At 63.5% G+C, this 55,205-nt stretch carries 57 protein-coding genes and 1 tRNA gene (2 of these 58 only partly in view); 33 read left to right on the top strand and 25 right to left on the bottom strand.

Annotated features, from left to right (window positions below; translation table 11 throughout):
- Window positions 1-339, bottom strand: partial view of a GlcG/HbpS family heme-binding protein gene (locus C8N35_RS06770; protein WP_107988769.1) — the 5' portion only. Its footprint begins 96 nt before the window's first position; 339 of the gene's 435 nt are visible here — the first part of the coding sequence; its start codon is at window positions 337-339; the stop codon falls past the left edge of the window.
- A 131-nt stretch (window positions 340-470) separates the two neighbouring features.
- Here C8N35_RS06770 and ggt (C8N35_RS06775) point away from each other — a divergent pair, with 131 nt between their 5' ends.
- Window positions 471-2,063: a gamma-glutamyltransferase gene (ggt, locus tag C8N35_RS06775; protein WP_107988770.1), complete on the top strand. Its 1,593-nt coding sequence runs from the start codon at window positions 471-473 to the stop codon at window positions 2,061-2,063.
- Here the strand turns inward: ggt (C8N35_RS06775) and C8N35_RS06780 are convergent, their stop codons facing one another.
- The 4 genes from C8N35_RS06780 to mtgA form a co-directional block, all read right to left on the bottom strand.
- On the bottom strand, window positions 2,064-2,417 hold the full coding sequence (locus tag C8N35_RS06780; RefSeq protein ID WP_146177355.1) for a hypothetical protein: 354 nt from the start codon (window positions 2,415-2,417) through the stop codon (window positions 2,064-2,066).
- Window positions 2,418-2,723: 306 nt separating this feature from the next.
- Window positions 2,724-3,149, bottom strand: a complete 426-nt coding sequence (locus C8N35_RS06785) for a hypothetical protein (protein ID WP_107988772.1) — start codon at window positions 3,147-3,149, stop codon at window positions 2,724-2,726.
- A 249-nt stretch (window positions 3,150-3,398) separates the two neighbouring features.
- Window positions 3,399-3,584, bottom strand: a complete 186-nt coding sequence (rpmF, locus tag C8N35_RS06790) for a 50S ribosomal protein L32 (protein WP_107988773.1) — start codon at window positions 3,582-3,584, stop codon at window positions 3,399-3,401.
- Between the two features lie 154 nt (window positions 3,585-3,738).
- Entirely contained in the window at window positions 3,739-4,443 is a 705-nt protein-coding gene (gene mtgA / locus C8N35_RS06795) for a monofunctional biosynthetic peptidoglycan transglycosylase (protein WP_107988774.1), read from the bottom strand.
- A 363-nt stretch (window positions 4,444-4,806) separates the two neighbouring features.
- Here mtgA and C8N35_RS06800 point away from each other — a divergent pair, with 363 nt between their 5' ends.
- Window positions 4,807-5,658: a polyprenyl synthetase family protein gene (locus tag C8N35_RS06800; RefSeq protein WP_107989135.1), complete on the top strand. Its 852-nt coding sequence runs from the start codon at window positions 4,807-4,809 to the stop codon at window positions 5,656-5,658.
- A gap of 195 nt (window positions 5,659-5,853) precedes the next feature.
- Window positions 5,854-6,204, top strand: a complete 351-nt coding sequence (locus C8N35_RS06805; RefSeq protein ID WP_107988775.1) for a hypothetical protein — start codon at window positions 5,854-5,856, stop codon at window positions 6,202-6,204.
- Window positions 6,205-6,230: 26 nt separating this feature from the next.
- On the opposite strand, the gene C8N35_RS06810 is transcribed toward C8N35_RS06805, so the two are convergent.
- The 5 genes from C8N35_RS06810 to C8N35_RS06830 all read right to left on the bottom strand — a co-directional run bounded on the left by C8N35_RS06810 (window position 6,231) and on the right by C8N35_RS06830 (window position 11,440).
- Complete coding sequence (locus tag C8N35_RS06810) at window positions 6,231-6,833, bottom strand: septation protein A (RefSeq protein ID WP_107989136.1); 603 nt, start codon at window positions 6,831-6,833, stop codon at window positions 6,231-6,233.
- A 135-nt stretch (window positions 6,834-6,968) separates the two neighbouring features.
- Entirely contained in the window at window positions 6,969-8,459 is a 1,491-nt protein-coding gene (gene ftsY / locus C8N35_RS06815; RefSeq protein ID WP_107988776.1) for a signal recognition particle-docking protein FtsY, read from the bottom strand.
- Between the two features lie 178 nt (window positions 8,460-8,637).
- Window positions 8,638-9,894, bottom strand: a complete 1,257-nt coding sequence (gene mtaB / locus C8N35_RS06820; protein ID WP_107988777.1) for a tRNA (N(6)-L-threonylcarbamoyladenosine(37)-C(2))-methylthiotransferase MtaB — start codon at window positions 9,892-9,894, stop codon at window positions 8,638-8,640.
- A 4-nt stretch (window positions 9,895-9,898) separates the two neighbouring features.
- Window positions 9,899-10,801 (bottom strand): diaminopimelate epimerase, encoded by a 903-nt coding sequence (gene dapF / locus C8N35_RS06825; RefSeq protein ID WP_107988778.1) that lies wholly within the window; start codon window positions 10,799-10,801, stop codon window positions 9,899-9,901.
- A 96-nt stretch (window positions 10,802-10,897) separates the two neighbouring features.
- A complete protein-coding gene (locus C8N35_RS06830; RefSeq protein WP_245926684.1) occupies window positions 10,898-11,440 on the bottom strand; it encodes a L,D-transpeptidase family protein in 543 nt (180 codons plus the stop codon).
- Window positions 11,441-11,612: 172 nt separating this feature from the next.
- On the opposite strand from C8N35_RS06830, the gene C8N35_RS06835 reads away from it, so the two are divergent.
- Window positions 11,613-12,296, top strand: a complete 684-nt coding sequence (locus C8N35_RS06835; RefSeq protein ID WP_107988779.1) for a response regulator transcription factor — start codon at window positions 11,613-11,615, stop codon at window positions 12,294-12,296.
- Between the two features lie 21 nt (window positions 12,297-12,317).
- On the opposite strand, the gene ggt (C8N35_RS06840) is transcribed toward C8N35_RS06835, so the two are convergent.
- The gene (gene ggt, locus C8N35_RS06840) at window positions 12,318-14,060 is read right to left on the bottom strand and encodes a gamma-glutamyltransferase (protein WP_107988780.1); all 1,743 of its coding nucleotides are present in this window, start codon (window positions 14,058-14,060) and stop codon (window positions 12,318-12,320) included.
- A 121-nt stretch (window positions 14,061-14,181) separates the two neighbouring features.
- Between ggt (C8N35_RS06840) and C8N35_RS06845 the strand changes: the two genes are divergently transcribed.
- Window positions 14,182-14,511 carry a c-type cytochrome gene (locus C8N35_RS06845; protein WP_107988781.1) on the top strand — a complete coding sequence of 110 codons (330 nt, stop codon included), beginning with the start codon at window positions 14,182-14,184 and terminating at the stop codon, window positions 14,509-14,511.
- 8 nt (window positions 14,512-14,519) lie between these two features.
- On the opposite strand, the gene C8N35_RS06850 is transcribed toward C8N35_RS06845, so the two are convergent.
- On the bottom strand, window positions 14,520-15,497 hold the full coding sequence (locus C8N35_RS06850; protein ID WP_107988782.1) for an endonuclease/exonuclease/phosphatase family protein: 978 nt from the start codon (window positions 15,495-15,497) through the stop codon (window positions 14,520-14,522).
- Window positions 15,498-15,610: 113 nt separating this feature from the next.
- Here C8N35_RS06850 and C8N35_RS06855 point away from each other — a divergent pair, with 113 nt between their 5' ends.
- Both C8N35_RS06855 and C8N35_RS06860 read left to right on the top strand, forming a co-directional pair.
- On the top strand, window positions 15,611-16,030 hold the full coding sequence (locus C8N35_RS06855) for a YchJ family protein (protein WP_107989138.1): 420 nt from the start codon (window positions 15,611-15,613) through the stop codon (window positions 16,028-16,030).
- Window positions 16,031-16,145: 115 nt separating this feature from the next.
- The gene (locus C8N35_RS06860; protein ID WP_210203401.1) at window positions 16,146-16,913 is read left to right on the top strand and encodes a sulfite exporter TauE/SafE family protein; all 768 of its coding nucleotides are present in this window, start codon (window positions 16,146-16,148) and stop codon (window positions 16,911-16,913) included.
- Between the two features lie 16 nt (window positions 16,914-16,929).
- Here the strand turns inward: C8N35_RS06860 and C8N35_RS06865 are convergent, their stop codons facing one another.
- Window positions 16,930-17,547, bottom strand: coding sequence for a GNAT family N-acetyltransferase (locus tag C8N35_RS06865; RefSeq protein ID WP_107988783.1), 618 nt, complete (start codon window positions 17,545-17,547; stop codon window positions 16,930-16,932).
- Between the two features lie 370 nt (window positions 17,548-17,917).
- Between C8N35_RS06865 and C8N35_RS06870 the strand changes: the two genes are divergently transcribed.
- From C8N35_RS06870 to C8N35_RS06880, 3 genes are all read left to right on the top strand, one after another.
- A complete protein-coding gene (locus C8N35_RS06870; protein ID WP_107988784.1) occupies window positions 17,918-19,756 on the top strand; it encodes a mitofilin family membrane protein in 1,839 nt (612 codons plus the stop codon).
- A 15-nt stretch (window positions 19,757-19,771) separates the two neighbouring features.
- Window positions 19,772-21,760, top strand: a complete 1,989-nt coding sequence (locus C8N35_RS06875; protein WP_107988785.1) for a heme biosynthesis HemY N-terminal domain-containing protein — start codon at window positions 19,772-19,774, stop codon at window positions 21,758-21,760.
- A 193-nt stretch (window positions 21,761-21,953) separates the two neighbouring features.
- Window positions 21,954-22,029 (top strand) — tRNA-Thr (locus C8N35_RS06880).
- Window positions 22,030-22,077: 48 nt separating this feature from the next.
- Here C8N35_RS06880 and C8N35_RS06885 read toward each other — a convergent pair.
- Entirely contained in the window at window positions 22,078-23,160 is a 1,083-nt protein-coding gene (locus C8N35_RS06885; protein ID WP_107988786.1) for a YeeE/YedE family protein, read from the bottom strand.
- A 129-nt stretch (window positions 23,161-23,289) separates the two neighbouring features.
- Between C8N35_RS06885 and C8N35_RS06890 the strand changes: the two genes are divergently transcribed.
- Complete coding sequence (locus C8N35_RS06890; protein WP_107988787.1) at window positions 23,290-24,225, top strand: MBL fold metallo-hydrolase; 936 nt, start codon at window positions 23,290-23,292, stop codon at window positions 24,223-24,225.
- Between the two features lie 46 nt (window positions 24,226-24,271).
- On the opposite strand, the gene C8N35_RS06895 is transcribed toward C8N35_RS06890, so the two are convergent.
- The 3 genes from C8N35_RS06895 to C8N35_RS06905 all read right to left on the bottom strand — a co-directional run bounded on the left by C8N35_RS06895 (window position 24,272) and on the right by C8N35_RS06905 (window position 26,326).
- Window positions 24,272-25,369 carry a YeeE/YedE family protein gene (locus tag C8N35_RS06895; RefSeq protein ID WP_107988788.1) on the bottom strand — a complete coding sequence of 366 codons (1,098 nt, stop codon included), beginning with the start codon at window positions 25,367-25,369 and terminating at the stop codon, window positions 24,272-24,274.
- 124 nt (window positions 25,370-25,493) lie between these two features.
- Window positions 25,494-25,844 carry an ArsR/SmtB family transcription factor gene (locus tag C8N35_RS06900; RefSeq protein WP_428977102.1) on the bottom strand — a complete coding sequence of 117 codons (351 nt, stop codon included), beginning with the start codon at window positions 25,842-25,844 and terminating at the stop codon, window positions 25,494-25,496.
- 101 nt (window positions 25,845-25,945) lie between these two features.
- Window positions 25,946-26,326: a thioredoxin domain-containing protein gene (locus C8N35_RS06905; RefSeq protein ID WP_107988790.1), complete on the bottom strand. Its 381-nt coding sequence runs from the start codon at window positions 26,324-26,326 to the stop codon at window positions 25,946-25,948.
- Window positions 26,327-26,456: 130 nt separating this feature from the next.
- On the opposite strand from C8N35_RS06905, the gene C8N35_RS06910 reads away from it, so the two are divergent.
- From C8N35_RS06910 to C8N35_RS06960, 11 genes are all read left to right on the top strand, one after another.
- Complete coding sequence (locus C8N35_RS06910) at window positions 26,457-27,191, top strand: cytochrome c biogenesis CcdA family protein (RefSeq protein WP_107988791.1); 735 nt, start codon at window positions 26,457-26,459, stop codon at window positions 27,189-27,191.
- Window positions 27,192-27,223: 32 nt separating this feature from the next.
- Entirely contained in the window at window positions 27,224-27,832 is a 609-nt protein-coding gene (locus C8N35_RS06915) for a SoxW family protein (RefSeq protein ID WP_107988792.1), read from the top strand.
- A gap of 178 nt (window positions 27,833-28,010) precedes the next feature.
- A complete protein-coding gene (gene soxX / locus C8N35_RS06920) occupies window positions 28,011-28,487 on the top strand; it encodes a sulfur oxidation c-type cytochrome SoxX (RefSeq protein WP_245926686.1) in 477 nt (158 codons plus the stop codon).
- 18 nt (window positions 28,488-28,505) lie between these two features.
- Window positions 28,506-28,955, top strand: coding sequence for a thiosulfate oxidation carrier protein SoxY (soxY, locus tag C8N35_RS06925; RefSeq protein WP_107988793.1), 450 nt, complete (start codon window positions 28,506-28,508; stop codon window positions 28,953-28,955).
- A 72-nt stretch (window positions 28,956-29,027) separates the two neighbouring features.
- The gene (gene soxZ, locus C8N35_RS06930; RefSeq protein WP_107988794.1) at window positions 29,028-29,354 is read left to right on the top strand and encodes a thiosulfate oxidation carrier complex protein SoxZ; all 327 of its coding nucleotides are present in this window, start codon (window positions 29,028-29,030) and stop codon (window positions 29,352-29,354) included.
- Window positions 29,355-29,406: 52 nt separating this feature from the next.
- Window positions 29,407-30,261, top strand: coding sequence for a sulfur oxidation c-type cytochrome SoxA (soxA, locus tag C8N35_RS06935; RefSeq protein WP_428977089.1), 855 nt, complete (start codon window positions 29,407-29,409; stop codon window positions 30,259-30,261).
- Between the two features lie 190 nt (window positions 30,262-30,451).
- Window positions 30,452-32,146 (top strand): thiosulfohydrolase SoxB, encoded by a 1,695-nt coding sequence (soxB, locus tag C8N35_RS06940; RefSeq protein WP_107988796.1) that lies wholly within the window; start codon window positions 30,452-30,454, stop codon window positions 32,144-32,146.
- A 35-nt stretch (window positions 32,147-32,181) separates the two neighbouring features.
- On the top strand, window positions 32,182-33,471 hold the full coding sequence (gene soxC, locus C8N35_RS06945) for a sulfite dehydrogenase (RefSeq protein WP_107989141.1): 1,290 nt from the start codon (window positions 32,182-32,184) through the stop codon (window positions 33,469-33,471).
- Window positions 33,455-34,138, top strand: a complete 684-nt coding sequence (locus tag C8N35_RS06950; RefSeq protein ID WP_107988797.1) for a c-type cytochrome — start codon at window positions 33,455-33,457, stop codon at window positions 34,136-34,138. Before soxC ends, C8N35_RS06950 begins: the two co-directional genes overlap by 17 nt.
- Before the next feature lie 24 nt (window positions 34,139-34,162).
- Complete coding sequence (locus C8N35_RS06955; protein WP_107988798.1) at window positions 34,163-34,879, top strand: c-type cytochrome; 717 nt, start codon at window positions 34,163-34,165, stop codon at window positions 34,877-34,879.
- 28 nt (window positions 34,880-34,907) lie between these two features.
- Window positions 34,908-36,185: an NAD(P)/FAD-dependent oxidoreductase gene (locus C8N35_RS06960; RefSeq protein ID WP_107988799.1), complete on the top strand. Its 1,278-nt coding sequence runs from the start codon at window positions 34,908-34,910 to the stop codon at window positions 36,183-36,185.
- 19 nt (window positions 36,186-36,204) lie between these two features.
- On the opposite strand, the gene C8N35_RS06965 is transcribed toward C8N35_RS06960, so the two are convergent.
- The 5 genes from C8N35_RS06965 to hemC form a co-directional block, all read right to left on the bottom strand.
- On the bottom strand, window positions 36,205-36,627 hold the full coding sequence (locus tag C8N35_RS06965; protein ID WP_107988800.1) for a Fur family transcriptional regulator: 423 nt from the start codon (window positions 36,625-36,627) through the stop codon (window positions 36,205-36,207).
- A gap of 59 nt (window positions 36,628-36,686) precedes the next feature.
- Window positions 36,687-37,307 (bottom strand): pyridoxamine 5'-phosphate oxidase family protein, encoded by a 621-nt coding sequence (locus C8N35_RS06970; RefSeq protein WP_107988801.1) that lies wholly within the window; start codon window positions 37,305-37,307, stop codon window positions 36,687-36,689.
- Between the two features lie 103 nt (window positions 37,308-37,410).
- Window positions 37,411-38,520 carry a 3-isopropylmalate dehydrogenase gene (gene leuB, locus C8N35_RS06975; RefSeq protein ID WP_107988802.1) on the bottom strand — a complete coding sequence of 370 codons (1,110 nt, stop codon included), beginning with the start codon at window positions 38,518-38,520 and terminating at the stop codon, window positions 37,411-37,413.
- Between the two features lie 105 nt (window positions 38,521-38,625).
- Window positions 38,626-39,327, bottom strand: coding sequence for a uroporphyrinogen-III synthase (locus tag C8N35_RS06980; RefSeq protein WP_107988803.1), 702 nt, complete (start codon window positions 39,325-39,327; stop codon window positions 38,626-38,628).
- Window positions 39,328-39,358: 31 nt separating this feature from the next.
- Window positions 39,359-40,285, bottom strand: a complete 927-nt coding sequence (hemC, locus tag C8N35_RS06985; protein ID WP_107988804.1) for a hydroxymethylbilane synthase — start codon at window positions 40,283-40,285, stop codon at window positions 39,359-39,361.
- Window positions 40,286-40,404: 119 nt separating this feature from the next.
- Here hemC and tsaD point away from each other — a divergent pair, with 119 nt between their 5' ends.
- Window positions 40,405-41,535 carry a tRNA (adenosine(37)-N6)-threonylcarbamoyltransferase complex transferase subunit TsaD gene (gene tsaD, locus C8N35_RS06990; protein WP_107988805.1) on the top strand — a complete coding sequence of 377 codons (1,131 nt, stop codon included), beginning with the start codon at window positions 40,405-40,407 and terminating at the stop codon, window positions 41,533-41,535.
- Complete coding sequence (locus C8N35_RS06995) at window positions 41,532-42,524, top strand: NAD(P)H-dependent glycerol-3-phosphate dehydrogenase (protein ID WP_107988806.1); 993 nt, start codon at window positions 41,532-41,534, stop codon at window positions 42,522-42,524. The genes tsaD and C8N35_RS06995 overlap by 4 nt, the downstream gene beginning before the upstream one ends.
- 43 nt (window positions 42,525-42,567) lie before the next feature.
- Here C8N35_RS06995 and C8N35_RS07000 read toward each other — a convergent pair whose 3' ends face one another.
- Window positions 42,568-43,092, bottom strand: coding sequence for a gamma-glutamylcyclotransferase (locus C8N35_RS07000; RefSeq protein ID WP_107988807.1), 525 nt, complete (start codon window positions 43,090-43,092; stop codon window positions 42,568-42,570).
- Window positions 43,093-43,325: 233 nt separating this feature from the next.
- Here C8N35_RS07000 and C8N35_RS07005 point away from each other — a divergent pair, with 233 nt between their 5' ends.
- The 3 genes from C8N35_RS07005 (at window position 43,326) to C8N35_RS07015 (ending at window position 47,166) form a co-directional block, all read left to right on the top strand.
- Window positions 43,326-44,315 (top strand): DUF2125 domain-containing protein, encoded by a 990-nt coding sequence (locus C8N35_RS07005; RefSeq protein WP_170122034.1) that lies wholly within the window; start codon window positions 43,326-43,328, stop codon window positions 44,313-44,315.
- Window positions 44,316-44,624: 309 nt separating this feature from the next.
- Entirely contained in the window at window positions 44,625-45,986 is a 1,362-nt protein-coding gene (locus C8N35_RS07010) for a lipopolysaccharide biosynthesis protein (protein WP_210203402.1), read from the top strand.
- On the top strand, window positions 45,976-47,166 hold the full coding sequence (locus tag C8N35_RS07015; protein WP_107988809.1) for a GNAT family N-acetyltransferase: 1,191 nt from the start codon (window positions 45,976-45,978) through the stop codon (window positions 47,164-47,166). Before C8N35_RS07010 ends, C8N35_RS07015 begins: the two co-directional genes overlap by 11 nt.
- A gap of 130 nt (window positions 47,167-47,296) precedes the next feature.
- Here C8N35_RS07015 and C8N35_RS07020 read toward each other — a convergent pair whose 3' ends face one another.
- Window positions 47,297-48,367 carry a CobW family GTP-binding protein gene (locus C8N35_RS07020; protein WP_107989143.1) on the bottom strand — a complete coding sequence of 357 codons (1,071 nt, stop codon included), beginning with the start codon at window positions 48,365-48,367 and terminating at the stop codon, window positions 47,297-47,299.
- 282 nt (window positions 48,368-48,649) lie between these two features.
- Window positions 48,650-49,642, bottom strand: coding sequence for a zinc ABC transporter substrate-binding protein (locus C8N35_RS07025; protein ID WP_107988810.1), 993 nt, complete (start codon window positions 49,640-49,642; stop codon window positions 48,650-48,652).
- Window positions 49,643-49,902: 260 nt separating this feature from the next.
- Between C8N35_RS07025 and znuC the strand changes: the two genes are divergently transcribed.
- From znuC to C8N35_RS07055, 6 genes are all read left to right on the top strand, one after another.
- Complete coding sequence (gene znuC, locus C8N35_RS07030; RefSeq protein ID WP_107988811.1) at window positions 49,903-50,769, top strand: zinc ABC transporter ATP-binding protein ZnuC; 867 nt, start codon at window positions 49,903-49,905, stop codon at window positions 50,767-50,769.
- Window positions 50,762-51,562: a zinc ABC transporter permease subunit ZnuB gene (gene znuB, locus C8N35_RS07035; RefSeq protein WP_107989144.1), complete on the top strand. Its 801-nt coding sequence runs from the start codon at window positions 50,762-50,764 to the stop codon at window positions 51,560-51,562. The genes znuC and znuB overlap by 8 nt, the downstream gene beginning before the upstream one ends.
- A 66-nt stretch (window positions 51,563-51,628) precedes the next feature.
- Window positions 51,629-52,300, top strand: coding sequence for a rhomboid family intramembrane serine protease (locus C8N35_RS07040; RefSeq protein ID WP_107988812.1), 672 nt, complete (start codon window positions 51,629-51,631; stop codon window positions 52,298-52,300).
- A 293-nt stretch (window positions 52,301-52,593) separates the two neighbouring features.
- On the top strand, window positions 52,594-53,343 hold the full coding sequence (locus C8N35_RS07045; protein ID WP_107988813.1) for an electron transfer flavoprotein subunit beta/FixA family protein: 750 nt from the start codon (window positions 52,594-52,596) through the stop codon (window positions 53,341-53,343).
- A 23-nt stretch (window positions 53,344-53,366) separates the two neighbouring features.
- Window positions 53,367-54,305, top strand: coding sequence for an electron transfer flavoprotein subunit alpha/FixB family protein (locus C8N35_RS07050; protein WP_107988814.1), 939 nt, complete (start codon window positions 53,367-53,369; stop codon window positions 54,303-54,305).
- A gap of 199 nt (window positions 54,306-54,504) precedes the next feature.
- Window positions 54,505-55,205: the 5' portion of a 3-hydroxybutyryl-CoA dehydrogenase gene (locus C8N35_RS07055; RefSeq protein ID WP_107988815.1), read on the top strand. The gene runs 181 nt beyond the window's last position; only the first 701 of its 882 coding nucleotides appear in the window; its start codon is at window positions 54,505-54,507; the stop codon falls past the right edge of the window.

Genomic DNA, 55,205 nt, shown 5'->3' on the forward strand with positions numbered 1-55,205 from the left:
GCCAAGAGCCTTTCCCTGGCCATCGCGGATCATCACGCCACCGGGAACCGGGATGATCGAGCCGCCGGAAGCGCCATTCAAGGCCTGGATGAAATGCGGGCGGCTCTCTGCATTCGCATTGAGCCAGCGCGTGCCTGTGCCAACAGCAAGCGCGCCGTAGGCTTTGCCGTAGGCGATCTGGGGACGCATGATCGATGACCCGTCCTGACGGACAAGCGCGGTCAGGTGCCCGCCGGCATCGAGCACCGCAACGGTGATTGGTTTGATCTTGAGGTCGGCCGCCTTTTCCATGGCGGCGTTGATGATCGTCTGGGCGGTTGCTAGCGACAGGTCCGTCATGGTCTTCAGCCTTCGAAAGAGTGTGAGTTTCGCAACAGGTATCCTGATCTAGCAGGACGAGACCCGTGGGAAAACGAGTACTGCGGAAAAACAGCCGTTCACCAACGGCGCAAAACAAGCCTGGAGGGTTCATGCATCGCAACTTTCAATTGCCCGGACGTTCGCCCGTCCACGCCCGCACGGCGGTCGCCGCCACGTCCCATCCGTTGGCCACCTCGGCGGCTCTTGATGTGTTGCGGAGCGGCGGCAATGCGGCAGATGCGGCAGTTGCCGCCCTCGCCGTGCAATGTGTGGTCGAGCCGCACATGACGGGTATCGGCGGCGACTGCTTCGCGATTGTCGCCGAGCCCGACGGGACGGTGCGGGGTCTCAACGGATCCGGTCGCGCGCCCGCGCAGGCGACGCCGGAACGTTTGAGCGAGGCGGGGCTGCGGGAGATCGCCGACGATTCCATCCACGCCGTCACAGTGCCCGGTGCGATCAAGGCGTGGGAGACGCTGCTCGCCTCGCACGGGTCCTGGTCAATGGCCCGGGTTCTCGCCCAGTCGATCGACTATGCGGAAAACGGCTTTCCGGTTGCCCCGCGGGTTGGCAGCGACTGGGCGCGGCTCGTCGGGCTTCTTCAGCGTGACGAAGGCGCAATCCGCCATTATCTCGTCGATGGCGAGGCGCCCGCGGTTGGCAGTCTGCATCGGCTTCCGGCGCTGGCGGAAACGTTGCGGGCGATCGCCGATCAGGGCGCTTCCGCGTTCTACGAGGGGCCGATCGCCGCGGAAATCGCGGCGACCGTGCGGGCAAAGGGTGGATTTCTCAGCGAGGAGGATCTCGCCGGCATCGACGTTGTTGCCGTCGATCCGGTCGCCTCAGACTATCGCGGTGTGACGATGCTCGAACTGCCGCCCAACGGTCACGGGGTTACAGCGCTGATCCTGCTTAATATTCTTGAGAACTTTGATCTCAACGGCCTCGATCCGGATGGTCCGGAGAGGTTCCATCTGGAGATGGAGGCCGCAAGGCTCGCCTATTCGATACGCGATCTGCATGTGGCGGATCCCGACGCGATGACTGTTTCGCTCAAGGACCTCGTCTCCAAGGAGTTCGCGGCCCGCCTCGCCGCTCGTATCGATCCTGCGGCTCGTATCGAGGGCTTGCCGACCGACATACTGACGCCGGATTCCGACACGGTCTATCTGAGCGTCGTGGATGGAGAGGGGATGGCCGTCTCCCTGATAAATTCGCTCTATTGCGGTTTCGGGGTCGGGGTCGCGACGCCGAAATCCGGAATCCTGTTACAGAATCGAGGCGCCTGCTTCCGGCTTCAGCCCGGCCATCCCAATTGCATCGGACCCCGCAAGAGGCCGCTTCATACGATCATTCCCGCGATGGCCCTCAAGGCGGACAAGCCGTGGTTGTCTTTCGGTGTCATGGGCGGCGCCTACCAACCCTGTGGTCACGCGCATGTCCTCGGCAATATCGTTGACTACGGAATGGACGTTCAGCAAGCGATCGATGCGCCACGAATCTTCTTCGACGGTATCGATGGTCCGCTTCTTGTGGAGGCCGCGATCGGGGAGGCGACGCGCGTCGGGCTGCGGGAGCGTGGTCACCGTCTCAACGACGTGGCGGCTCCGCTTGGAGGCAGCCAGGCGATTATGATCGGCGATGACGGCGTGCGTGTCGCGGGTTCGGACCCACGCAAGGACGGATGCGCACTTGGCTGGTGATCAGGCTGAACGGTTGAGGATCGAACCCGGCTTCAAATAGAACGTCGATCCGGCCGCCGTGGTGTAGGCCTGCGCCGAAGCGGCCGGTTCCGCCCGGCGGCGGGCGCGGGTCTGCGGCACGCCGGCATCCGTCGCGATCAGATGGGTGAGGAAGGCGGCATTGGCGCCGTAGTAGTGATAGCGGGCCGGCTCGCTGCCGGCATGGCTGGCAATGGGAACAAGAGCACGCCCCTGACTTTCAGGCGAGCCCTGGCGGTGCTGGCGACCATGATCGGCGTTCGACACGGGTTCGACCCGCCGGTGTCCACCAGCGTTCCATCCCGTATTTCCGCCCGGTCCGACCGGTGCCACCATGGGGTCCGCCTCCAGCTGTCCCGTTGCGGGACATGTGCCTTACGTCTCCATTTCCTTCCGCAAGTCGGATGCCAGTTGGTAACCATCTGTTAACCTTTTGTCCGAGCGCAATAGTTAATCCCTGCGAATCAGCGCTTTTCTTCGCCGATTTCGCCGTTTCATAGGACTTTGATGGAGGTCAGGGGGAGGGTTTCCGGCACGAAGACGCCGGCCGGTGGCACGTAAGTGCTCGGTTTCGAGACAAGTTTAATTAAAATGACACGGCCGGAGGGGGTTCCCCTCAGGCAGTTCGGCGCTTAAACGGAATCAGGACCGTTCTCCCGGTCCGAAGGCGATATCGCGTCGCGCGGCGTGGATTGCCACGGTGAAGCCGGCGATCATGTCGAGCAGCGATATCAGCAGAAGGATGAAAAACACTGATGTCGCGCCTTCGCGCACGACAAGGAATTCGACCAGATAGATGATGAAAACCAGGGCGGACAGGATGTGATCGATAACCGATCCGCGGCCGACGCGGGTTGCCTTGAGGATCTCGAAAAACAGTAGAAACAAGGCCGCCGCGATCATCAGATCGCCCAGCAGCAGGGACCAGCGCGCATCGGAGGGCAGGGGAATGGTGGCGACTGGCAAAACCCAGGAATTGCCAGGGTCTGTGCCGAAAAGGCCGAAGGCGATGATATTGTAGACGATCAATGGGGCAATGGTCAGCGGAACGTTGACGAAGAACGGCATGGGCAACCTCGTGCCTGGCTGAATGCAGTAGTCCCTTAACGTCTAAAGCAGTGTGCGGGTTCGACGGCAATCCGCCAATGGGTCAATCTCCGGCCCGCGGCGGGAATGCCCGGCTCCGCACTTTGTCACACCAGATGGGTCACACCAGATGGGTCACACCGGCTGGCGGACATGAAAAAGGCCGGCGAATGCGCCGGCCTCGATCATTGTTTCAGCGCTCGCAAGCGATCGCCTGAACTGACAGGATGCTCAGATGCTTTCCTTCGGTTCAAGGATCTGACGCCCGCGATACATGCCGCTCTTCAGGTCGATGTGATGCGGACGGCGAAGTTCGCCCGAATCCTTGTCCTCGACATAGGCCGGCTGCTTCAGGGCGTCCGCGGAACGGCGGAAACCGCGCTTCATGCGCGACGTCTTTCGCTTCGGAACGGCCATGTTCAACACTCCAATGGTCAAAGGCGGGCTAGGTCCAATCCGCTCTAAACGGGTTGGACATGCCTCGCCTGGAAGAATGGCGCGCTTTATACAGGCATCTCCGCGCCGACGCCACCCCGTTGCGCGATGTTTTTTCTGCTTGTCCTTGCGGCGGTCAGAGACAGTCCAGAAGATCGCGCCCGATGTTGGCTCTTCTGCGCACCGCGCGGGCATGGCCGGCATGTCGGCGCGATAGGTCTGTCGGGTCGCGGGCGATCGGATTGGGCAGGACGGTGGCAAGCCGCGCGGCCTGCGCCGCACTCAGTTTGTCGGCCGAGATGCCATAGTAGTGACGGGCGGCGGCCTCGATACCGAAAATGCCGTCGCCCCATTCCGCGACATTGAGATAGAGCTCCAGAATGCGCCGCTTGGAGAGGACCAGGTCGATCCACATCGCAAGTGGGATCTCCAGCGTCTTGCGCACATAGCTGCGCGAGGGCCACAGAAAGAGGTTCTTGGCAAGCTGCATTGTAATGGTCGAAGCGCCGCGCGCATCCTCGCCTTCCTCAAGCCGGGAAACCTGCTCCATGAGCGCACTCCAGTCGACACCGTCATGGACGCAGAAGCGCGCATCCTCCGATGCGATCACGGACCGTTGGAGCGTCGGCGATATCGCGTCGAGTGGTGTCCATATGCGCTCCACCTTATGTCCCGTCAAAAGACGGGCGAGCATCGGTGTGGAGACCGCCGGCAGGACCGCATAGACAAGCGTGACCAGCAACGGCAGAAGGGCGAGGAAAACGGCGACCTTGAAGAGAAGCCAGACAAGGCGCCGCCGAGCGGTCCTGCGACCGGACGCGCGTTTTGCAACGCCTGTCACCCTTTTTCGAAGCTGCGCGAGCCAGTCTCTTGCCGCCACCCCAGCTGTCCTTCCCGTTCGCGCCGTTTCGAGTTCCCGTCGACGCAATAGGGTCTTGTGCGGGCGCACGCGTCAAGGCCGAGGTGGATGGGAGTCGCCGTGATGCCGGGGAAAACTCCGCGCATTCCGTCGCGCTTGTTGTCATGAGCGAGTGTCGACCACCTTTTTCACGAGAAGCGGGACAGATTGACAGCGCCGCTGCTATCGGGCACTCCGAACTGCAGTCCCTGCACTCTTTTCGATCCGGTTCCGACACCCGTGACACGCGAACTCCCTGCCTCTTTCGCCGAAAGCCTCGCCGCCGCGGCGGCGCGTGTGGAGGTGATGCTCGATACGCTGCTTGGCGAGCAATTGCTTGCGGATGAAGTCGCCCGTCCGGGCAGGCTGATCGCCGCGATGCGTCATGCGGCGCTGGGTGGTGGCAAGAGGCTCCGGCCGTTCCTTCTGATCGAGGCGGCACGGCTCTTCGGCCGCGACGACGAGGGCGTGCTTCGGGCCGCGTGCGCTCTGGAATGCGTTCATTGCTATTCGCTCGTGCATGACGATCTGCCGGCCATGGACGATGACGACATCCGGCGGGGGCGACCGACGGTTCATCGTGCGTTCGATGAGGCGACGGCCATTCTTGCGGGCGATGCCCTTCTGACCTTCGCTTTCGATCTTCTCGCCGATCCCGCGACCGATGAGGATGCGGACCTGCGCGCTGGTCTGACGCTCGATATTGCACGCGCTTCCGGGCTCGGCGGTATGGTCGGCGGCCAGATGCTCGATCTTCTGGGAAGTGCCGTCTCCAGTGAAGAGGCCGATATCCGCTGCCTGCAATCGATGAAGACGGGCGCACTCATCCGGTTCGCGACGCGGGCGGGCGCGCGCATGGGCGGCGGTGGCGACAAGGATCTCGCCAGTCTTACCCGTTTCGGCGAAATCGCCGGGCTTGCCTTCCAGCTCGCCGATGATCTGCTCGACGTGATCGGCGATGCGGATGCGCTGGGCAAGGCGACCGGCAAGGATGCCGCGCTGGGCAAGGCGACGCTTGTGGAGCTTCACGGTGTGGAGTGGACGCAGGACACGCTCTCCGGCCTCGTTGCGGAAGCGGACGCGCTGCTGGAGCCTTACGGCGAGCGGGCAGACATCTTGCGCCAGACGGCGCGGTTCATCGCCGAGCGGCGAAGCTGAGCCGGCGATCCCTCGCCGCTTCTATTCTGTCCTGCCTGACCTTCCGAATTGACCAGAGACGCGGCGTCAATCAATAGTTAACTGATTGTTGCGACGATTCGCTGCCGAAATGGTCCAGAAGGACCGTTCGATCAGATTGGGCCGGGTGCCGGGGCAACGGCGCCTCGGGGGCTGTGACAAAGGCAGGAAGCCAATATGTCTCAGACGGTCGACAGGGTGACGGCACCCTTGCCGCTTGTAAAGGCGGCGGATCATTCCACGGATCACAATCCGAGGGAGCAGCCTCATTTCGAGCAACAGGACGATAGCGCGATGCACCCGCAAGCGGAGGGCAGCGTGCGCGAACCTGTTGAGGACGAAGAGCCAGCGGTGGTGCTCGATACCGGAGCGCATCCGGCCACGCCGCTTGGCGGGGTCGCCGCCTATCAGGCAACCGCCCGGCACGCCATCGAGGCGCTGGGACGTGACCCACTGCTGGAAGGCGATGAAGGGCACGATGCTGATGAGGAGGCAACGCCCTGGCGGCTCAGCAGCGATGATTCCTGAACGCTCAGGCGCCTCAATCGTGAATTTCAGTCTTTATTTTCGTCTCTCGCGCCCAGAGAGTGCCGGTTTATGAGCGGCAGCTGCGAGAGTGTGAAGATGAAGGTGATCGGCATGATGCCGAAGACCTTGAACGTCACCCAGAAATCCGTCGAAAAGTTGCGCCATATGATCTCGTTGAGAATGGCGAGGACATAGAAGAACAAGCCCCATCGGAACGTGAGCTTGCGCCAGCCCTCCGCATCGAGCCGGAAGACGCTGTCGAACACATAGCCTAGAAACGATCGTCCGAAGACGAGGCCGCCCAGAAGCACCGTTCCGAAGAGCACATTGACGATGGTCGGCTTCAGCTTGATGAAGAGATCATCATGCAGATAGAGCGTGAGGGCGCCAAAAACCAGCACGACGACACCGGTCACCAATGGCATGACCGGCAAGTGCCGTGTGAGCACATAGGACGCGACGAGAGAGATCGCGATCGCCACCATGAAGGCAGCCGTGGCGATGAAGATCGGTCCGCCCAGCGCGGCAAGCGCCGGAAACATGTCCGACAACTGAGCGCCGCGCGCATTGGCGAAAAAGAAAACGCCAAGGGGGCCCAGTTCCAGCACCAGCTTCAGAAGCGGGTTCATCTCGTCGCGTTTGCGATCGGGCGCGCTCGGGTCGTGTTCGAATTCCACGTTGGAAAGTCCCGTTCGTTGGTTGCCGCCCTTTGTTCCGCCTAGCAGTTTGATGCGGCGACGGCAATCGTGCGGTGAGGCCACACCCTAGTTTGTCATACCGGCAATTGCCCCTGCGAAATCCTTGGCGGTAAAGGGTTCCAGATCATCAATGCCTTCGCCGATACCGATGAAGTGAACGGGCAGGCCGTGCCTGGCTGCGATCGCCACAAGGATGCCGCCGCGGGCCGTGCCGTCCAGTTTGGTCATGACAAGGCCAGTAACGCCTGCCGTCCTGCCGAAGATCTCCACCTGACTCATGGCGTTCTGGCCGGTGGTGGCATCCAGCGTCAGAAGCACGGTGTGCGGTGCCTCTGGGTCATGTTTCTTTATGACGCGCACGACCTTTTCAAGTTCGGCCATCAGTTCGGCCCGGTTTTGCAGCCGGCCGGCCGTATCGATCAGCAAAACGTCGCAGGCCGCGTCCTTCGCCTGCTTCATGGCGTCGAAGACGAGGCCGGCCGCATCCGCGCCGATCGGGCGGGACACAACCGTGGAGCCGGTACGCTCGCCCCAGATCCTGAGCTGTTCGACGGCGGCGGCGCGGAAGGTGTCGCCGGCGGCCAGCATCACCTTTTTGCCTTCCCGGTTGAGCTTGGCTGCAAGTTTGCCGATGGTCGTGGTCTTGCCGGTGCCGTTGACGCCGACCAGAAGGACCACGTGGGGCTTGTGGCCGGTATCGAGGTCGAGCGGCCGTGCCACCGGAGCCAGGACCTTTTCGATTTCCTCGGCAAGGACCCGCCGCACTTCCTCTTCCGAGATCTCCTTGTCGTAGCGTCCCTCGGCCAGCCGTTCGGTGATTGTCATGGCCGTGTCGGCGCCGAGATCCGCCTGGATCAGCAGGTCTTCCAGTTCCTCGATCGTTTCCGCGTCGAGCTTGCGCTTGCGGAAGACGGAGATGATGCCATCGCCAAGCGCGGACGATGAGCGCGACAAGCCATCGCGCAGCCGTTGAATCCAGGAGCGTTTCGGCGCGGGTGTTTCGAGGGCGTCGGAGCTGAGGCCGGATGCCACGATCCCCAAAGTCTGAGGGGACGGTTCCGTCTCCACGACTTCGCCCGCCGATTCATCGCGTTGCGTCTCGTCGTGCCCGGAAGATGGCGTATCCGCTTCGGAAGTTTCCGGATCCGGGCTTTCCGGCTCCAGCGTCTCCGCGTCAACATCGGGTGTCTCGTCGTCGACAAATTCGACGACTTCGGAACCCGGGGGGGAGGGCTGAAGAGCGGCTTCGGTCACTTCGTCCGCAGCGTCGGTGCTATCGGGATCATCCACGGGCGCTTTTGCAGCGGCGGGGTCTGCGGAGATGGCCGGGGCAAGCGCGACGGGCATTACCAGCGGCTGGTTTGAGCCTACGCTCGCGTCGGCCTGGGCCGTCTCCGCGGATTCTGCCGCCTGACCCGATCCGGCGGGCAAGTCTTGCGCAACCTCTTCCTCGGAGGGGACGTCTTCCTCGCGCGCCTCGGGTTCGCTCTCCGGCGCTTCCTTCTTGCCGCCGCCGAACAACCGTCCGAAAAATCCGCGTTTCTCGCTCTCCGCCATGGAATTCCGTTCTTTCGTCAGGTCTTTGTCGCAGATGCAGGGTGTTGCCCGGAGCGTTAATCGCTCAGGCCCACCCGAATTGGGATATTTGACCCGGGGACCTGATTGTCACGATCCACTCCGTTTGTCATCCCGGATGCGGCCCGCACGCAGAGCGAGGTGAGGCCATTGCCATGCGTCATGCCGCCTCGGCCAGGAGGTGACGTCGGTTGTAGCCGGTGATCCGGGCGGTGACGATGGTTCCCGGCGCACCGAAGCCAAGTTCGGTTTCGGTGAACTGTTCCGTCCGTCCCAGTCCGTCCCGCTCCACAAGGATGCGGCGCGTTTGTCCGATCTCGCTGGAAAGATGGTGCGTGAGAGCGGCCTCGCCCGCCTCGCGCAGGCGGCCGGCGCGCTCCTTCACGATCATTCGCTCAAGCTGCGGCATGCGGGCGGCGGGCGTGCCCTTGCGGGCCGAGAACGGGAAGACGTGCAGATGCGTCAGGCCGCAATCCTCGACGATCCGCAGCGAGTTTTCGAACATCGCCTCTGTTTCGGTCGGGAAGCCGGCAATGATGTCGGCTCCGAAGACCACGTCCGGCCGATGTTGGCGGACTTCTTCGCAGAAGCGAATCGTGTCCTCACGCGAATGACGGCGCTTCATGCGCTTCAGGATCATGTTGTCGCCGGACTGCAAGGAGAGGTGAAAATGTGGCATCAATCGCTCTTCCTCGGCGATCGCGCGCATCAAGGCGGCGTCGGCCTCGATGGAATCGATGGAGGAAAGCCTCAGCCGTTCCAGGTCCGGTACCAGCTTCAATATCTTTTCGATCAGCGTGCCGAGTTGCGGCGCGCCGGGCAGATCGGCACCGTAGGAGGTGATGTCGACGCCGGTCAGCACGATCTCACGATAGCCGTTCTCGACGAGCCGACGGATCTGGCCGACCACTTCGCCCATGGGAACCGACCGTGAATTGCCCCTGCCGAACGGAATGATGCAGAAGGTGCAGCGGTGGTCGCAGCCGTTCTGCACCTGGACGAAGGCGCGTGCCCGACCCTCCAGCCCGTCAATCAGATGGCCGGCCGTCTCGCGAACGCTCATGATGTCGTTGACGATGACCTTCTCGTTTTCGTCGATACCGAAATTGGCGACCCGTTCGTAGGATCCGCGCTGAAGCTTCTCGGTGTTGCCGATGACGAGGTCCACCTCGTCCATGTCCGAGAAGGTCTCTGCCTCGGTTTGCGCGGCGCAGCCGGTGACGATGATGCGGGCGTCCGGGTTTTCGCGGCGTGCGCGGCGGATCTGCTGGCGCGCCTGGCGCACGGCCTCGCCCGTCACCGCGCAGGTGTTGACGAGAACGGCATTGTCGAGGCCGGCGGCTTCCGCCTCGCGCCGCATGATCTCCGACTCGTAGGTATTGAGCCGGCAGCCGAAAGTGAGGAGCTTGATGGTCATGGGCTCAGGCCGCGCCTTGTTCCTCGCGCCGCCACACGGGCTTTCCGGTATCGAGCGTGTCCATGTCGAGCGCGCCGAAAAATTCCAGCTCGGTATCGCCGGTCATCATCACGTGACCGTCGCTTTCGCGCCATTCGATATCGAGCGGGCCGCCGGGCAGCGTCACTGTGACGTGGCGCCCGGTCAGCCGCTTGCGCGCGGCCGCAACGCCCGTGGCGCAGGCCGCTGTGCCGCAGGCGCGCGTCAGGCCGACGCCGCGCTCCCATACCTTGGCACGGATTTCGTTTTCGCCGGTGATCTGGGCCAGCGTGATGTTGGCGTGTTCGGGAAAGACCGGATGATGTTCGAGCAGCGGCCCGAAACGCTCGAGATCATGCGCTTCGATGTCGTCGACAAAGAAGATCGCATGCGGATTGCCCATGTTGACGACGGCGGGCGAGTGCAGGACCGGCGCGTCGATCGGGCCAATCTGCAGTTCGATCGCCCGGGTATCGCGGAATTCTTCGGCGAGGGGAATCTGTTGCCATTCGAGCTTCGGTTCGCCCATGTCCACGGTCACGCGGGCCTCGTCGCCTGTGGCAAAGGCCATCAACAGTCCGGCATTGGTTTCGATCGTGGCGCGATCGGTGTCTTTTTCCTCCATCAACAACCGGCCGATGCAGCGGGTGGCGTTGCCACAGGCATCCACCTGCCCGCCGTCGCGATTGTAGATGCGCATGAAGGCGTCGACACCCAGCGGCGACTTCTCGACAATGATCATCTGGTCGAAGCCGATGCCGGACCGGCGGTCGCCGATGGCGGCGATTTGTGCGTCGGTGAGGCGCACAGACACGTCGCGCGCATCGAAAACGACGAAATCGTTGCCGAGGCCATTCATCTTCACAAAGGGGATTTCGCGCGCGGTCATCGCGGTAGGCTTTCTGATCGAGGTACAGACTGGTCTCTATATGGCGGAAACGCGCGCCGAATGCCAGTGGTCGGCGGACAACACGATGCTTCCCGGCTAGCCGATCCGCATCATCGTGGAAGGACATGAAAGGGCGAGCACCCGGCGCATGTGGTCAAGGGCGACGGCCACGCACCCCTCTGTCGGCCGGTAGCCGGGCCTCGCCAGATGGAAGAAGACGGCGCTGCCGCGGCCCCGGATACGCGGGTGCCGGTTGTGGTCGAGGATGACGAGCAGGTCGTAGAGGTGATCCTCGCGCCAGAGCCTTTCATGCGAAGCGGGGCAGGGCAGGCGTATGGCGCGATTGTAGCGGCCGTCGCCAGGATCGTCGCACCAGCCGTCATCGGGCCGGATAATGCGTACCGGAAGGCGTGTCGCTGGCCGCGCCACCCGGTCCGCGCGATAGCGCACTTCGATGAGGCGATAGCATCCGGCCGGTGTCAAACCGTCTCCTTCACGCTTGTTATACGAGATCCCGGCGCGCCCGAGCGCGCAGGCGACGGTGAGGGCTCCAAAGGTCAGGCGACCCCGCGTCGCGGGTGCCGCGAGCGAGCGGACGCGGATCTCCGACCGCATCGAAAAGCGTTCCGTTTCTGCCATTGAACAGGTATTCCTTCACCGTGCCGTGATCACAATTTGACCCGGATACCACCTAGCCGCGATGATTGACCTCTCGCAATCGTGATGCCGACCTGCCATGTATGGGCCATGGTCTGCCGGTCGATACAAAGCCCGGCCGGATCGTATTTGAGGAGAGCGCCGGAGGACGGGAATGACCGCTCGCAGGATTCTGATCATCGATGACGACCCCGATCTGCGCGAGGCGTTGGTCGAGCAATTGTCGCTCTTCGAGGAATTCGAGACGCTGACCAGCGATTGCGCCGCGTCGGGCATACGTGAGGCGCGCGCTGATCGTGTCGATCTTTTGATCATGGATGTCGGCCTTCCGGACATGGACGGGCGCGAGGCTGTGAAAATCCTGCGCAAGGGCGGCTTCAAGGCACCTGTGATCATGTTGACCGGACAGGACACCGACAGCGACACGATCCTCGGGCTGGAAGCGGGTGCCAATGACTATGTGGCGAAGCCCTTCAAGTTTGCGGTCCTGCTTGCCCGCATTCGAGCGCATCTGCGCCAGCACGAGCAGAGCGAAGACGCCACTTTCGCCATCGGTCCTTATACCTTCCGCCCTTCAGCCAAGCTGCTGCTCGACGAAAAGGGTGCCAAGATCCGGCTGACGGAGAAGGAAACGGCGATCCTCAAGTATCTCTACCGCACGGGCGAAAAGCCGGTGACGCGCGATGTGCTGCTGCACGAGGTGTGGGGCTACAATTCGGGCGTAACCACACACACTCTGGAAACCCATATCTACCGACTGCGCCAGAAGATCGAGACCGATCCCTCAAACGCGGCACTGCTGGTCACCGAAGCCGGGGGCTACAAGCTGGTGCCATGACCGGCCCGCAGGTCTTTTGCCTCAATAGCCCTGCGTGAGGTCGCCCTCGGTGCGCGGGTCTGAAGCGCCCATCAGCACGCCGTCAACCGCCATGATCGATTGGGTGGAGCCCATCGCGTTCTTTACCGCGATCTCGTAGCCCATGTCGGACAGCAGTTTCAGCGTATCCGGGCTTAGACCTTCCTCCACGCGCAGTTCGTCGGGCAGCCACTGGTGATGAACGCGCGGGGCCGCGGAGGCCTCGGCGATGTTCATACCGTGGTCGATGACGTTCAGGACCATCTGCAAGACGGTGGTTATGATGCGGCTGCCGCCGGGAGAACCGGTCACCAGCCAGGGCTTGCCTTCCTTGAAGACGATTGTCGGGCTCATGGAGGATAGGGGGCGTTTGCGTGGTGCGACCGCGTTGGCCTCGCCGCCAATCAGTCCGTAGGCGTTGGGAACGCCGGGCTTTGCGGAAAAGTCATCGAGTTCGTTGTTGAGCAGGACGCCCGTTCCTTTCGCCATAAAGCCCGCTCCGTACGAAAAATTGAGCGTGTAGGTGTTGGAAACGGCATTGCCTTGGGAATCGACCACTGAGAAATGCGTGGTCTGGTTGCTTTCGTAAGGCAGCGGATTGGCGGGCGCGATATCGGTGGACGGTGTCACCTTGCCGGGAACGATCTGTGCACGCAGCTCCTTTGCATAGGCCTTTGCCGTAAGGCCCTTGACCGGTACTTCGACAAAGTCCGGATCGCCCAGATATTTCGACCGGTCCGCGTAGGCGTGCTTCATCGCCTCGGCCATGAGGTTGATCGTCGCCGCGGAATTCGGGCCGGTCTTCGACAGGTCGAAACCTTCCAGAATATTGAGGATCTGAACGATATGGATGCCGCCGGAGGAGGGCGGCGGCATGGAAGCGACCTCGTAGCCGCGATAGGTGCCGCGCACCGGTTCGCGGATAACCGCCCGGTAGAGGGCGAGGTCTTCCGGCGTCATATCGCCACCTTGTGCCTTAACGGTTCCGGCGATCGCCTCGGCGACCGCTCCGCGATAAAACCCGTTCGCTCCCTCCCTGGCGATCTTGTGCAGGGTTGCCGCCAGATCTGGCTGCTTGAAGCGCGCGCCGGGTTCGATCGGAAGCCCCGCCTCGCCATAGAAGGTGACATAGGCCTCTGCGTCCCTGGAAAGGCGCATGCGGACGCGCTCCAGAGAGATCGCAAGGTTTGCCGGCATGTCGAATCCGTCTTCGGCGAGCCGGATCGCGGGAGCCATGACCTCGGCGAGCGACAGCTTGCCTGAGCCATAGTCCCGCTGGGCCATGACGAGGCCGGCGACCGTTCCCGGAACCCCGACGGCCAGTCCCGAGAAACGTGATTTTTCGGAATCCGCTTCGCCTGAATCGTTGAGAAACATGTCCTTGAAGGCGGCGGCGGGCGCCTTTTCGCGGTAGTCGATCGCGACCGTCTCGTTGCGGTCCGCGCGGTGAACAAGCATGAAGCCGCCGCCACCCAGATTGCCGGCTCGCGGCAGTGTTACCGCAAGCGCGAAGCCGACGGCCGCTGCCGCATCGACCGCGTTCCCGCCCTTCTTCAGGATTTCAAGGCCCGCCTTCGTTGCCAACGCTTCCTGGCTTGCCACCATGCCGTTGGCCGAGATGACAGGGTGCGCGAGATCGCGACCGGAAAGGATCGGGGACGTTTCCTGCGCCTGGCTCGCAGCAGGAGCAAAGGCGAGCGTCGCGGTCAATGCCGCATAGATGAGGCCGGAATGAAAGGGCCGCATATCTTATCCTCCCAATAGATGCTCGAAACGAATTTGGTAACCTGCTTATACTGGCGCACGTTACGGCAGTTACCAGTCCACGGCTGGGAGATAATGATCGCCATCGAAGGAAAGAAACGCCATGAAGGTATCTCGCATCGCAAAGGTCCTGCTTCTGGCCATCGCCATCTCTGGCCTTTCCTGGAGTGGGGCGCAGGCGGCGGCCAGCGTCGCTGCAGGTGAGAAACTGGCAAAACTCTGGTGCGCGAGCTGTCATGTCGTTTCACCCGACCAGACCCGCGGAAATCCGGACGTGCCGCCATTCTCCGAAATCGCCGAGAACTCCACCCTTTCCTCAGAGCAGATCGAGACGCTGCTTTCGGGCACGCATCCGGTCATGCCGGACATGTCGCTGAGCCGTGCGGAGATCGATGCTCTCGTCGCCTATATCCAGTCGCTCAAGGCGCGATGATCCGGTCTTTATCTCTGACCGGTCTGCTCCGCGAAGTCGGCCACGAGCGGGGCGTGGAAGGAACCGAGCGCTGCCTGCGTTTTTGAATCATCCACTTCGTCGGCGAGATCCCGATTGAGAATCTGTACGCTCTTCAGCCGCGCCGAGAGAGCGGTGCTCACCAGGATATGGTCGAGCATGTGATGATGTCCGTGATGGCTTACCGTGAAACGGCGGTCTTCCGCGATTGCCGCCTCCACCGGAAACAGCCGACGGCCGGCAAGCTCCGGATTTCCCGTATCATCCGGGTCTGCGAGGATGATGCGCAGGGCCGGTTCCACGTCCACGGCGTTGAAATCTCCCATGGCTGCGACGAGCGCATCCGGTTCCGTATCGAAAACGCCGTCAACGGCTTCGCGCAGTTCAAGGGCCTGGCCGGTGCGCTTCATCGCGGCGGCGAAATAGCCCTCGGCCCAGCCGGGAACCGACTTCCAGACATTTGCGCTGAGTTTCTGACCCGGGACCGGAGCGGCGAGCGGGGCACGAAGATGGACGCAGAAGAGGTGAAGCGGCCGGCCCTCGGGCAGGCTGACGGTAACGGACAGGATCGGCCGGTCGAAGGTCACAGCGGGAGCGGCTTTGTCGGGCGGTTCTGCATGGCGGCGCATCCATCGAGGCGCGTCCACATAGTCATTGAGGATGTCGCGGCAGGCGATGATCGGAAAACGTGAAAGAACCGCGAGATTGTGCCGCTCGGCAGGGTCATCGCCACCGCTGGTTGTCCGGTGGAACGCCTCGTACCGGGTATCGTGCAGGAGAGTTGCAAGCGCGTCGAATTCGCGCCGATCCTTGCCCTTGCGATGCTGGGCATTCACCTCCTGAAGGCAAAGAATATCGGCGTCGAGCCGGTCCAGCACGGGGCGAAGCCGGGCAATGCGGGGCATGAGGGCGTCCGCATCAAACGGGTCTTCGCCGAAGGATTCCAGGTTGAAGGTCGCAATCCGCATTCCGCCAGAGTGAGGTGTTCCCTCGCCTCTGTCGAGAGCGGATGGTCTTGCGCTTTGTCGCAGTCCGGGGCAAGAGCGGACCGGAAGATGATGTCTGGTCGCAAGGAGCCGATATGAAATCCTGTCCCTGCCGTTCGGGGCTCGACTACGACGTGTGCTGCGGTCCGGTCATCGAGGGCACTATCTGGCCGCAGACCGCCGAAGCGCTGATGCGCTCGCGCTACACCGCCTTCGCGTTGCGCAAGGTCGCCTGGCTGAAGGAAAGCCTCTGGCCGAAATACCAGAAGACGCTCGACATGCCGGGGCTCACGGAATTCGCCCATTCGCGCCAATGGGTCGGCCTCGATATCCTCAAGGTCGAGCAGGGCGGTGCCGAAGATACGACTGGCATGGTGCTTTTCGTCGCCAGGGCGCTGGAGAGCGGCGCGGTCCGGGAGCATCGTGAGGCGAGCCTTTTTCGCAAGAAAAAGGGCCACTGGTACTACGTGATGGCCGTGGCCGAGGATCAGGCAAAGTCGCTGCTTGACCACTGAGATGCGAACAGTAAGGACCAGAAAATAGCGATGTTTGCGGGATGCGATATTTCGTATACAAAAGTATGCGAAATTGTTGCGCCGGTATGTTGTGTAGCCGCACGGGACGTCACACTTGGATCAGCTCGCCACCCTGATGCCGCCGGACCTCTCTCCGGCCTTTTCGATCACGCTGATTTTCCTTTCCTTTCTCACCTCGGGCATGACGGCTGCGGTTGGGCTCGGCGGCGGTGTGACGTTGCTCGCGGTCATGGCCTCCGCGATCCCCATGGCCGTGCTCATCCCCGTCCACGGTGTCATTCAGCTCGGGTCGAATGCCGGCCGAATGGTCGTTCAGGCCCGTCATATCGACCGTTCGATTCTGCTTTATGTCGCACTCGGCAGCCTGGTCGGCGCCTGGGCGGGCGGTCACATGGTCGTCCGCCTGCCAGATCAACCGCTCAAGATCGGGCTCGCGCTTTTCGTCATGTGGTCGGTCTGGGGCCGGAAACCGTCCTTTTCGAAGCTGCCCAAGTCGCTTCTGGTGCTGGCCGGCTTCGCCACGACGATCCTGACCATGTTCTTCGGCGCGACCGGGCCCTTCGTCGGTGCCATCATCGGTCCGCTGACAAAGACGCGTCACGCCTTCGTCGGCACCTTCGCCGCCTGCATGACATTGCAGCACCTGATCAAGGTGATCGTGTTCGGCTTTCTGGGCTTCGCCTTCGGCCCCTGGTTGCCGTTGATGATCGCAATGATCGTCACCGGCTTCCTTGGCACGATTGCCGGATCGATGCTGCTCGGACGCATGCCCGAGGTGGTTTTCCGCACGGGATTTCGCACCGTCATGACGGTGCTCGCGCTCAACCTGGTTCTTCAGGCGGCCGGCGTTAAGCTTATCTAGGGTGTGACCCCATAGATCAGACCGGAATGGCGGAGAGGCGCCGTTCAAGGCCGGCTTTCACGGCGGGCCATTCCTCGCCAAGCACGGAAAAGAAGACTGAATCGCGCCAGCGGCCGTCGGGAAGTATCTTTTGGTGGCGCAGCTCACCTTCGCGCTTGGCCCCCATTTTCGTCATTGCAGCCTGCGAATGGGCGTTACGTACGTCGGTCTTGAGCTGCACCCGCCCGTATCCGCAAGTCTCGAAGACGTAAGTCATCAGCAGCAGCTTGCACTCGGGGTTTGTCGCGCCGCCCCAGAATGCGGGATGGTACCAAGTGTAGCCTATCTCCAGCCCGCGATCGTGCGGATGGATGTCGAAAAGACGGCTCATGCCGACGAAGGCTTCGTCATCCATCCTGCGCACGACAAAGGGTACGTGGACATCCGGTTCGCATGCCGCGAGCGCTTCATCGAAATAATCGTCGAACGAACCCGCGAACGGCGAGTTTGCGAAGATACGCGGACCTTCGTCGGCATGAAGGGCGCGAAGGCCGCCGCGATGGTGTTCGGCGATAGGCTCCAGTCGAACGGTACGGCCGGACAGGGTCACGGGCGCCACCTTGGCAACGGGTTCTTGGGGGGAGAATTCGGACACTCGGCTATCCTGCGATCATTTGCGTCAGGCCACAGCGGCGACTCGTTCTGGCACAGCGCGCTAAACTTGCCAAGAATACAAACTGTGAACACGGGGACCGGGCGCGGCGCCCGTACGTTTTACGGCGCGGTTCCGTCAAGGCCACAATGGGGTACAATGATTCGTCGTTTCCCGGTTTTTGCGGGGCGGACCTGCTGGAGCCAGATCGCCGGAAAGGCCCGGCTGCGTCCGTGCCCTGTGAGATATACCGACAATCACGAGGGCGCCGCGAATCGGTCGTAAAGACCAATGCTGCCATTGAGGAGAGCCTGTATACTCGGCTCGGCGGGCGGCACTGTGCATCAGATACGCGCGAATTTTGAGGAACGGAATGGCTTCCGAAAAAGACAAGACGTCGAGCGAAAACGCCAAGTCTGACGAGAAGGCCGGCACCAGGCCGGGCGGGACCAGGCCCGGTGGCTCCACGGCCGCGGGCGGAGCCGGTTCGGGTGCCAAGCCTGCCGGCCAAGGTGCAAGTCAGGGTTCCCAGGGCGAGTCCCGAAACGCGGGGGCCGGTGCGACAAAGCCGGGTGGCACGCAGACATCGTCCAGCAAGCCGGGAAACGGCAAGCCGGGATCCGCTCAATCGGGGGCTTCGGGGTCTTCCGCGACAGGGGCGCCGCGTAGCGGCAAGCCATTGACGATCGATCTCACGGCAGAAGAAGTGCGCAGCAAGCAGCAGGCGCAGGCGAACGCCGAAGGCAAAGCCGGTTCGCGTGGATCGTCCGATCAGGTCGGTTCTTCTTCGAAACCTTCGGGTGAAGGCGGGAGATCGTCCGGATCGGCGGCGGCGAGCCGCCCTTCGACCGCCCACTCGAAGGCGGAGTCCAGCGGCGCAAAGGGGGCTTTCGGTTTCGGTGGAATCGTTCTCGCGGCCGGCATCGGCGCCGTGGTTGCCTTTGGTGGCGTCTGGGGTGCGGGAAAGGCCGGGTTGCTAACCTTTTCCTCAGGCCAGGAACTTGAAAACCTCAAGGCCGGACTGGCCTCGACGGATGGTCGGTTTGCCGCGCTCGATGAACGCATGCGCGAGATATCCAAGACCGAGGCGGTGCCGACGGTCGCGCCATCGGTGGTCAATGACATGGCCGCCCGGCTTCAGGATCTGGAAGAACGCACACAGGCGGAAGCCGGTCTTCAGTCCGACGTCAAGTCGATCTCGAATGGGCTCGATGAGCTGCGGCGCTTCGTATCCTCAGGCGGCGCCGGGTCATCGGCAGCGCTCGCAAGTCTCGGCGACAGTGTTGAGAAGCTGCAAGGACAAGTCGAAGAGATCACCGGTAAGGTCGGCAAGCTCGAAGACGGCACCAGCCCGGCAGTCACGAAGGCGCTCGATGATCTGAACCAGAAGGTCGCGGCGCTTGACGGGCGCACGAAGGCCGCGAGCGAAGCGGCGAGTGCGGCCGCAAAGGCGGCGAACGAAGGCGATGCGGTCGTTGGCGACACGATGAAGGCTTTTTCAAGCCGCCTCGATGCCCTGGCCGGTACGCTCGACGTGAGCAAGAAGCAACTGGAGGCGCAGTCGGCGCGTCTCGGCACTCTTGAAGGCGCCGCCGATTCCGCACGCAAGGAGATCGCGGCCGCAAAGGAACAGATCTCAGCCCTGGAACAGCGTATCGCTGAGATCGAGCACGTCATGGGTGGTCCTGGAGCGCGCGAAACAGCGTCGCGCGCGATCGCGGTATCGCTTTTGAAAAGCGCAGTCGATGCAGGCAGGTCCTATACGAGCGAGCTTGCGGCCGTGCGCTCGGCGTTGCCGCCTGAAACGGACTTCCACGCGCTCGAAGCCAATGCCACGACGGGCATCAAGACCGAGACCGAGCTTATTTCCTCTTTCCCGAATGTCGCCGCGCGCATGGCCTCGACGCTGGAACGGGTCGACACCGGGAACTCGGTTGCGGACAAGTTCCTCAACAACATGCGTTCTCTGGTTCAGGTGAGGGCCACGGGCGACGGCGCGGGCAGCGGTCCGATGGGCGCGCTTGGTCGCATGGAAGAGAGCGTGCGCAATGGAAATCTCGATCAGGCGCTGAAGATCTACGAAACCCTGCCTGATGGAACGCAGAACGCAGGCAAGGATTGGGCGGCATCCGCCCGAGCCCGCTTGGCCGCGGACGCCCTTGTCGACAAGGTGACCGCCGAGGTCATCAAGGCGCTCGCAAAAGACAGCTGATCCGGAGACACCTTCATGGTCCGCGTACTTTCCTTCTTCGCCGTTGTCTTCGTGGTCGCGATGGGTTTCGCCTGGCTTGCCGATCGGCCGGGTATCGTCGCCATCGACTGGCAGGGCTATCGCATCGAGATGGGGCTGATGACGCTGCTGATCGCGCTCGGCGTCTTCATGCTCGTCATCGGTTTCATCTGGTCGTTGTTTAAGGCGGTCCTGCACACGCCGGGATCCGTTTCGCGTTTCTTCAAGCGCCGCCGCCGCGAGCGGGGCTTCAGTGCGCTCTCCCATGGTCTGATCGCACTGGGGGCAGGCGACGCCCGTGCTGCCGGCAAGTTCGGCAACGAGGCGCAGAAGCTGCTCAGGAGCGAACCCGCGGCCAAGCTGCTTCTCGCACAGTCCGCCCAGATGGCCGGCCGGCGGGAGGAGGCGCGCGCGCATTTCGAGGCGATGCTCGCCGACGAGGAAACCCGTCTTCTTGGCTTGCACGGTCTGTTTGTGGAAGCCGAACGGCAGAAAGAGCCGCTTGCCGCGCGCCACTATGCGGAGGAAGCGCACAAGCTTTCGCCGGGGCTTTCCTGGGCGGGCAAGGCGGTTCTGGCCTATCAGGCCGCCGCCCATGACTGGGAGCAGGCGATCGTCACGCTGGAGCGCAACGCCCACGCCAAGCTTATCGACAAGCCGACGCTGCGCCGGCAGAAGGCGGTTCTGCTGACCGCGCGGGCGATGGAACTCGAGGATCACGAACCTGATCGGGCCCGCCAGATCGCGCTCGAAGCACACGGTCTGGCGCCGGATCTGGTGCCGGCGGCGGTCATCGCCGGCCGGTTGCTGACGCGGCGCGGGGATGTGCGCAAGGCCTCCAAGGTGCTTGAAGCGACCTGGAAGAAGTTCCCCCATCCCGACATCGCCGAGGCCTACGCCCATGTTCGCCCGGGTGACAGCGCGCGCGACCGGCTGAAGCGGGTCAGCGCGCTCAACGACATGCGCGGTCATCATGTGGAGGGCTCGCTGGCGATCGCGCGCGCCGCGATTCAGGCGCGCGACTGGGCGAAGGCTCGCGATCAGCTTCACCCGCTGCTGCGAAGCCAGCCGACCCAGCGCGTCTTCCTGCTCATGGCCGATCTGGAAGAGGGCGAGCATGGTGATCGTGGCCGCGTGCGCGAATGGCTGTCACGCGCCGTTCGCGCCCCGCGCGATCCGGCCTGGACGGCGGACGGCATCATGGTCGACGCCTGGGCTCCGGTCTCGCCGATTACCGGCAAGCTCGATGCCTTCGAATGGAAGGCGCCAATGGAACGTCTTGGCGCGCCCGAGGCCAGCCTGGGCGAGGATCTGCTTGAACTGCCCGCGGAATGGCCGGCGCCGGAAGACATGCCGGCGAGCAACACGCCGGTGGAGACGATGAAGCCGGAACCGGCTGCGCCGAAAGCGTCTGCTGTCCGTCCGGAACCGAAAGTCGCCGCGAAAGCGGAACCGAAGCCCGTGAGGCCCGAACCCGTCGCCCTTGAGGCGGTGGCGCCGAAAGTGGCGCCGGTCGTGGCCGCCGCACCGGAAAAGAAACCGGAACCTGTCGAGGTTAAGGTGGAGACGCCGAAAGCCATCGGGCCGTCAGTGACGGAAAAGCCCGCCGCACCCGAGGCCGCGCCGAAACCGGTCGCCGGGTTCGCATCCGAAGCAGAGGTCGCACCCGCGGATACTCCGAAAACCCCGGCGGACAGAGTCAAAGCCCGTGTTGCGCAGCGGCTCGCCTCAGGCAAGAGTATGCCGCACGCGGCCGCTTCCATGGAGGCGGACCAAACCGTGACGATCAAGCCGGAGACGATTTCCACAACGTCTGCAACCGATCCGGGCAAGGATGTGGGGAGTCCTGCGGAAATGGAACGGATGCAACGCGGCGAGGCCGAAGTGTTGGAAACGGTCGGCGATATCGCGATGCCGCGCCCACCGGATGATCCGGGTGTCGACGCGGAGGGCGATATTCCGCGCCGCAGCCGGAAGTTTTTCTGAACGCGCGCCTTGTTTCACGATTTGTGTGAAGCCGAATGAACCTGTGTCGGTGTCACCGATCCAGCGAAAAACAGGATGTCGCGGGTACAGACCGCGGCACCTTGCGGGCAAGACGCAAGGAATGGACGTATCGCCCCTTGCATCGCTCCGGCGAAGCGTATATCAAGCGCTCACTTTCGGGCCCTTTCCGAGCGCCGCTTTAGCTCAGTTGGTAGAGCACATCATTCGTAATGATGGGGTCGTCAGTTCGAGTCTGACAAGCGGCACCACTTCTCCTCGAAAATCAGCAAGGTGGAAGGCGCAAGCCTTCTGATCCGTCATTCGGCCGCAACCGTTGACGGTGCGGCGGTCTTGCCACGTCCGTCGATCAGGTAGTGTGTCATGCCGGCTGAAAGCCAGATGGCGCTCAGGGCCACCCATGCGGTGACGGCGAAGACCGAGGCTCCGGTGATGCCCGCACCAACGGCGCAACCGCCCGCGAGCATGCCGCCGAATCCCATCAGCGCGGCTCCCAGCAGGTAGCGCCGCATGGACGGTCCGTCGTGGAAGCCGACGATCCGCCATTCGCGGGCCATCAGCGCGGCCAGGGCCGAGCCCAGAAAGACCCCTGGAACCAGACCGACATCGAAATCGAGCACGCCGCCCGGTGGCGAGAGCACCAGCATCAACGTGTCTGCCGAGGGGCCGGTAAAGGTCACCGCCTCCACTTGCACGGGATCGAAGGCCTGTGCGGCCATGCTTGCCGTGAACCACCACGCGAAGGGTACCACGAGCCCGGCGAGACAGGCGGCCACGGCCTGCCACGTCGTCACACGCACGCGGCTGGCGACCAGGAGCCCCGCGACGAGCCAAAGAAGGGCGAAGCCGATCGCCCATTCCGTCGACGCTCCGGTGAAGACAAGCAGATCGTTGCCGCCGATCTCGTTGGTGATGAAGCCTGCAGCCAGCCATTCGCGCATGGGTCTCAGGATGCCGCGCAGGCTGGCCTGGGCGACAACAGCGAAGACGAGGCCGGAGAGCAGCGCTCGCAGGTTTCCCGTCGCCGACAAGACCAGCAACCGGCTGGCGCAACCGCGCGCGAGCACCATGCCTGCACCGAACATCAGTCCGCCCAGCGCCGCGCCCGAGAGGCTTTGCGGCGAGGCGATCTGCCGGGCTTCGGAAAGCTGCGCCTGATCGGCGAGGACGAGCATCTGGGTTCCCAGGACGGCGGCGGAAAAGGTCAGCAGCCAGATCGCGAGCTTGGGACCGGGCGCGCCGTCGACGAATTCGACCACAGCGGCGCGCAGGCAGAACCGGCTCTGCTGGGCAAAGGCACCAAAGAGAAGACCGACAGCCAGTCCGCCAAGGGCGAGCACAGCGGGTTCGGAAAAGCGATCGAGCAGAAAAGCGAGATCCATGGTCGGGTTCCGTCAGATCCGGTCGGCAACTTCCGTCACGAAAGCACGCCGCGAGCGCATTGCATTGACGCGGGTCAAGCCGCAGCCGTATAAATTCAAAAAATACTATATTTATTTGGAGGAGACGTCATGCCGAGAGAAATCCCTAGAATCAGCCGGCGCAACGTTCTCGTCGGCGCAGGCGCGACAGTGGCGCTTTCGGGCATCGGATTGCGGCTGCCTTCGGCTTATGCCTCCACCCTCGCGATCGGCGATGCATCGCTTCAGGTCGTTTCCGACGGCAATCTCGTACTGCCCATGGGCTTCCTCCTGCCGGATCGATCGAAGGACGAGATCGACGCGTTGCTTGTGCCGCATGGAATGGCGACAGACCGGGTGGAGCCGGCCTGCAACCTCACCTTGTTCAGAACCGGGGACCGTCTCGTGCTTTTCGATGCGGGGGCGGGCCAGAATTTCCAGCCGACGGCCGGGCGTCTCGGCGAGAGCCTGGAGGCAGCAGGCGTCGATCCATCCCAGATCACGGATGTCGTGTTCACGCACGCGCATCCCGATCACATCTGGGGTGTGCTCGATGATTTCGATGAGCCGGTCTTTGCCGATGCCCGGCACTGGATTTCGCAGGCGGAGTGGGACTTCTGGCGGGCGGACGATACGTTGTCGCTCATGCCGCAGGAGCGCAAGTCTTTCGTCGTCGGTGCCCGCAACCGGTTTGATGCGATCGAGGAGTTTGTCACCTTCCTGAAGCCGGGCGACATGCCGGTGCCAGGGGTGGAGGCCGTAGACACGAATGGGCATACGCCGGGCCATGTCTCCTTCATGCTGCATGGGGGGACGGATCCGGTGCTTGTGACGGGCGACGCGATCACCCATTCCGTCATTTCCTTCGAGCGGCCGGATTGGGAGATCGGTTCCGATCAGGACCGCGCACAGGGCGCCGTCACGCGCACTGCGCTGCTTGATCGGCTTGCCGCAGACAAGGCCGCGATCGTCGGCTTCCATCTGCCCTATCCGGGCATCGGGACGGTGGAGCGGGCAGGCGCCGGTTATCGGTTCGCGCCGGCGTGACGGCAACGAACGATGCCCAGACGGTCTGGTACGTTTCGGCCCGTGACTATTCAGCGGGGCGGCTGCGGTCGAGGCCCGGGATCAGCGCGCGCACGGAACCTTCGATCAGCCATGCAAGGCCGAATCGCGCGCCGATGGCGATCGAGATGAAGACGACCGGAGCGGAGATGGCCAGTGTCGAGGCGGCCGAGACGCCCTGTCCTATGGTGCAACCCATGGCGAAGACGCCACCCACGCCCATCAGGCTTGCGCCCATGAAGTGGCGGCCGAGTTCGCGGGCATCGTCGCAAGCCTCCCAGCGTGCATCCTTCTTGCGCCATGCGCCAATTGTGGCGCCGATCAGCGTGCCGACGACGAGGCCGACGCCGTAGTCGGGCAGGGTGCCCGTATAGGTCACGAGCTGCAGCATCGTGTCGCCCACGGGTACGACGAAGGACGCCGCCTCTATCTGAACGGGGCCGAACGCGTTGGCGGCCGCCCAGGTCGTGGCGATCCAGCCGAAGGAGACCGAAAGCCCGATCAGAGTGCCGGTCCCAATGTCCGAAAATGCCTGGCGATAGTGTCGATCCGCGAAAATCCAGGCGAGCATGACAAGGACGACGGACGCGGTGACGAGTGGCCCAAGCTCAAGACCGACGGCACTCGAGACGAGGCTGGCGAGAGACTGGCCACCGGCTGCCGACAGATCGATCGCCAGATCGTCGACGACAAGAACCCGCAAAGGGGCGAGCAGGCCGCGCTGTGCGGTGAGCGCCGCCAGGGCCAGCACGATCAGCACGACCGCGGATCGTAAGCTGCCGCCGCCAAGGCGGATCAGGGCCCCGAAACCACAGGTGCCGACAAGCGCCATGCCGAAGCCGAACATCAGCCCACCGATGACGGCGCCCGTCAGACCGAATTGGGGATCGAGATAAAAGCTCGCGGAGAGATCCGCGTATCCGAGCGCATCGGCCGTCTGACTGGCGATGATCGCGACGGTGGCCGCCAGTATCCAGGTGCGCAGACCGCGCGAATCCCCCGCATACCAATATCGTTCAAGCGCCGAAAGCGTGCAGAACCTGTTGATGCGGGCGGTGTAGCCGAGGGCTGCACCCGCACCGAGACCGAGGATCGGCAGCAGCACCAGCGGGTCTGTCGCGTCCATGATCGCTCCCTCCCGGGTCCCGTTCTTCGACAGGGTTCCCATCAATTGGCAACGACAATGACGAAGGGGAAGGTGGCGTTCAAGAGAATTCGCCCGACCTTCGTCCAGGCGCGACTATCCCCGCTCAGGCCGGGGCGCCCCTGACGGGAGCGCAGAACATCGAATAGAGGTTTTCGATGATGCCGCGGACTTCGTCGTCGACGAGCGAATAGAAGATCACCCGGCCCTCCCGGCGCGGCGTCACGAGTCCCTCCATCCGCAATCGGGCAAGCTGTTGGGAAACGGCTGCCTGCGGCATGGTCAGGATGTCCTCTAGCTCCGAAACGGATTTTTCCCCCTCCGACAGGATGCAGAGGATCAGCAGCCGGGTTTCGTGCGACAGGGCCTTGAGCAGGTCGCTCGCCTTGCGGGCCTGCTCCATGAGCTTGTCGCGATCCTTCGGGTCGGCCAGATCGGCCAGAACGGGTAGGTTTATCATTCTCGGTTCATTCCGATTGCCGGTTCTGCACGGGATGAAGTGGATATCCCGTTTTCAGATATAGTCCTCGTAAATGAAAAGGCGCGCCCGCGCGAACGTCAACGCGCGTCCTCCGTATTGTCCCCGGTCAGCTTCGCCAGCATTTCGTCCAGAAGCGGCCAAAAGAAGTTGTCGCCGGGATATCCGCGCATGCGTGCCCGCTCCCGCCCGTCCTCCACAAGGATGAAAGTCGGCGTGAGCCGGTCCGGGGCAATGCCAGATAAATCATCCGGCCAGGCGCGCGTGATGTCGACGCGCCGGAGCGGCGCAAGCCGGCCCTCGTCGGTATTGGCGTAACCGGGCGCGATCTCGGCGCGAAAGCGCGCGCACCACACGCAACCGGGCTGTTCCAGCATCACCAGCTCCGCCGCATCTCCTTGCGCTGTCATCGCCGCCAGGAGCAAAAATGCTGCCGCTGTCACGGCTCGCCGACATTTCATAATGCGATCCTCGCAATTCCCTGATTGCAAAATATAGTAACATCTGAATATTTTCATCTATCAGGTCGGAGACGAATGGTCGCAAGTCCGATCGCAAAATCAACAGCGGCCGAATGGGCGGAAACAAGCGATGCTCGACGTCTCTTTCAGCGCGGCATTCCTCGCGGGGCTGCTCTCGTTCGTCTCTCCGTGCGTGCTGCCGATCGTGCCGCCTTATCTGTGCTATCTGGCCGGCATCAGTTTCGAACAGCTTTCCGGCGAAAAACCGGCGCCGGGAACAGCCCGTCGCATCGTTCTGGCGGCAGTGTTCTTCGTCGCGGGCTTTGCGACGGTCTTCGTGGCCCTGGGCGCGACCGCGAGCCTCATCGGTCAGACGGTGGCACGCTATTTCGATACGATGGCGATTGTCGCCGGCATCATCATCGCCGTCATGGGCCTGCATTTCCTGGGCGTCTTCCGCATCGGTCTGCTCTACCGCGAGGCGCGGGTGAATGTTGCGAAGAAGCCCGCGGGGCTGATCGGCGCCTATGTGATGGGGTTGGCTTTTGCCTTCGGCTGGACGCCCTGTGTCGGGCCGGTGCTCGCCGCGATCCTTTTCGTTGCCGGCTCGACCGCGACTGCGGCCAAGGGAGCCGCCCTGCTCGCCGTCTATGCCGCCGGCATCGGTGTGCCCTTCATTCTTGCGGCCGCGTTCGCGGGACGGTTCCTGAGCTTGGCCGGGAAGCTGCGGCGGCACATGGCGGCGGTGGAGAAGGCCATGGGGGGGCTACTGGTTCTCACGGGCATTCTCTTCATGACGGGTCAGATGTCGGCAATCGCTCAATGGCTCTTGGAGACCTTTCCGGTCTTCACTCAGGTCGGGTGAACCGGAGAGGGACAGAATGGGAGGAGAAAATCATGTTCAGGTGGATAAGGGCGGCCGCGCTTGCTGCCGCCGTGGCCGCTTTCGTTCCCGCAGCCTTCGCCTCGTTTGCCTGTGCGGCATCGCTGGGTGACGACGGGTTGCACAAGGAGGACTGGTTCTCCGTGACGTTCCGGGACGTAGCCGAGGACATCGAGGCGGCGCGTGCGGAAGGCAAGCGGCTGGTCCTCGTCTTCGAGCAGCGCGGCTGCATCTATTGCGCGAAGATGCATGAGCAATTGCTGTCCGACCCGGAGGTCGCGGACTTCATCAAGGCGCACTTCAAGGTCGTTCAGTACAACATGTTCGGCGATGAGGAAGTCACCGACCTCGATGGCGAGGTGCTCACCGAAAAGACCGCCGCGCGCAAATGGGGTTACGTCTTCACGCCGACGCTTGTGTTCATGCCGGACGACGTACCGGAAAGCGTGAGCGCGGGCAAGGCCGCCGTTGCCACCATGCCGGGAGCCTTTGGCAAGTGGACGTTCCTGAACATGTTCCGCTGGGTCTACGAGAAAGGCTACGAGGGTGACGAGCATTTTCAGAAATATCACGCCCGAATCATCCAGGAATTACGGGAATCGGGCCGATTGCAGGGCGAATAGATCCTCAAATTCAATCGTTTGAATGAAGGCGCGAATATCGCCTTCACAAAGCATGCAAAAAATCATATCTTTTAATATATCTAAACTCCACGTTGTCTCGGGCCTCGGTCTGCGATCGGCGTGGCGGGGGAGAACGAAAGCCGGAACACCGGCTGGAAATGGGAGGAAACGGCACATCATGCGGGTGCAGATGAAAAATGCGGTCGCCGGCCTTGCGGTGAGTTCGGTCCTGCTAGGCTCCGGCATCGCTCTTGCCGGGACAATGGCTCCGGACGCTGTCCGGATCGAAGACATGGAACTGTCCCAGCCGCTGACCGACACGGCGGGCGATCCGGCAAGGGGGAGGGAGGTCTTTGCCGCGCGCAAGCTCGGCAATTGCCTGGCCTGCCATGCCAACAAGGACCTTTCGAACGAGCTTTTCCATGGTGATGTCGGCCCGTCGCTGGATGGTGTCGCCGGGCGCTGGTCGCCGGCGCAGCTGCGCGCGATCGTGGTGAATTCGAAGACGGTTCTGGGCGAAGCGACCGTCATGCCCGGCTTCTACTCGCTCGATGTGGGGGCCGATGTCGCCGAGGAATTCGCCGGCAAGACGATCCTGTCGGCGCAGGATGTCGAAGACGTCGTCGCCTATCTGACAACCCTCAAGCAAGACTGACCAATCAAGGAGGACGCGATGACGTTCAATCGTCGCGAAGCATTGGCCGTGGCCGCAGGCGCTCTGGCATTCGCGGTAACCGGCGCGCGCATCGCCTGGGCCGCCGCGGAAGATACGAAGAAGGCCCTCATGGACTTCACGGGCGGGGCCGAACCGCAGACGGGCCGCATCACCCTCGATGCACCGGAAATCGCGGAGAACGGCAACACCGTGCCCGTGTCGGTATCGGTGGAGAGCCCGATGACGGCCGAGGACTATGTGGAATCCGTCACCATTCTGGCGGAGGGCAATCCCAGTCCCGCGGTCGCCACGTTCCACTTCACCGCAATGAGCGGCGAGGCGGCTGCCTCCACGCGCATGCGCCTTGCCAAGACCCAGAACGTCATCGCGGTCGCGAAGATGAGCGACGGCTCGGTGTTCATGGACACCAAGGAAGTCAAGGTCACCATCGGCGGCTGCGGCGGCTAGAGCGATGTCGGCCCGACTGATCCGGTCGACGAGAAATCGCTCTAAAGGTCAAAGTTCAAGGAGAGAGCCGTCATGGCCAAAGTCAAACCACGCGTAAAACTGCAGAAGAAGGCTGACAAGGGCGAGGTGATCACGATCAAGACGCTGATCAGTCATCCAATGGAATCGGGTCAGCGCAAGGACAAGAGCGGCAACGTCATCCCGCGTAAGATCATCAACTCGTTCAAGTGCGAGTTCAACGGCAAGCCCGTGTTCTCCTGCGACATGGATCCGGCGATCTCGGCCAATCCGTATCTGGAGTTCATGGCCAAGGTCGAGGAGAGCGGAACGTTCGCCTTCACCTGGGTGGATGACGACGGCAGCGTCTACACGACCGAGGAAAAGATCACGGTCGAATAAGAGCCGACATTTCTGCCGGGAGGAGACGGCAAAGCCGAGGGGAGGAAGGCAGTTGAGAAAGGCAATCGTATTTGGCGCGGCAGCGCTTGCGATCGTCGGCGCGGGGGCCGCAAGTTTCGCCGAGCCGGTCAATGACGAACTGGTCATCGACGGCGAGACGAAGATCATAACCCGCGCCAAGGCGCCGGAGGGAAGCCCCTTCGAAGAGGTGACGTCGGGTTGGCTCTACCGCACGAAGGAAACGCGGGCGCTTGAAGCCGATTCATTCGAAAATCCCGGCATGCTCTATGTGGAACGTGGCGAGGAAATCTGGAACATGGCCGCAGGCGCCGCCGGCAAGTCCTGCGCCGAGTGCCACGGGGATGCTTCGGAAAGCATGAAGGGCGTCGGCGCCCACTATCCCAAATGGAACGCCGAGGCCGGCAAGCCCTTCAATCTGGAGCTCCAGATCAACGCCTGTCGCGAAGCCAACATGAAGGCCGAGCCTTACAAGTTCGACGCCCCGGACCAGAAGGCGCTCGTCACCTACATCAAGAACCAGTCGCTTGGCACTCCGGTGGCGATCGATCTGGATGCCGGCGAGATGCGGGCGTGGTGGGAGAAGGGCAAGGAGGCCTACTACACCCGCATGGGCCAACTGAACCTTTCCTGCGCGAGCTGCCACGAGCAGAACAACGGCAAGTACATCCGGGCCGATCACCTCAGCCAGGGCAACACCAACGGGTTCCCGACCTACCGGTTGAAGCAGGCGAACATGGTTTCGCTGCACAACCGCTTCCGTGGCTGCATCCGCGACACGCGGGCGGCCCAGCCCAAGGCATTTTCAGACGTGCTGATGGCGCTGGAAGTCTATGTCGCGTGGCGCGGAACCGGTCTTTCCGTCGAAACGCCCGCCGTCCGGCAATAGCGAATACGAACGCGGCGGCCCGCACGCCGCGTTCGCTTGGGATTTCTTGAACCGACAGACGAACGGCTTGCCGGGCGCACGAGGTTTCGTGCGCTGCCGGGGAAGCTTTGCCCGAAAGGCACCCTGAAGGGCCCGACCCGGGCCAATAGGGTGATCCCCAGATAGGGCGATCCAAGGAGCGAAGAACCGCATGTTCTCCAGACGCGAATTCCTCATGGCGGCGGTGGCGACGAGTTCCGTGCTCGGCTCCGGGATGGCGGGGCGCTGGAGCCGTGCCATGGCGCAGCAGCGGCTCACCGAGGACGGTCTCCTCGCCATGGAGGGGACCGGCAACCTGACGCTGGTGCATGTCACCGACATCCACGCGCAGCTCAAGCCGATCTATTTCCGCGAGCCCTCGATCAACCTGGGCGTCGGCGAGGTGGCCGGCAAGCCGCCGCATGTGACGGGCGCTGATTTCCTCAAGCTCTACGACATCGATCCTGGTTCGCCGCACGCCTACGCGCTGACGTCGGAAGACTTCGTCTCGCTTGCCAGAAGCTACGGCCGGATGGGCGGCATGGACCGGGTGGCGACCGTCATCCGCCGGATCCGCGAGGAGCGCGGCGCCGACAACGTGGTGCTGCTGGACGGCGGCGACACCTGGCAGGGCTCCTACACGGCGCAGCAGACGCAAGGTGCGGACATGATCGAGATCATGAACGCGCTTTCTCCCGACGCGATGACCGGGCACTGGGAATTCACCTATGGCACCGACCGGGTGAAGGAGGCCATCGACGCGCTGCCCTTCGCTTTCCTCGGCTCCAACATCTACGATAACGAATGGGACGAGCCGGCCTTCGAGCACACGCTCATGCTGGAGCGCGGCGGCACCAAGGTTGCCGTCATCGGCCAGGCCTTCCCCTATACGCCGATTGCCAATCCGCGCTGGATGATCCCCGGCTGGTCCTTCGGCATCCGCGAGGAGGACATCGCCAAGCACGTCGAGGAAGCGCGCGAGGCGGGGGCCGAAGTCGTCGTGCTGCTGTCGCACAACGGCTTCGATGTCGATCGCAAGCTCGCCTCCCGCGTGCCCGGCATCGACGTGATCCTGACCGGCCACACCCACGACGCGCTGCCCGAACCGGTGATGGTCGGTACCACGCTGGTGGTTGCCTCGGGCTCCAACGGCAAGTTCGTTTCCCGCGTCGATCTCGACGTGCGCGACGGGCGGGTGACGGACTGGGCCTACCGGCTCATTCCGGTCTTCTCCGATGTCATCACGCCGGATGCGGAGATGGCGGCGCTGATCGACAAGGTCCGCGCGCCCTATGAGGCGGAGCTTGCCCGCGAACTGGCGACGACGGATGCATTGCTGTTCCGGCGGGGCAATTTCAACGGCACCTTCGACGATATGATCTGCGAAGCGCTTCTGCAGGAACGCGATGCGGAAATCGCGCTTTCGCCGGGTTTCCGGTGGGGGACGAGCGTGCTGCCGGGCGACGCCATCACGGTCGAGGATCTCCATAACGCCTGCGCCATGTCCTACCCGGCCGCCTACCGCTCCACCATGAGCGGGGCGACGCTGAAGGACGTGCTGGAGGATGTGGCCGACAATCTCTTCAATCCCGATCCCTACTACCAGCAGGGCGGGGACATGGTCCGCGTCGGGGGCATGGGATACGCGATCGATCCGAAGGCCGCGATGGGCTCGCGGATATCCGACATGACGATGCTGTCCACCGGCGAGCCGATCGATCCCGCCCGCGACTACACGGTCGCCGGCTGGGCGTCGGTCAACGAGGGGACGGAAGGTCCGGCCATCTGGGACGTGGTGGAAAGCTACCTGACGCGGACGGGCACCGTCAGCCTGCCGGAAAACCAGTCCGTCAGGGTGGCGGGCTGATGGACGACGAGACAAGACGCGGTCGAGGGACGACGATGACTGAGACAAACAAGCCTGCCCCCGGAATGAACCGGCGGGGCTTCCTGAAGGCGGGACTGGCCGCCGGCGGCGCCGCTGCGTTCGGCGGGGCGGCGTTCAGTGGTGCGGCGGGGGCGGGCGAAAGCGATCCGCTCATTACTGAAGTGCAGGACTGGAACCGTTATCTCGGCGCCGGCGTGCAGGCGGCGCCCTACGGCGTGCCCTCCGCGCACGAGGCGCATGTGGTGCGGCGCGACGTGGAGTGGCTGACGGCCTCGACCGAAAGCTCGGTCAACTTCACGCCGCTGCATGCGCTCGACGGCATCATCACGCCCAACGGGCTGTGCTTCGAACGCCATCATGGCGGTGTCGCCGACATTGCCCCGGCCGATCACCGGCTGATGATCAATGGGCTCGTCGACAAGCCGCTGGTCTTCACCATGGCCGATCTGATGCGCTTTCCCCGCGAAAACCGGGTCTATTTCCTGGAATGCGCCGCCAATTCCGGCATGGAGTGGCGCGGCGCGCAGCTCAACGGCTGTCAGTACACGCACGGCATGGTCCATTGCGTGATGTATACGGGCGTGCCGCTGAAGACGCTGCTCGATGAGGCCGGGATCAAGACCAACGGCAAGTGGGTGTTGGCCGAAGGCGCCGATGCCGCCGGCATGACCCGCTCCATCCCGATGGAAAAGGCGCTCGACGACTGTCTCGTTGCCTTCAAGATGAATGGCGAGGCGCTCAGGCCCGAACAGGGCTATCCGCTCCGGCTCTGCGTTCCGGGGTGGGAAGGCAACATGTGGGTGAAATGGCTGCGCCGGCTGGAAGTCGGCGACGAGCCCTGGCAGCAGCGCGAGGAAACCTCGAAATACACCGATCTTCTCGCCAACGGAAAGGCGCGGCGCTTCACCTGGGTGATGGATCCCAAATCGGTCATCACCAGCCCGTCGCCGCAGATGCCGATCGCCCATGGCAAGGGGCCGCTGGTCGTCTCGGGCCTTGCCTGGTCGGGCAACGGCCGGATCAAGCGGGTCGATGTCTCAATCGATGGCGGCCGCAACTGGACCACCGCGCGGATCGACGGGCCGAGCTTTTCCAAGGCGCTGCACCGTTTCTATCTCGATATCGACTGGGACGGTTCCGACCTGTTGTTGCAGTCGCGCGCGCTCGACGAGCACGGTTTCTACCAGCCGACCAAGAATGCGCTTCGCGCCGAGCGTGGCGAGAACTCCATCTACCACAACAATTCGATCCAGACCTGGCATGTGAAAGAGGACGGGACGGTTGAAAATGTCGAAGTTTCTTAAATCCCTGATCGTCTTCTCCGCCCTGGGGCTCGCTCTTCCTGCGATGGCTGGCGACGGGGAGAAATTCGGTCTCGGGCGCACGGCGACGCCCGATGAAGTCGCCGCCTGGGATATCGATGTGCGGCCGGACGGAAAGGGCCTGCCGGAAGGCCACGGCACCGTGGCCGAGGGCGAGGTTCTGTTCACCGACAATTGCGCCGCCTGCCACGGCGATTTCGGCGAGGGCGTGGGCCGCTGGCCGGTTCTCGCTGGCGGACAGGGAACGCTGAAGGACGACCGGCCGGAAAAGACGGTCGGTTCCTATTGGCCTTATCTCTCCACCGTCTACGACTACGTTCGCCGCGCCATGCCCTTCGGCAATGCGCGTTCGATGACGAATGACGAGGTCTATGCCCTGACGGCCTATATCCTCTATCTGAACGACATCGTGACAGATGAGGATTTCGAGCTCTCCAAGGAGAACTTCACCTCCATTCATCTGCCCAACGAGGCCAATTTCATCGAGGACGGTCGCGCGGAAGAACCGTTCAACGAGCGAAAGGCCGAACCTTGCATGAGCAATTGCAAGGACAGCGCGGTGGAAATCACCATGCGGGCGCGTATCCTCGATGTGACGCCCGGCCGCGCGAACGACGACGAAGGTGCCGGAGCGGGATCCGTGGACTGACGCTTTCCGGGGAGGACAAGGCCGATGCTGTGGGGGAGGGGACTGTCCGGTTTCCTGTTCGCCATGGTCGCGGCCGCGGCGGCATCGGCCGCACCACCCGAGCCGGAGCACGGCAATCGCGAACGTGGCAAGACCGTCTTCGAGGCCTGCAACGGATGCCACCAGGTGGGAGCAGGGGCGCGTCATGGCATCGGGCCCCACCTGGACGCCCTGTTTGGCCGTCGGGCGGGATCGCTCGATGGCTTCAGGTATTCGAGCGCCATGCGCCGCCGGGGCAAAGATGGTCTCGTCTGGGATGCGGCGACCCTCGATCGCTATCTCCAGAAGCCCCGGAGGATGGTTCCGGGGACGCGGATGTCCTTTCGCGGCTTGAGCGACAAGCGGGCGCGGGAAGATCTCATCGCCTATCTGAAGGCGGCGACGGCGAGCGCACCCGCCTCCAATCCGTCCGCGCCCTCCCCGCCGCGTCCTGAAATCGGCGGTGCGGCCATGGCGATCGAGGGAGATGCCGCCTACGGCGAATATCTGGCCGGCGAATGCGTCACCTGCCATCAGCGTTCGGGGCGCACGGACGGCATTCCCTCCATCGTCGGCTGGCCGCGCGAAGCCTTCATCCGCGCTCTTTTCGAATACAAGTCCAACGTCCGCCGGCATCAGGTGATGTCGATGATGACGGCCAATCTCGGCAATGAGGAGATTGCTGCGCTTGCGGCCTTTTTCAGCGGGCTCGATCCGCAATAATGGAGTTTCGTCCCGGGGAGGAACGAAGATGACTGCGCTGACCAGACGGTGTTTCGGAATGCTTGCCGGAGCGGGCGTCGCGAGCCTGGCCGCCCCTTCGTTTCTCAGGGCGCAGGGTGCGCCCCATGTCGTCATCGTGGGAGGTGGAGCGGGCGGGGCGACGGCCGCCCGCTACATCGCAAAGGATGCGGGCGAGGCGATCAACGTGACGCTGATCGAGGCCAATCCGCAGTACACCACCTGCTTCTTCTCCAATCTCTATCTCGGCGGGTTTCGCAGTTTTGCGTCGATAACCCACGGTTACGACACGCTGGCCGCGAATTACGGGATCACGGTCGTCAATGCCCGCGCCACCGCCATCGACCGGCAGGCCAGGGCGGTGCGGCTCGCGGACGGCAGCAGGGTCGCCTATGACCGGCTCATCGTCGCCCCCGGCATCGATCTCATCTACGATTCCGTTCCCGGCTATTCGGAGGACGCTACCGGGATCATGCCGCACGCCTGGAAGGCGGGACCGCAGACGCAGCTCCTGAAAAGCAGGCTCGACGCGCTTGAGGACGGGCAGCAGATCGTCATCGTGCCGCCGCCCAATCCGTACCGCTGTCCGCCCGCTCCCTACGAACGCGCATCCGTCTTCGCCCATGTTCTGAAGGCGAAGGGGCATACGGGCTCGCGCATCATCATCCTCGATCCGAAGCCGAAGTTCTCCAAGCAGGCGCTGTTCTCCGAAGGCTGGGAGAAATATTACCCCGGCATGATCGAATGGTACGGTCCGGATGTGCACGGCGGCATCAAGGGTGTCGATCCGGCGGCAGGAACCGTGGAGACGGATTTCGACACGTTCCATGGCGCGCTGGTCAACGTGATCCCGGCGCAAAGGGCCGGCCGCATCGCCCGGGACGCGGGGCTGGCGGACGACAGCGGCTACTGCCCGATCGATCCGGCCTCCATGCGCTCGATGATGGACGAGAACATATTCGTCCTGGGCGATGCCGCGATCGCGGGGGACATGCCGAAGTCTGCTTTTGCGGCCAACAGCCAGGCAAAGGTCGCGGCCATGAACGTGCGCGGGGATCTGATCGAGTCGAAGGTCTTTCCGGCAAGGTACGCCAATACCTGCTGGAGCCTGATCGAGACGGACGACAGCGTGAAGGTGGGCGCGCAATACGCACCGACGGCGGAAAAAATCGCGTCGACGTCGAGTTTCATCAGCCAGACGCACGAAGCGTCAGAGGTGCGCAAGACGAACTACGAGGAGTCGCTCGGCTGGTATGCGGGGATCACGGCGGACATCTTCGGCGCGTGAATGGCGGCGGGTGTCCGCCCTATTTGCGCTTGCGGCCATAAAGCTCCAGCCGGTGATGCACGATCTCGTAGCCGAGCTTACGGGCGATCTCTTTCTGCAGCTCCTCGATCCGTTTCGACGTGAATTCGATGACGGCACCGGTGTCTATGTCGATCAGATGATCGTGGTGGGAGGCATCGGCGGGCTCGAAACGCGACCGCCCGCCCTCGAAGATGTGGCGGTGGATCGCGCCCTTGTCTTCGAGAAGCTTCATCGTGCGGTAAACGGTCGACAGCGAGATGCTTGCATCGACGCGGACCGCGCGGCGGAAGATCGCCATGGCATCGGGGTGGTCGTCGCGGTCGGCGAGGATCTCCAGAATGACCTTGCGGGGGCGGGTAATGCGCACGCCGGCTTCCCGCAGGATGCGCTCGTATTCGCCGTGGTTGATCGCATGCACCATGACTGCAGGATATCCAGTTGAGACGCATCTGCAAGGCCTGCGGCCTGCGTGGCGATCGCTCAGTAGATCGTGCGGGCCAGATGTTCCTTATAGCCTTCATCATATGCCGTCGCGTCGAACGTCTCGTCGAGCGCTTTGATGATCGTGCCCGTCGAGGGCAGGGCGGTTCGCTCTATCCGTGTTTCCGGCGCCCATAGCTTGGACCGTACCAACGCTTTCTGGCACTGGAAGTAGACCCGTTCCGCCGTCACCTTGAGGACCGTCACCGGTTCCTTGCCGTTCATGGCGAAGGAGGCGCAGAACGCGGGGTCGGTCGTGATTTCGGCGGACCCGTTGATGCGCAGCGTCTCGCCGATGCCGGGGATGAGAAACAGCAGGGAAACGCGCGGGTCGCGCACGATATTGCGCAGCGTGTCGATGCGATTGTTGCCTCGGCGGTCCGGTATCAGGACGGTATTTCTGTCTTCCACCCGCACGAAGCCGGCGGGATCTCCGCGTGGCGAGCAATCGAGGCCTTCCGGTCCCACGCTGGCGATGACCACGAAGGGCGCGGCCTCGATGAAGGCGCGGTAGTGGTCGGAGATATGGTCGAGTTCCTTGACCAGCGAACGCTTGGCTGGTTCGCCGTACAACGCCTCGAGCTGCTCGGCCGACGTGACTGCGTGATCCGTGCTGGTCATGGCTCTCTCCCAAACTGCCAGGCAAGTGCTCCGCATGGCGGGCCGGCACGCAAGACGAATGGCTTACCGCCATCGGCCCGCTGCCGGCCCCCGCGGTTTAAGGTCAGCTCAACGCTTCCATTTCGGCAAGGATCGCGTCGCCCATCTCGGTGGTGCCGACGGCGGTCATGCCTTCGCTCATCAGGTCCTTCGTGCGAAGGCCCTTGTCGAGCGTCGCGGAGATGGCCTTCTCGACCATGTCCGCTTCAGCGACGAGGCCGAAGGAATAGCGTAGCGCCATGGCGAACGACGCGATCATGGCGATCGGGTTGGCGGCACCCGTGCCGGCGATGTCGGGGGCGGAGCCGTGCACCGGTTCGTACATGGCCTTGCGCATGCCGGTCTTGGCGTCCGGCGCACCCAGCGAGGCCGACGGCAGCATGCCGAGCGAACCGGTCAGCATCGCGGCGATGTCCGACAGCATGTCGCCGAACAGGTTATCGGTGACGATGACGTCGAACTGCTTCGGCCAGCGCACGAGCTGCATGCCGCCGGCATCCGCCAGCATGTGGGAAAGCTCCACGTCCTTGAACTCGCGGTCATGGACGCCGGTGACGACCTCGTTCCACAGAAGGCCCGACTTCATCACGTTGCGCTTTTCCATCGAGCACACCTTGTTCTTGCGGGTGCGCGCAAGATCGAAGGCGACGCGGGCGATGCGCTCGATCTCGAAGGTGTCATAGACCTGCGTGTCGACGGCGCGCTTCTGGCCGTTGCCGAGATCGGTGATCTCCTTCGGCTCGCCGAAATAGACGCCGCCGGTCAGCTCGCGCACGATCAGGATGTCGAGCCCCTCGACCACATCCTGCTTCAGCGAGGAAGAGGCGGCCAGCGCGGGGTAGCAGATTGCCGGGCGTAGGTTGGCGAACAGCTCCAGATCCTTGCGCAACCGCAGAAGGCCGGCCTCGGGGCGAACATCGTAGGCGACGCCATCCCATTTCGGGCCGCCGACGGCGCCGAAGATGACCGCATCCGCCGACATCGCCTTCGCCATGTCTTCTTCGGAGATCGCCTTGCCGTGGGCATCGTAGGCCGCGCCGCCGACGAGGCCCTCGTCGGTCTCGAACGTGGCGCCACCCCTGGCGTTGAACCAGCCGATGATCTTTTTCACTTCGGCCATGATTTCGGTGCCGATGCCGTCGCCGGGAAGAAGCAGCAGATTGTGCGTAGCCATGGGAGTTTCCGCGCCCTGTTCGTTGAGACTGTCAGGGTTTTTGCTAAAGGCTGGCGGGGCGGTTGGCAAGGCTCGGCGCGCGGCTTGCGGTACGCCTGGCTTGTGCTATCGCAGCCTCGCCAGCAAGCCAGCCTCGTCCGGCGTCCGGGCAATGTCGGTGGAACAGCCTGCCGCCACGAGCGGTTCTGCGGCGGTTTCGGAAATGGCGATTGTCCGGACGCTCGCCGGATCTATCCCGGCCGATTGGAGTGCGCGGACGAAGGCTTCGGCGGTACGGCGCGAGTAGATCAGCACCGCATCAACGCGCACGGCCTTCAATGCATCGCGAACCTCGTTGGGCAGGGTTTCCTGCTTTTGCGCGCCATATAGCTCAACGAGTCGGACCGCGAAGCCCGCATCGCGTAGCCGGGCGTCGAGATCGCCCCGCCGTTCCCGCCCGCAAGGGTAGAGGATCGCTCCGGCGCCGCCTGCAAGCGCCCGTGTTATTCCGGCGGCAAGTGCGGCGGCATCGCCGGCGGCCGTCTCCACGCGGGCGAAGCCGGCAGATGCCATCGCGTCTGCTGTCCGCGAGCCGACGGCGAAGACCGGCCGCATCCGCAGGCCGTCGCATTCGGGGCGGCCCCTCAGCGCCTCGGCCACCCGCGCGCTCGTGACCGCGATGGCCGAAATGTCATCGGTCCGGAAGGCCGGCGGTTCGAGCGGCTCAATCCGCAGCATCGGCGCGAACAGCACCTCGTGGCCGGCGGCCCGCAGCCGTTCCGCTGTCATGTCGGCCTGATCGATCGGCCGGGTGAGGAGAATGCGCATGGTAGCCGGTGCTCCGCCTTGCCGGGCGCGATTACGAAAGGGTCAGGAACCCCGGTCCGGCTTCCGCCTTCAGTGTACGGCCGAGTTCCGCACCCATCTCGACGGCGTCGTCGCTGGGGGCTTCACGCACGCCTTCGTGCGCGGCACTGCCATCGGGTTTCAGAATGAGGCCGCGCAGCACCACGGTGCCTTCGGCGACACGGGCAAGGCCGGCAATCGGCGTACGGCAGGAGCCGTCGAGCTCCTTCAGAAAGGCGCGTTCGCTGCGAAGGCAGATCGCGGTTTCCTCATCGTGGATCGCCGCGAGCAGCGTCGCGACATGTTCGTCGTCGATCCGGCTTTCGATGCAGATGGCGCCCTGACCGACGGCCGGCAGGAAGGAATCCTCATCGAGAACGGAGGTTACGACATCCGCCATCCCGAGGCGGCGAAGTCCCGCGTAGGCCAGAAGCGTGGCATCCACGACCCCCTCCTGGAGCTTCTGAAGCCGCCGCTGGACATTGCCGCGATAGGTGACGACCTCCAGATCTGGGCGCAGACGCTTGACGATCGCCTGCCGTCGCAGCGACGCGGAACCGACGACGGCGCCCTGCGGGAGGTCGGCCAGCGTCTTCGCCTTGGGCGAGATGAATGCGTCCCGCACGTCCTCGCGCGGCAGGAAGGCGGAGATTTCCAGACCGTCGGGCAGCACCGTCGGCATGTCCTTGGAGGAGTGGACCGCCAGATCTATGTCGCCGGAATAGAGCGCGTCCTCGATTTCCTTGGTAAAAAGACCCTTGCCGCCAACTTCGGCCAGCGGCCGGTCGAGAATCTTGTCGCCCGACGTCTTGATGACCACGATCTCGAAGGCTTCCTGAGGAAGGTCGTGCGCCTTCATCAGGCGATCACGGGTCTCGTGGGCCTGGGCGAGTGCGAGCGCACTGCCGCGCGTACCGATCCGGACAGGTTTCGATTGCAATGATCATGATCCCGGGTTAGGGCCGCTCTGCCCCGACCCATGGAGGCCGGACAATTTAGCGGCGATGGTGGGCCGGCCTCACCGGCAGAACAGCCGCAATGATAAGGCCCGATGGCGCCATGTCCAATCCGCAAGCCGGAGAAAACCCGGTACTGCAAAGAAAATCCGTCCCGGCACTCGTTCTGGGCATCGAAACAAGTTGCGACGAGACCGCCGCTGCAGTCGTCAGGCGCAAGGCCGATGGACGCGGCGAGATCCTGTCGAACGTGGTCCGCTCGCAGATCGACGATCACGCGCTGTACGGCGGGGTCGTGCCCGAAATCGCGGCGCGCGCTCATATCGCCATGCTCGACGGCATCGTGCGCCTGGCGATGGAGGAGGCCGGCATCGGTTTCGCCGACCTCGACGCTGTTGCCGCGACCGCCGGGCCGGGGCTCATCGGCGGTGTCATCGTCGGACTGATGACCGCCAAGGCCATCGCGCTTGCCGCCGACAAGCCTCTCATCGCGGTCAATCACCTGGAAGCCCACGCGCTGACGGCCCGATTGACCGACGGCGTCGCCTTTCCCTACCTCATGCTGCTTGTCTCCGGCGGGCATACGCAGTTCGTTCTGGCGCGTGGCGTGGGCGACTACGTCCGTCTTGGCTCAACGATCGATGATGCGCTTGGCGAGGCCTTCGACAAGACGGCGAAGCTGCTGGGACTGCCCTATCCCGGCGGGCCGGCCGTGGAAAAGGCGGCGCGTTCGGGTGACGGAAAGCGTTTCAATCTGCCGCGCCCACTTCTCAACCGTCCCGGCCTCGACATGTCGTTCGCCGGGCTCAAAACCGCGGTTCGCGTCGCGGCGGAACGGGCCGCTCCGGTCAGCGATCAGGATGTCGCCGATCTTTGCGCCTCCTTCCAGGAAGCGGCTGCCGACGTGGTCGCCTCCAGGGCGAAGCGCGCGCTTGAGGAATTTGCGCAGATGTTTGCGGATGTGGAACCGGTGCTGGTGATCGCCGGCGGTGTTGCGGCAAATACACGTCTTCGCCAGGGGCTCGATGAGGCGGCGCGGGCGACTGGTGCGCGGCTTGTGGCGCCGCCGATACACTTGTGTACGGACAATGCGGCGATGATCGCCTGGGCCGGAGCGGAACGGTTTGTCCTCGGTCTGATCGATCCGCTGAGCGTCAGCCCACGGCCACGATGGCCGCTCGATGCGACGGCCAAACCGATGCTGGGTGAAGGACGCAAGGGGGCGAAGGTATGAAGTTTGACAGGATAGGTGTCGTCGGCGGTGGCTCATGGGGCACCGCGCTGGCGCTGGTTGCCGCACGGGCCGGCCGGACAGTGAAGCTCTACGCGCGCGATCGCGACGCCGTCGCCTCGATCAATCGTTCCGGCGAGACGCCGCGGCTCCCGGGCATCAAGCTCGATCCCGCGCTTGATGCGACCAACGATCTTGCGGAGGTGCTTGAGGCCGACGCTGTTCTGCTGGTCACGCCGGCGCAGACCACCCGCGCGCTGGCCTTGCAGATGAAGCCATATCTGGGTGCCGGAATCCCGGTCGTTCTTTGCGCAAAGGGGCTGGAGCACGGAAGTGGCGCACTGTTGACGGATGTCCTCGCCGATGCGCTGCCGGAAGCGGCCGCCGCCGTTCTTTCGGGCCCTAGCTTTGCAAGCGATGTCGCAAAGGGTCTGCCGACAGCCGTCACGATCGCGGCCGACGATGCGGGGCTTGCCGACAACCTTGCCCGCGCTCTCGCGAGCGACAGTTTCCGGCCCTACTCGTCCACGGACATGATTGGCGTGCAGATTGGCGGCGCCTTGAAGAACGTGCTCGCGATCCCGTGCGGCGCGATCGTGGGGCGGGGACTTGGGGCCAGCGCCCAGGCGGCACTGACGGCGCGCGGCTTTGCGGAGCTTTCCCGTCTCGCGAAGGCCATGGGTGCGCGTACCGAAACGCTGACCGGGTTATCCGGGCTCGGAGATCTGGTGCTCACGTCGTCCTCGCCGCAATCGCGCAACATGGCCTTCGGCATCGAGATCGGACGCGGCAGAAGCGTTGCCGAACTGACCGCTCCGGGGACGAAGCTCGTGGAGGGTGTCCACACCGCGCCTGTCGCCGTTGAACTCGGCAAACGTCGTGGCGTGGAACTGCCGATCTGTGAGGCCGTGGCCGCGGTGCTGGCGGGCGGGCTTTCCGTCGACGAGGCGCTGCAGGTGCTCATGTCCCGGCCGCTGAAGCGCGAGATCTGAACCCCGGTCTTTCGGTTTCCGCCCGTCCGTTCGGCCTATTGCCTCATTCGCCCTGCCTCAGCGCTTCGGCGAGCCAGTGCAGATGGCTGTCGCGGATGCCGAGGTCGCTCAGGTGATCGGCGGTGTTCAGCACGTAGTCGCGGTTCGGGCCGGACTGGCCGTGGCTGCGCCGCACGATTTCGAGCTGGCGTTCAAGCGGTAGCGCGCCGGCATATTGCTCGTGGGCGCGTTCCACCACATACCCGAGCGCCCTGACCCGCCGCCCACCGTCGAGAACCACATCGCGCAGCACCTCGCGGTAGACCATGGTCACCTGTTCGCGGTCGCGCAGATAAGTGACGACCTCGTCACGGCGTTGCGCCTCGACCCGGAAGGCAAGGCCGCGGCAGGCGCCCCCGCGGTCGAGGCCAAGGACGAGGCCCGGCTGTTGCTGAGTGCCGCGATGAACCCAAGAAAAGACGCAAAGAGAACGGTGCAAGCCGCGCAGCAGGGCGGGAACGACCTCGGTATGTTCAAAGCCGGGCCGCCACATCAGCGAGCCATAGCCGAATACCCACAGATCTTCCATGCCACACCCTGCATCCCGTTTCGTAAGTTCGCCGCTCTAACAGCGACGGATGATCGGCGCAAGCACGGGGCACGGTTCCGGTCCATGCATGGCAGCGCTGTCGGGCGTTGTTTCGTTGCGCGAATTTGCTATTGCTCGCGCAGCCATGATGCTGCCGCCTCGCGGCGCCATGGATGAGCCCACATCCTTGCGGATCGCGTTGTCCGCATTTCGTCCCCAATCAGGAACCACCTATGCGCAAGCGTTACGTTTTCCTCCTTTTCGCCGTTCTTGTGGTCGTGGGAGGATGGTCCGGGTTCTGGTTCTATGCGGCGGGGGAAGTGGAGCGCCGGCTCGATCTTGCGCTCGGGGACCTGGCGCGCATGGGTACCCAGGTCGTCTGTGCGGATCGAACGATCGGCGGCTATCCGTTCCGGATGGAAGTGCGTTGCAACAAGGTCGATGTGCTTCTGGCGGATGGCGGACAGGTGTCAGGCGGCGCGTTCCGTGCCGTCGCGCTCATCTACAATCCGCGCCACATCATCATGGAAGCGGATGCGCCTTTCTCCGCTAGGCTCGCGCCTTTTCCCTTCATGCTCACCGGCCGCTGGAATGTCGGGCACGCAAGCCTGATCTTCAAGAAAAACGCGGTTTCGGCTGCCGCCGTGTCGTTCGAGGGTTTCGACGCCGCCATGAAGGGGAGCTTCGGGGTTCAGCAGGCGGCTGGCGCACGGGCGGAAGTTCATGTTCGCAAGACACCCGACGAGCCGGATGCGGCCGATGTCGCCATGACGCTGGACCGGGCTTCTTTCGAAGGACCCTTCGGAAATGCCGATCCCTTCGATGCCGGCGTTCTGTTGCGTATGCCGGACGGTCGCGACTGGCTCTCGGGACGCGAGCGGGTCATGGCACTGGTGGGGATGCCGATCGAGGTTCGAGAGGCCTATCTGGCCCGCGATCGCGCGAAGATCACGGCCACCGGTGTTCTGACGCTCGGGGCCGAAGGATATTTCGAAGGCGATCTTCAGGTTACGGCCGTCGAGCCGGAGGAGATCGCGGATCTCGTCCGCCCGTTCTACCCGCCGGACTCGGCGATCCCTGCCGCGTTTCAGGGTGCGCTGACAGGGTTCGGCCAAAAGACGGAGCTGGCGGGGCAGGCGGCCGTGAGCGCCAAGCTCACTTTCCGTGGTGGCGGCATTCGCATCGGTTTCATTCCGATTGCGCAGATGAGTCCGCTGTTCTGATCCTGGTTTGAATGGGCGTTCGGTCCTCTTCACGGCAGAGGGAGACGCTCTCGGGAGACGGAAAATTAAGCCTCCTGTGGCACTTGTGATGGAACTGACGGCCTGCGGTTTCTCATTCCCGTCCGGGGGATGATGCGACGCCCGGTGTCGGATTTCCGGCCTGCGAACGGGGCTCGCCGGCTTCAGAAGCAGGGGCGGTTCATGAGGACGATGCTGCGCACCGGGGGGCGCCGTGTGAAGGGTTCGCGCAAGCCGGAGCCAGATCCGGGAGAGCCAGACCATCCGCAGAAAGGAGGCCGGAAGCTCTCCGTGAGCGGAGTTTCCCGCCGTGCGCGCGATATCGTCAGCGGCAAGGGAGATTCCGCCAAGGCGCAGCGGATGGCTCTCTTCACGTTCGGTGTGCGTGTCTTCGGTGCCGCGCTTGCCTATTTCCTGCAGGTCTTTCTGGCGCGATGGATGGGGAGCCATGAATACGGCATCTATGTCGTCGTGTGGACGATCGTCATCGTTCTGGGTGTCATCGCGCCGCTAGGGTTCAATTCCTCGGTCCAACGGTTGATCCCGGAATACCTCGCGTTCGATCGGCTGGATCTGCTGCGCGGCATTCTCTCCGCCAGTCGCACCATTGCGATGGTTTCCGCAACGGCTCTCATGCTGGTAACGATGGCCGTCGTTTGGTTCTCCTCCGGTCACGTTCCCGACTATTATATCGTTCCGGCCTATCTCGCCGCGTTGTGCCTGCCGATGTTCACTCTTACCGATGTGCAGGAGGGGATCGCGCGCTCGCGCGACTGGGGCGATCTGGCGATCATGCCGACCTATATCTGGCGACCGTTCCTGATCCTCGTCGTCGTTCTCGTCGCCAGTCTGACGGGTTTGCCGCACACGGCCACGACAGCCTGTCTGGCCGCGATCCTGGCGACCTGGGTCGCCGCGCTCTATCAGAAGATCTCCATGGATCGGCGGTTGCGCCATCTGGTGGGGCCGGGACCGGCGCGGTGGGCACCAGGAGACTGGATGCGCCTGTCGCTGCCGATTTTCCTTGTCGAGGGCTTCTTCACGTTGCTTACCAGCGCCGACGTGCTGATGGTCAGCTATTTCGAGCCGCCGGGCGAAGTCGCCGTCTATTACGCGGCGGCAAAGACGCTGGCGCTCGTTCATTTCGTCTATTTCGCGGTCAAGGCCGCGTCCGCCCATCGCTATTCGCGGCTGCACCACAGCGGCGACCACGAGGGCCTTGCCGTCTATGTACGCCAGTCGGTCGGCTGGACCTTCTGGCCCTCGCTGCTTTTCGCCGGCCTTCTCCTTGTTTTCGGAAGCTATATCCTCAGACTCTTTGGCAGTGATTTCGCCGGCGGCCACAATATTCTGGCGTTCTTGCTGGTCGGCGTTCTGGCACGCGCCGCGGTGGGGCCTGTCGATGCCCTGCTGACCATGGCCGGCGAACAGAAACGGTGCGCCGTCGCTTACGCAGGGGCCTTTGCCGTCAATGTTGCGCTCAACGTCACGCTCATCCCGTATTTTGGCTTGATCGGAGCGGCACTTGCCACAAGTATTTCAATGTGTTTCGAGGCCTCGAGCCTGTTCTGGGTGGCACGAAGGCGCCTCGGCATAAGTTCCTTCATCTGGACTGGCCACCGCAGCGGGAAGAGGACGACGCATGGAGAGTGACCCGACCTTGCCGGGCGACGAAACCACATCGCTCGCAGCACCGTCCACGGTCAGTCCGTTCGAGCCCCTGTTCATGACACTGGTGGAGGCCGAAGCCGAGACCTCCGCGTGGCAGTCATTGTCCGATCAGGCGATGGAACCCAATCCGTTCTTTCGCCCGGAATTCCTGCTTCCCTATCTGCATTATGCCGAGCCGGCGGTTGTCTCGATTGCTGCCGTGCGTCGGCGCGTTGGCGGGCAACTCGTCGCCTTTGCTCCAACGGGGCATCGCAAGTTGGGGCTTTCCCGGTCTGCTCCTCTTGTCTGGACAAATGCCTACGCGCCGCTGGGAACGCCGCTGCTCGCACCCGATTGCGCCGAAGCCGCCGCAACCAAGTTCCTCCGCATGCTGATGATGCAGACGGGGCCGCTGCTGGCCCTGCCCGAGCAGAGGCTTGACGGGACGGTGGCCGAAGCCATTCGTGCGGGAGCCCAGGCATTGGGTCTGAAGGTCGCTCAAACATCATCCTATCAGCGTCCCGTGCTTGCGGTGCACGGTTCGATGGCAAGTTATCTCTCGCATTTTTCCAGCCAACGGCGACGGCGCTATGCCAAGGGATACCGCCGCCTCAAGGGGCAGGGCCATCTCGTGCGCGATCACTTGCGCGGCGTCCATGCGGCAGCGGTGTTTGAAGATTTTCTGGCGTTGGAGCAGGCGGGTTGGAAAGGCGAGGCCGGCACGGCGATCGCGAGCAATCCCCACCTCGCGACCTTCGCCCGCAAGGCGGTGGAGCAACTGGCCGCAGCCGGGTGCCTGATGCTGGACCGGCTCCGTCTCGATGACAGGACGATTGCGGCCGTCATCTCGTTTCGTGATGGTCCGCGCGCCTACGCTTGGAAAACGGCATTCGACGAGACGCAGGCGCGCAATTCTCCCGGACTGCAGGTGGTGCTGGCCGCGATGGAAAACTACTTTCATCACGACGCGCTGGTGGAGGTGGATTCGCTGGCCGGCCGCGCGCCCTCTCTCATCGATGACCTGTGGCGCGAACGAGCTTCCTTCGGAACCCTCGTGGTCGCCGGCGGCGGCTTGTCGAGTGCCCGCCTCCTGTCCGCGAAAGGGGATATCGTTGCACGCGATATCGCCCGGCTAGGGGCGAAGCGACTGGATTCGGCCCTTCGCCGTTTTCGCAAGACCTGAAGCGGTTTCGCGAGCCCGTTGGTATCGATCTGCCGATAGTCCCGGAAACGACGATGGGCGGGCCAAAGGCCGCTTGCGATGGCCTCCCGGAGGTTGCCTCCGACAGACCATCGTCAGGCTTTCGCCGCCCTCAGGCCGCGCACGCCGCGAAGTGGGCTTCCAGCATATCCACCGGCAGGTTGCGGCCAATGAAGACGAGGCGGCTTTCGCGCTTCTCGCCATCCTTCCAGGGCCGCTGGTGGTCGCCCTCGATAATCATGTGCACGCCCTGCACCACATAGCGCTCGTCGTCACCGGCAAACGCGAGAATACCCTTTAGGCGGAGGATGTTCGGGCCCTGAAGCTGCGTCGTCTGCTGGATCCAGGGAAAGAACTTCTGCGGGTCGAGTTCACCGGCGCGAAGAGCGATGCTCTTCACGCCATGCGGATCCTCGTCGTGGTGATGATGGTGGTCGTGGTCATGATCGTGATGATGATGGTCATGACCATGGTGATGGTGATCGTGATCGCAATCGGGCCCACAAACGTGGTCCTCTTCTTCCTCAAGGAAATGTGGATCCAGGCTGAGAATCCGGTCGAGATCGAAGGAACCGCGGTCGAGCACCTTGGAAAGATCGATCGAGCAGCGTTCCGTCTTGTGCACCACCGCGTAGGGGTTGATCGCGCGGATTGCGGCCTCCACCGACTGAAGCTCTTCGGCCGAGACGAGGTCGGTCTTGTTGAGCAGGATCACATCGGCGAAAGCGATCTGGTCGGCGGCTTCTTCGGTATCCTCCAGGCGCTGGGGCAGATGTTTGGCATCAACGACGGCCACCACAGCGTCAAGCTTGGCGGCCTGGCGCACGTCCTCGTCCATGAAGAAGGTCTGCGCGACGGGGGCGGGATCCGCGACACCGGTGGTCTCCACCAGGATGGCGTCGAACGAGCCCTTCCGCTTCATCAGGTTCTCCACCGTGCGGATCAGGTCGCCGCGCACGGTGCAGCAGATGCAGCCGTTGTTCATCTCGAAGATTTCTTCGTCCGATTCCACCAGCAGATCATTGTCGATGCCGATTTCGCCGAACTCGTTGACTATCACCGCGTAGCGCTTGCCGTGGTTGCCGGTCAGAATGCGGTTCAAGAGCGTCGTCTTGCCGGAGCCGAGATAGCCGGTCAGCACGGTGACCGGGATCTGGCTCTCGTTGGAAGAGGTTGCGGACATCAGATATTCCTTCGCGCGAAACGGATAGGCGGCGCCGAGGCTCGGTCTCAAGTCCGAGTTCGTGCCGCCGTGTTGTCCGCAATATAGGGTTTCGATCCGCTCTCGCGAAGGGGCTTGCCATGCAACCTTGTCCTTCGCGCTCTCTTCGGTGCCGGCAAGGAGAAGAGAAAGGCGGGCGGGGCGACGTCTCGGGGTCCGCGCCGCTCCCACCCGCCCGCCCCGGCCATGCACCGGGGAACCGGATCGGCAATCCGGATTGGTGAAGACCTGGCTGACGGGGCCTCAGGAGCCGGCGAGACAGTCGTGGAGGCTTTTGGCCAGGTTCTCCATCATCGCTTCGTAGGCGCCAGGCCCCGGCTTCACGTCCGCCCCAAGTGGATCGAGCACGCCGGCGCGCGCGGAGGTGCCGTCGATCAGGGTCGCCACAAGCTGCGGCCTGAACTGGGGTTCCGCGAAAACGCAGATCGCGCCCGAGGCGACGATGCGGTCGCGGATTTCCCGAACCCGCGCGACGCCGGGCTGATGTTCGGGATCGACTGCGACGGCGCCGGAGGCCTCGATGTCGAACTTGTGCTCGAAATAGTGGTAGCCATCGTGAAAGACGATGAAGGGGCGCCCGCGCACGGGAGCCAGTTCGGCAGCGATCTTCGCTTCAAGGGCGCTCAGCCGGCCGTTCAACTCCGCCGCATTGGTGGCATATGTGTCCGCGTTTTCCGGATCTGCCGTCTTCAGCGTGTCGGCGATGGCGTCCACCATTGCGCGCGCGTTGGCCGGATCGAGCCAGACATGGGGGTCCATGCCCGAATGGTCGTGATGGTGGTTCGCGTGATCGGTCCCGTTGTGCGCCGCGTCGTCGTGGGTGGCCTCATCGTGGTGAGCATGTTCGTCCTCCTCCCACACCGCGCCTTCGCGAAAGCCGAGCGTCTTGACCTCGTCGGCCTCGGCCAGATCCACGACGGTCGCCTTGCCGGCGAGCGTTTCCAGCGGATGATTGAGGAATGTTTCGAGGTTTTCGCTGACCCTGAAGACGATGTTTGCCTCATCGAGCCCCCGGGCATCGGACGGTTTCAGGGCGTAGGAATGCGGCGATGCCCCGCCCTGGACGAGCAGACGCGGCGTTCCCAGCTTTCCCATGACGCCGGCGACCAATGCGTCGACGGGCTTGATCGACGTGACGACCTTCGGCACCTGCGCATGGGCGGCGGGAAGGGTGATTGCGGCGAGGCCGATCAGGGTCGCGATCGTGGCACCCCAGGGGGCCGGACGAAAACTCATGCGGCATACTCCACACTTTGATATGTAATGTTATAACGTAACTGATACATAATCGCATCGTCAGTCAAGGGGGATGTCGGGGGCATGTCGGGGGGTATGCCTGCCGGAGATCCGCCGACGTCAGATGGCGGGATTCCGGCGCGCACAGGAATTGCGCAAGATCCCGGTTGCTCGGAACGGCGGGCTGAGCAATCTCCCGAGAGCGCTGCGGCGCGGCCTGCGGTCTTGCGCGCAAGACCGATTCGACGGAAGAACAGGGAATGAGAACACAGACGGCCCAAGCGGCTGCCACTCCAAGCTTCAGGACGGGCGCGTTGCTTGTCGAAACGCATAATCTCGGCGTTCACCGCTCGGGTCGGTGGCTGATCGAGCACGTCGATCTGACCGTGTCGCGCGGTGAGATCGTGACATTGATCGGTCCGAACGGCGGTGGAAAGACCACGCTTGTGAAGACGGTGCTTGGCCTTGAGGCGCCGGATGCCGGATCCCTGCATCGGGCGCCGGGGCTCAGGATTGGCTATGTGCCGCAGAAATTCCATCTCGACTGGACGATGCCCCTCACCGTGTCGCGGCTGATGACGCTGACCGTGCGGGCTTCGCGTGCCGAGGTCCTGGTTGCGCTGGAAGAAACCGGCGTCGGACACCTTATGCAGGCGGCCGTGCAGACATTGTCGGGCGGGGAAATGCAGCGGGTACTGCTGGCGCGCGCTCTTCTGCGCGATCCCGGTCTTCTGGTGCTGGACGAGCCGGTGCAGGGGGTTGATTTTACCGGCGAGATCGCGCTTTACGAGCTCATATCGGGTATCCGTCGCACCCACGGCTGCGGCATCCTGCTGGTCTCGCACGATCTGCATGTGGTGATGCGCGAAGCCGACCGCGTGATCTGCCTCAACCGGCACATCTGCTGTTCCGGGGTGCCGCAGACGGTCGCCTCCAGCCCGGAATACCGCAAGCTGTTCGGACCGCGCGCGGCGCAAGCCGTCTCCGTCTACCAGCACCACCACGATCACGCCCATGCGCTCGACGGATCGTGCCCGGGCGATCATGATCACGGGCACGACCACCATACCCCTTCCGGAGCGGTCGATAGTCACGGCGAGCACGAGACGGAGCGTGGCGATGCTTGATGATTTTCTCGTCCGTGCGTTTCTCGCAGGCATTGGCGTCGCGCTGGTCGCCGGCCCGCTCGGCTGCTTCATCGTGTGGCGGCGGATGGCCTATTTCGGGGATACAATGGCGCATGCCGGGCTGCTCGGCATCGCGCTCGCCTTCCTTCTCGACATCGATGCGACATTTGCTGTCCTCGTGGTCTCGCTCGCGATCGCGCTCGTGCTCCTCGCTCTCCAGCGCCAGCGTGCGATCCCGTCCGATACGCTGCTCGGCATCCTGTCGCATTCGGCCCTTTCCATCGGTCTGGTGACGGTTGCCTTCATGGCCTGGCTCAGGATCGACCTGATGGCTTACCTCTTCGGCGATATCCTGGCCGTCGGGCGCTTTGATCTGGCCGTCATCTGGGGCGGCGGATTGCTGGTTCTGGCGGTTCTCGCCTATGTCTGGCGACCGTTGCTCGCCGCCACCGTCGATGAAAACCTGGCGCGAGCGGAGGGCGTGCCGGTCGCCGCCTACAAGTTCGTTCTGATGTTGCTGGTCGCTACCGTCATCGCGATCGCCATGAAGATCGTCGGGATCCTGCTGATCACGTCGTTGCTGGTCATACCGGCTGCTGCGGCCCGCAGGTTTGCCGCAACACCGGAAAGCATGGCTGTTCTGGCCGCGATCATCGGTGTTCTCGCGGTCATTGGCGGGTTGGGCCTGTCGATGGAAGCCGACACGCCGTCAGGTCCCTCGGTGGTGGTCGCCGCGCTCGTGCTGTTTCTCGCAAGCCTCCTGCCGTTCGGGCGGCTTCGCCGCAATGTCTGACGACTTCCCCCGGCACATCGCATCGTGCGACCGGGGCCAGATCGCAAGAGGTTTCGATCAGATCTCATGTTCATTCCGTTTTACGACCAGAACCCGAGAACCTATGTGCGTCGCCAATACGTCACCTGGGTGCTGATCGTCGTCAACGTTCTGGTTTTCCTGATACTGGAAGCCGGCGGTGAGGCGCCGAGCGTCGCGGCGGCGGCATTCGGCTTCGGTGCGGTTCCCGCGCTGTTTGGAACCGATGCACTGCCGGGGTTGGGATATCTGACGCTCGTCACATACGCGTTTGTTCACGGCGATTTCTGGCATCTGGGCGGCAACATGCTGTTTCTCTGGGTCTTCGGCGACAACGTTGAGGATGCCTTGGGACATGTGCGGTTCCTGGCGTTCTATCTGCTGTGCGCGATTGCCGCCGCGCTTCTGCATATCGCCATGCTGCCTGCTTCCGCGGCTCCCATGATCGGTGCGTCGGGCGCGATAGCAGGCATCGTCGCCGCCTATCTCATGCTGCATCCGCACGTTCGCATCTGGGTGTTGCTGCTCGGCCGTATTCCAGTGCCGCTTCGCGCCTATTGGGTGCTCGGCGCTTGGATCGTCTTCCAGATCGTCATGGTTCTTCAGATCAGTGACGACAGCGTCGCGTGGTGGAGCCACATCGGCGGGCTCGCGGCGGGGGCACTTCTCATTCTGGTGATGCGGCGACCGGGTGTTGCGCTTTTCGATCGCGCGCGATGATCGCGGCCGGCCTCGGCAGGTGCGGGGGAGGTCGGGAAGCGCTACGGCGAGGCGATAGGATTAGGGAATACCCCCTACGGTTTTGAATAAGAAGGGGTCCGGTTTTTTACGCTTTGCTGCACCGCAAACGTTGACACCTTCCAAAGGCCCCAGTACCGTCCCGCCGAACTTACGTCGGGGCCGAGCCCTGCTATTTCCGGCCGGTTCCGGCCAATCCACAGACAGCCGGTTGCACAATTCCGGCGCGCCCCCCGCGCCAATCAGGTGGCGGGTAATGCGGAGGTCAACAACCCATGAAAGTGCTGGTGCCCGTCAAGCGGGTGATCGACTACAACGTCAAGGTCCGCGTCAAGTCGGACGGCTCGGGAGTCGATCTTGCCAACGTCAAGATGTCGATGAATCCGTTCGACGAGATTTCCGTCGAGGAGGCGATCCGTCTTAAGGAAGCAGGCAAGGTGGACGAGATCGTCGTCGTCTCCGTCGGCCCGCAGCAGGCCCAGGAAACGATCCGCACCGCGCTTGCCATGGGCGCCGATCGCGGCATTCTGGTCAAGGTCGATGACACGGTCGAGCCGCTCGCCGTCGCCAAGATCCTCAAGGGCATCGTCGACGAGGAAAAGCCCGAACTGGTCATCCTCGGCAAGCAGGCCATTGACGACGATTGCAACCAGACCGGCCAGATGCTGGCCGCCCTTCTGGGATGGTCGCAGGGCACATTCGCCTCCAAGCTCGATCTTGGTGAGGGCACCGTCGAGGTGATGCGCGAAATCGACGGCGGACTGCAGACGGTGAAGCTCACCATGCCGGCGATCGTCACCGCCGATCTGCGTCTCAACGAGCCGCGCTACGCATCGCTACCGAACATCATGAAGGCCAAGAAGAAGCCGATCGATGAGAAGGCGGCATCCGACTATGGCGTCGATACCGCGCCGCGCCTGACCGTCGTCGCCACGAACGAGCCACCGGCTCGTCAGGCGGGCGTCAAGGTCGCCGACGTCGCGGAGCTCGTCTCCAAGCTCAAGAACGAAGCCGGCGTGCTTTAAGGACCCAAGAAGGAGTAGGACCAATGACCACGCTTCTTGTGGCCGATCACAACAATGCCAGCCTTTCCGACCAGACCGCCAAGGCGATGACCGCCGCCAAGGCGATTGGCGGGGACGTGCATGTCCTCGTCGCCGGCAAGGGCTGCAAGGCTGCCGCGGAAGCGGCGGCCAGGCTCGACGGCGCCGCCAAGGTTCTGGTTGCGGATGCCGACGCGCTGGAGCATCAACTCGCAGAGCCGATGGCCGCGCTGGTCGTCTCGCTTGCGGATGGCTACGACGCCATCGTCACGGCGGCGACGACCTCGGGCAAGAACTTCATGCCGCGCGTGGCCGCGCTTCTCGACGTGATGCAGATCTCCGAGATCATCTCGGTTGAGGCTTCGGATACGTTCCAGCGGCCGATCTACGCCGGCAACGCCATCCAGACCGTGAAGTCGGACGATGCCAAGAAGGTCATCACCGTGCGCACCGCATCGTTCGCGGCGGCCGGTGAAGGCGGTTCCGCCGCAATCGAGGACGTCAGCGCGCCGGCCGACCCGGCTCTTTCCTCCTTCGTTGGCGAAGAGCTTTCCAAGTCGGATCGTCCGGAACTGACCGCCGCCAAGATCATCATCTCCGGCGGCCGTGCGCTTGGCTCCAAGGAGAAGTTCGACGAGGTGATCGTTCCGGTGGCCGACAAACTGGGCGCCGCTGTTGGCGCCTCGCGGGCGGCCGTCGATGCGGGCTATGCGCCGAATGACTGGCAGGTCGGCCAGACCGGCAAGGTCGTCGCTCCGGATCTCTACATCGCCTGCGGCATTTCCGGCGCCATCCAGCATCTGGCCGGCATGAAGGATTCCAAGGTGATCGTCGCGATCAACAAGGACGAGGAGGCGCCGATCTTCCAGGTGGCCGACTACGGCCTGGTTGCCGATCTCTTCGAGATCCTGCCGCAGCTCGAGGCCGAGCTCGACAAGGGCTGATCCGGAAGCCCGATCTCGCGGCCCCGGCCTGCGCATCGCGTGGTGTTCGGGGGCGAATTCGAAACCAATGGCCGGCGTGACGCTTGCTCTCGCCGGCCATGCCTGTAAGTAATAGCGCTCAAACACGACGGAAGGCGGTGCTTGCCGCCGTGAACAAGGTTAGGGTGGCACCGCCGCTCTGGAGAGACCGGGATAGACCATGGTTGTCGAGATCAAGAAGGTCGGCGTTATCGGTGCCGGCCAGATGGGTAGCGGGATCGCGCATGTCAGTGCGCTGGCCGGCTACGAGGTGGGTCTGCATGACATTTCCCAGGAGCGGATCGAATCCGGGCTCGCGACCATCACCGGCAATCTCAATCGCCAGGCTTCCAAGGGCCAGATCACGCAAGAGCAGAGCCGCGCCGCGCTTGCGTTGATCAAAGCGGCACCGCAGCTGGACGACCTCGCCGAATTCGACCTTGTCATAGAGTCGGCTTCCGAGAACGAGCAGGTCAAGCGCAAGATCTTCTCCCAGCTCTGCCCGTCGCTGAAGCCCGAAGCGATCCTGGCGACCAACACGTCATCGATCTCCATCACGCGGCTCGCCGCATCCACCGACCGGCCTGAGCGGTTCATCGGTATTCATTTCATGAATCCCGTGCCGATCATGGAACTGGTGGAACTGGTGCGCGGGATCGCGACCGAAGACGAGACTTTCGAGACGTCCAAGGCGTTCGTCGCCCGGGTCGGCAAGACCGTTGCCGTGGCCGAGGACTTCCCCGCCTTCATGGTCAACCGCATCCTGCTGCCGATGATCAACGAGGCGATCTACACGCTTTACGAGGGCGTCGGCTCGGTGGAGGCGATCGACACGGCCATGCGGCTCGGTGCCAACCATCCCATGGGGCCGCTTCAGCTTGC

Source organism: Breoghania corrubedonensis (assembly GCF_003053845.1).
Classification (GTDB): domain Bacteria; phylum Pseudomonadota; class Alphaproteobacteria; order Rhizobiales; family Stappiaceae; genus Breoghania; species Breoghania corrubedonensis.

Coding starts and splice junctions, on each gene's coding strand:
- C8N35_RS06955 (WP_107988798.1), top strand. CDS start 34,163: ATGCTGTGGGGGAGGGGACTGTCCGGTTTCCTGTTCGCCATGGTCGCG.
- C8N35_RS07005 (WP_170122034.1), top strand. CDS start 43,326: ATGCGCAAGCGTTACGTTTTCCTCCTTTTCGCCGTTCTTGTGGTCGTG.
- C8N35_RS07050 (WP_107988814.1), top strand. CDS start 53,367: ATGACCACGCTTCTTGTGGCCGATCACAACAATGCCAGCCTTTCCGAC.
- ggt (WP_107988780.1), bottom strand. CDS start 14,060: ATGCGGCCCTTTCATTCCGGCCTCATCTATGCGGCATTGACCGCGACG.
- C8N35_RS06885 (WP_107988786.1), bottom strand. CDS start 23,160: ATGGATCTCGCTTTTCTGCTCGATCGCTTTTCCGAACCCGCTGTGCTC.
- C8N35_RS06895 (WP_107988788.1), bottom strand. CDS start 25,369: ATGGACGCGACAGACCCGCTGGTGCTGCTGCCGATCCTCGGTCTCGGT.
- C8N35_RS07015 (WP_107988809.1), top strand. CDS start 45,976: ATGGAGAGTGACCCGACCTTGCCGGGCGACGAAACCACATCGCTCGCA.
- mtaB (WP_107988777.1), bottom strand. CDS start 9,894: ATGACCATCAAGCTCCTCACTTTCGGCTGCCGGCTCAATACCTACGAG.
- C8N35_RS06950 (WP_107988797.1), top strand. CDS start 33,455: ATGTCGAAGTTTCTTAAATCCCTGATCGTCTTCTCCGCCCTGGGGCTC.
- C8N35_RS06960 (WP_107988799.1), top strand. CDS start 34,908: ATGACTGCGCTGACCAGACGGTGTTTCGGAATGCTTGCCGGAGCGGGC.
- C8N35_RS06965 (WP_107988800.1), bottom strand. CDS start 36,627: ATGGTGCATGCGATCAACCACGGCGAATACGAGCGCATCCTGCGGGAA.
- soxC (WP_107989141.1), top strand. CDS start 32,182: ATGACTGAGACAAACAAGCCTGCCCCCGGAATGAACCGGCGGGGCTTC.
- C8N35_RS07040 (WP_107988812.1), top strand. CDS start 51,629: ATGTTCATTCCGTTTTACGACCAGAACCCGAGAACCTATGTGCGTCGC.
- tsaD (WP_107988805.1), top strand. CDS start 40,405: ATGTCCAATCCGCAAGCCGGAGAAAACCCGGTACTGCAAAGAAAATCC.
- dapF (WP_107988778.1), bottom strand. CDS start 10,801: ATGACCGCGCGCGAAATCCCCTTTGTGAAGATGAATGGCCTCGGCAAC.
- C8N35_RS06835 (WP_107988779.1), top strand. CDS start 11,613: ATGACCGCTCGCAGGATTCTGATCATCGATGACGACCCCGATCTGCGC.
- C8N35_RS06980 (WP_107988803.1), bottom strand. CDS start 39,327: ATGCGCATTCTCCTCACCCGGCCGATCGATCAGGCCGACATGACAGCG.
- C8N35_RS06855 (WP_107989138.1), top strand. CDS start 15,611: ATGAAATCCTGTCCCTGCCGTTCGGGGCTCGACTACGACGTGTGCTGC.
- C8N35_RS06785 (WP_107988772.1), bottom strand. CDS start 3,149: ATGCCGTTCTTCGTCAACGTTCCGCTGACCATTGCCCCATTGATCGTC.
- C8N35_RS06800 (WP_107989135.1), top strand. CDS start 4,807: ATGCTCGATACGCTGCTTGGCGAGCAATTGCTTGCGGATGAAGTCGCC.
- C8N35_RS06915 (WP_107988792.1), top strand. CDS start 27,224: ATGTTCAGGTGGATAAGGGCGGCCGCGCTTGCTGCCGCCGTGGCCGCT.
- soxY (WP_107988793.1), top strand. CDS start 28,506: ATGACGTTCAATCGTCGCGAAGCATTGGCCGTGGCCGCAGGCGCTCTG.
- C8N35_RS06970 (WP_107988801.1), bottom strand. CDS start 37,307: ATGACCAGCACGGATCACGCAGTCACGTCGGCCGAGCAGCTCGAGGCG.
- C8N35_RS06890 (WP_107988787.1), top strand. CDS start 23,290: ATGCCGAGAGAAATCCCTAGAATCAGCCGGCGCAACGTTCTCGTCGGC.
- C8N35_RS07025 (WP_107988810.1), bottom strand. CDS start 49,642: ATGAGTTTTCGTCCGGCCCCCTGGGGTGCCACGATCGCGACCCTGATC.
- znuC (WP_107988811.1), top strand. CDS start 49,903: ATGAGAACACAGACGGCCCAAGCGGCTGCCACTCCAAGCTTCAGGACG.
- C8N35_RS06805 (WP_107988775.1), top strand. CDS start 5,854: ATGTCTCAGACGGTCGACAGGGTGACGGCACCCTTGCCGCTTGTAAAG.
- C8N35_RS06780 (WP_146177355.1), bottom strand. CDS start 2,417: ATGGTGGCACCGGTCGGACCGGGCGGAAATACGGGATGGAACGCTGGT.
- C8N35_RS06870 (WP_107988784.1), top strand. CDS start 17,918: ATGGCTTCCGAAAAAGACAAGACGTCGAGCGAAAACGCCAAGTCTGAC.
- C8N35_RS06875 (WP_107988785.1), top strand. CDS start 19,772: ATGGTCCGCGTACTTTCCTTCTTCGCCGTTGTCTTCGTGGTCGCGATG.
- leuB (WP_107988802.1), bottom strand. CDS start 38,520: ATGGCTACGCACAATCTGCTGCTTCTTCCCGGCGACGGCATCGGCACC.
- ggt (WP_107988770.1), top strand. CDS start 471: ATGCATCGCAACTTTCAATTGCCCGGACGTTCGCCCGTCCACGCCCGC.
- C8N35_RS07045 (WP_107988813.1), top strand. CDS start 52,594: ATGAAAGTGCTGGTGCCCGTCAAGCGGGTGATCGACTACAACGTCAAG.
- C8N35_RS06850 (WP_107988782.1), bottom strand. CDS start 15,497: ATGCGGATTGCGACCTTCAACCTGGAATCCTTCGGCGAAGACCCGTTT.
- C8N35_RS07000 (WP_107988807.1), bottom strand. CDS start 43,092: ATGGAAGATCTGTGGGTATTCGGCTATGGCTCGCTGATGTGGCGGCCC.
- C8N35_RS06830 (WP_245926684.1), bottom strand. CDS start 11,440: ATGGCAGAAACGGAACGCTTTTCGATGCGGTCGGAGATCCGCGTCCGC.
- soxZ (WP_107988794.1), top strand. CDS start 29,028: ATGGCCAAAGTCAAACCACGCGTAAAACTGCAGAAGAAGGCTGACAAG.
- C8N35_RS06905 (WP_107988790.1), bottom strand. CDS start 26,326: ATGAAATGTCGGCGAGCCGTGACAGCGGCAGCATTTTTGCTCCTGGCG.
- C8N35_RS06810 (WP_107989136.1), bottom strand. CDS start 6,833: ATGAACCCGCTTCTGAAGCTGGTGCTGGAACTGGGCCCCCTTGGCGTT.
- ftsY (WP_107988776.1), bottom strand. CDS start 8,459: ATGGCGGAGAGCGAGAAACGCGGATTTTTCGGACGGTTGTTCGGCGGC.
- C8N35_RS06845 (WP_107988781.1), top strand. CDS start 14,182: ATGAAGGTATCTCGCATCGCAAAGGTCCTGCTTCTGGCCATCGCCATC.
- C8N35_RS06995 (WP_107988806.1), top strand. CDS start 41,532: ATGAAGTTTGACAGGATAGGTGTCGTCGGCGGTGGCTCATGGGGCACC.
- znuB (WP_107989144.1), top strand. CDS start 50,762: ATGCTTGATGATTTTCTCGTCCGTGCGTTTCTCGCAGGCATTGGCGTC.
- C8N35_RS07020 (WP_107989143.1), bottom strand. CDS start 48,367: ATGTCCGCAACCTCTTCCAACGAGAGCCAGATCCCGGTCACCGTGCTG.
- soxB (WP_107988796.1), top strand. CDS start 30,452: ATGTTCTCCAGACGCGAATTCCTCATGGCGGCGGTGGCGACGAGTTCC.
- rpmF (WP_107988773.1), bottom strand. CDS start 3,584: ATGGCCGTTCCGAAGCGAAAGACGTCGCGCATGAAGCGCGGTTTCCGC.
- C8N35_RS06910 (WP_107988791.1), top strand. CDS start 26,457: ATGCTCGACGTCTCTTTCAGCGCGGCATTCCTCGCGGGGCTGCTCTCG.
- soxX (WP_245926686.1), top strand. CDS start 28,011: ATGCGGGTGCAGATGAAAAATGCGGTCGCCGGCCTTGCGGTGAGTTCG.